Origin of the sequence: Roseateles chitinivorans (assembly GCF_050632235.1) — a bacterium.
Taxonomy (GTDB): Bacteria; Pseudomonadota; Gammaproteobacteria; order Burkholderiales; family Burkholderiaceae_C; genus Roseateles; species Roseateles chitinivorans_A.
In genome coordinates this window covers 2,211,777-2,266,954 of sequence record NZ_CP192584.1, presented here as the reverse complement: position 1 = coordinate 2,266,954, position 55,178 = coordinate 2,211,777, and the positions used below count along the sequence as shown (strand labels likewise).

The 55,178-nt window shown below is 69.3% G+C and carries 54 protein-coding genes (2 of these 54 cut by a window edge); 31 read left to right on the top strand and 23 right to left on the bottom strand.

The features are described from left to right. Positions 1-228, bottom strand: partial view of a DUF3297 family protein gene (locus tag ACQ859_RS10185; RefSeq protein ID WP_431265672.1) — the 5' portion only. It extends 18 nt beyond the left edge of the window; the window shows 228 of its 246 coding nt (coding positions 1-228); it begins with the start codon at positions 226-228; its stop codon lies beyond the left edge, outside the window. A 69-nt stretch (positions 229-297) separates the two neighbouring features. Between ACQ859_RS10185 and ACQ859_RS10180 the strand changes: the two genes are divergently transcribed. Continuing rightward, entirely contained in the window at positions 298-888 is a 591-nt protein-coding gene (locus tag ACQ859_RS10180; RefSeq protein ID WP_431265671.1) for a DinB family protein, read from the top strand. Between the two features lie 93 nt (positions 889-981). Here ACQ859_RS10180 and ACQ859_RS10175 read toward each other — a convergent pair whose 3' ends face one another. Then, positions 982-1,248 carry a hypothetical protein gene (locus ACQ859_RS10175; RefSeq protein WP_431265670.1) on the bottom strand — a complete coding sequence of 89 codons (267 nt, stop codon included), beginning with the start codon at positions 1,246-1,248 and terminating at the stop codon, positions 982-984. 175 nt (positions 1,249-1,423) lie between these two features. Between ACQ859_RS10175 and ACQ859_RS10170 the strand changes: the two genes are divergently transcribed. Further along, a complete protein-coding gene (locus ACQ859_RS10170) occupies positions 1,424-2,095 on the top strand; it encodes a class I SAM-dependent methyltransferase (RefSeq protein WP_431265669.1) in 672 nt (223 codons plus the stop codon). Between the two features lie 14 nt (positions 2,096-2,109). Here ACQ859_RS10170 and ACQ859_RS10165 read toward each other — a convergent pair whose 3' ends face one another. From ACQ859_RS10165 to ACQ859_RS10145, 5 genes are all read right to left on the bottom strand, one after another. Continuing rightward, complete coding sequence (locus ACQ859_RS10165) at positions 2,110-2,454, bottom strand: translation initiation factor Sui1 (protein WP_088409107.1); 345 nt, start codon at positions 2,452-2,454, stop codon at positions 2,110-2,112. A gap of 30 nt (positions 2,455-2,484) precedes the next feature. Further along, complete coding sequence (locus ACQ859_RS10160) at positions 2,485-4,779, bottom strand: alpha/beta fold hydrolase (protein ID WP_431265668.1); 2,295 nt, start codon at positions 4,777-4,779, stop codon at positions 2,485-2,487. Continuing rightward, positions 4,776-5,861 (bottom strand): tRNA dihydrouridine synthase, encoded by a 1,086-nt coding sequence (locus ACQ859_RS10155; RefSeq protein ID WP_431265667.1) that lies wholly within the window; start codon positions 5,859-5,861, stop codon positions 4,776-4,778. The genes ACQ859_RS10160 and ACQ859_RS10155 overlap by 4 nt, the downstream gene beginning before the upstream one ends. Positions 5,862-5,938: 77 nt before the next feature. Continuing rightward, positions 5,939-6,472 carry a YgjP-like metallopeptidase domain-containing protein gene (locus tag ACQ859_RS10150; protein WP_431265666.1) on the bottom strand — a complete coding sequence of 178 codons (534 nt, stop codon included), beginning with the start codon at positions 6,470-6,472 and terminating at the stop codon, positions 5,939-5,941. Positions 6,473-6,479: 7 nt separating this feature from the next. Next, positions 6,480-8,459: a M3 family metallopeptidase gene (locus ACQ859_RS10145; RefSeq protein WP_431265665.1), complete on the bottom strand. Its 1,980-nt coding sequence runs from the start codon at positions 8,457-8,459 to the stop codon at positions 6,480-6,482. 33 nt (positions 8,460-8,492) lie between these two features. Between ACQ859_RS10145 and ACQ859_RS10140 the strand changes: the two genes are divergently transcribed. From ACQ859_RS10140 to ACQ859_RS10105, 8 genes are all read left to right on the top strand, one after another. After that, positions 8,493-8,888, top strand: a complete 396-nt coding sequence (locus tag ACQ859_RS10140; protein ID WP_431265664.1) for a 2Fe-2S iron-sulfur cluster-binding protein — start codon at positions 8,493-8,495, stop codon at positions 8,886-8,888. Between the two features lie 265 nt (positions 8,889-9,153). Beyond that, positions 9,154-10,698 carry a methyl-accepting chemotaxis protein gene (locus ACQ859_RS10135; protein WP_431265663.1) on the top strand — a complete coding sequence of 515 codons (1,545 nt, stop codon included), beginning with the start codon at positions 9,154-9,156 and terminating at the stop codon, positions 10,696-10,698. Between the two features lie 345 nt (positions 10,699-11,043). After that, positions 11,044-12,603, top strand: a complete 1,560-nt coding sequence (locus ACQ859_RS10130; RefSeq protein WP_431265662.1) for a protein adenylyltransferase SelO — start codon at positions 11,044-11,046, stop codon at positions 12,601-12,603. Next, a complete protein-coding gene (msrB, locus tag ACQ859_RS10125; protein ID WP_431265661.1) occupies positions 12,600-13,055 on the top strand; it encodes a peptide-methionine (R)-S-oxide reductase MsrB in 456 nt (151 codons plus the stop codon). The genes ACQ859_RS10130 and msrB overlap by 4 nt, the downstream gene beginning before the upstream one ends. Positions 13,056-13,079: 24 nt before the next feature. Continuing rightward, on the top strand, positions 13,080-13,727 hold the full coding sequence (locus ACQ859_RS10120; protein ID WP_431265660.1) for a septation protein A: 648 nt from the start codon (positions 13,080-13,082) through the stop codon (positions 13,725-13,727). Beyond that, positions 13,724-14,065 carry a BolA family protein gene (locus ACQ859_RS10115; RefSeq protein ID WP_431265659.1) on the top strand — a complete coding sequence of 114 codons (342 nt, stop codon included), beginning with the start codon at positions 13,724-13,726 and terminating at the stop codon, positions 14,063-14,065. The genes ACQ859_RS10120 and ACQ859_RS10115 overlap by 4 nt, the downstream gene beginning before the upstream one ends. 72 nt (positions 14,066-14,137) lie before the next feature. Beyond that, a complete protein-coding gene (locus ACQ859_RS10110) occupies positions 14,138-14,935 on the top strand; it encodes a peptidylprolyl isomerase (RefSeq protein ID WP_431265658.1) in 798 nt (265 codons plus the stop codon). A gap of 98 nt (positions 14,936-15,033) precedes the next feature. Further along, a complete protein-coding gene (locus ACQ859_RS10105) occupies positions 15,034-15,603 on the top strand; it encodes a DUF2062 domain-containing protein (protein WP_431265657.1) in 570 nt (189 codons plus the stop codon). 168 nt (positions 15,604-15,771) lie between these two features. On the opposite strand, the gene ACQ859_RS10100 is transcribed toward ACQ859_RS10105, so the two are convergent. Continuing rightward, entirely contained in the window at positions 15,772-16,467 is a 696-nt protein-coding gene (locus tag ACQ859_RS10100) for an ABC transporter ATP-binding protein (RefSeq protein WP_421033046.1), read from the bottom strand. Here ACQ859_RS10100 and ACQ859_RS10095 point away from each other — a divergent pair. The 6 genes from ACQ859_RS10095 to ACQ859_RS10070 all read left to right on the top strand — a co-directional run bounded on the left by ACQ859_RS10095 (position 16,466) and on the right by ACQ859_RS10070 (position 24,926). Continuing rightward, positions 16,466-17,161 (top strand): arylesterase, encoded by a 696-nt coding sequence (locus tag ACQ859_RS10095; protein ID WP_431265656.1) that lies wholly within the window; start codon positions 16,466-16,468, stop codon positions 17,159-17,161. The two genes, ACQ859_RS10100 and ACQ859_RS10095, sit on opposite strands and share 2 nt — an antisense overlap. Before the next feature lie 66 nt (positions 17,162-17,227). Next, positions 17,228-18,850, top strand: a complete 1,623-nt coding sequence (locus ACQ859_RS10090) for a phosphoethanolamine transferase (RefSeq protein WP_431265655.1) — start codon at positions 17,228-17,230, stop codon at positions 18,848-18,850. Positions 18,851-18,897: 47 nt separating this feature from the next. Further along, positions 18,898-20,220, top strand: a complete 1,323-nt coding sequence (locus ACQ859_RS10085) for an NRAMP family divalent metal transporter (protein ID WP_431265654.1) — start codon at positions 18,898-18,900, stop codon at positions 20,218-20,220. 9 nt (positions 20,221-20,229) lie between these two features. Beyond that, complete coding sequence (locus ACQ859_RS10080) at positions 20,230-21,372, top strand: tetratricopeptide repeat protein (RefSeq protein WP_431265653.1); 1,143 nt, start codon at positions 20,230-20,232, stop codon at positions 21,370-21,372. A 92-nt stretch (positions 21,373-21,464) separates the two neighbouring features. Then, complete coding sequence (locus ACQ859_RS10075; protein WP_431265652.1) at positions 21,465-23,990, top strand: lactonase family protein; 2,526 nt, start codon at positions 21,465-21,467, stop codon at positions 23,988-23,990. 132 nt (positions 23,991-24,122) lie between these two features. Further along, entirely contained in the window at positions 24,123-24,926 is an 804-nt protein-coding gene (locus ACQ859_RS10070; RefSeq protein ID WP_431265651.1) for a tellurite resistance TerB family protein, read from the top strand. 135 nt (positions 24,927-25,061) lie between these two features. Here the strand turns inward: ACQ859_RS10070 and ACQ859_RS10065 are convergent, their stop codons facing one another. Both ACQ859_RS10065 and ACQ859_RS10060 read right to left on the bottom strand, forming a co-directional pair. Beyond that, a complete protein-coding gene (locus ACQ859_RS10065) occupies positions 25,062-25,904 on the bottom strand; it encodes an SPFH domain-containing protein (RefSeq protein ID WP_431265650.1) in 843 nt (280 codons plus the stop codon). A gap of 11 nt (positions 25,905-25,915) precedes the next feature. Beyond that, the gene (locus ACQ859_RS10060) at positions 25,916-26,098 is read right to left on the bottom strand and encodes a hypothetical protein (RefSeq protein WP_431258689.1); all 183 of its coding nucleotides are present in this window, start codon (positions 26,096-26,098) and stop codon (positions 25,916-25,918) included. Positions 26,099-26,626: 528 nt separating this feature from the next. Between ACQ859_RS10060 and ACQ859_RS10055 the strand changes: the two genes are divergently transcribed. Genes ACQ859_RS10055 through ACQ859_RS10045 form a run of 3 tightly spaced genes read left to right on the top strand, consistent with a single transcriptional unit; the run spans position 26,627 to position 29,085 of the window. Beyond that, positions 26,627-26,809 carry a hypothetical protein gene (locus tag ACQ859_RS10055; RefSeq protein ID WP_331613886.1) on the top strand — a complete coding sequence of 61 codons (183 nt, stop codon included), beginning with the start codon at positions 26,627-26,629 and terminating at the stop codon, positions 26,807-26,809. Beyond that, positions 26,802-28,772: an AAA family ATPase gene (locus tag ACQ859_RS10050; RefSeq protein ID WP_431265649.1), complete on the top strand. Its 1,971-nt coding sequence runs from the start codon at positions 26,802-26,804 to the stop codon at positions 28,770-28,772. Before ACQ859_RS10055 ends, ACQ859_RS10050 begins: the two co-directional genes overlap by 8 nt. A 7-nt stretch (positions 28,773-28,779) precedes the next feature. Beyond that, complete coding sequence (locus ACQ859_RS10045; RefSeq protein WP_431265648.1) at positions 28,780-29,085, top strand: hypothetical protein; 306 nt, start codon at positions 28,780-28,782, stop codon at positions 29,083-29,085. A gap of 44 nt (positions 29,086-29,129) precedes the next feature. On the opposite strand, the gene ACQ859_RS10040 is transcribed toward ACQ859_RS10045, so the two are convergent. Continuing rightward, entirely contained in the window at positions 29,130-29,585 is a 456-nt protein-coding gene (locus ACQ859_RS10040; protein ID WP_431265647.1) for a DUF4275 family protein, read from the bottom strand. A gap of 156 nt (positions 29,586-29,741) precedes the next feature. On the opposite strand from ACQ859_RS10040, the gene ACQ859_RS10035 reads away from it, so the two are divergent. Together ACQ859_RS10035 and ACQ859_RS10030 are read left to right on the top strand one after the other, a co-directional pair. Further along, a complete protein-coding gene (locus ACQ859_RS10035; protein ID WP_431265646.1) occupies positions 29,742-30,140 on the top strand; it encodes a GFA family protein in 399 nt (132 codons plus the stop codon). 14 nt (positions 30,141-30,154) lie between these two features. Further along, on the top strand, positions 30,155-30,508 hold the full coding sequence (locus tag ACQ859_RS10030; protein WP_431265645.1) for a VOC family protein: 354 nt from the start codon (positions 30,155-30,157) through the stop codon (positions 30,506-30,508). Positions 30,509-31,000: 492 nt separating this feature from the next. On the opposite strand, the gene ACQ859_RS10025 is transcribed toward ACQ859_RS10030, so the two are convergent. Then, positions 31,001-31,867: an IclR family transcriptional regulator gene (locus ACQ859_RS10025; protein ID WP_431265644.1), complete on the bottom strand. Its 867-nt coding sequence runs from the start codon at positions 31,865-31,867 to the stop codon at positions 31,001-31,003. A 117-nt stretch (positions 31,868-31,984) separates the two neighbouring features. Between ACQ859_RS10025 and ACQ859_RS10020 the strand changes: the two genes are divergently transcribed. The 6 genes from ACQ859_RS10020 to ACQ859_RS09995 all read left to right on the top strand — a co-directional run bounded on the left by ACQ859_RS10020 (position 31,985) and on the right by ACQ859_RS09995 (position 38,754). Further along, the gene (locus tag ACQ859_RS10020; protein ID WP_431265643.1) at positions 31,985-32,938 is read left to right on the top strand and encodes an MBL fold metallo-hydrolase; all 954 of its coding nucleotides are present in this window, start codon (positions 31,985-31,987) and stop codon (positions 32,936-32,938) included. Between the two features lie 136 nt (positions 32,939-33,074). Then, entirely contained in the window at positions 33,075-34,820 is a 1,746-nt protein-coding gene (locus tag ACQ859_RS10015) for an FAD-dependent oxidoreductase (RefSeq protein WP_431265642.1), read from the top strand. Then, positions 34,811-35,074 carry a DUF2783 domain-containing protein gene (locus ACQ859_RS10010; RefSeq protein WP_431265641.1) on the top strand — a complete coding sequence of 88 codons (264 nt, stop codon included), beginning with the start codon at positions 34,811-34,813 and terminating at the stop codon, positions 35,072-35,074. Before ACQ859_RS10015 ends, ACQ859_RS10010 begins: the two co-directional genes overlap by 10 nt. Further along, positions 35,071-36,435, top strand: a complete 1,365-nt coding sequence (gene hmgA, locus ACQ859_RS10005; RefSeq protein WP_431265640.1) for a homogentisate 1,2-dioxygenase — start codon at positions 35,071-35,073, stop codon at positions 36,433-36,435. Before ACQ859_RS10010 ends, hmgA begins: the two co-directional genes overlap by 4 nt. Before the next feature lie 37 nt (positions 36,436-36,472). Next, positions 36,473-37,795: a fumarylacetoacetase gene (gene fahA / locus ACQ859_RS10000; protein WP_431265639.1), complete on the top strand. Its 1,323-nt coding sequence runs from the start codon at positions 36,473-36,475 to the stop codon at positions 37,793-37,795. A 188-nt stretch (positions 37,796-37,983) separates the two neighbouring features. Beyond that, positions 37,984-38,754 carry a DUF481 domain-containing protein gene (locus ACQ859_RS09995; protein WP_431265638.1) on the top strand — a complete coding sequence of 257 codons (771 nt, stop codon included), beginning with the start codon at positions 37,984-37,986 and terminating at the stop codon, positions 38,752-38,754. 9 nt (positions 38,755-38,763) lie between these two features. On the opposite strand, the gene ACQ859_RS09990 is transcribed toward ACQ859_RS09995, so the two are convergent. Further along, positions 38,764-39,636, bottom strand: coding sequence for a LysR family transcriptional regulator (locus tag ACQ859_RS09990; protein ID WP_431265637.1), 873 nt, complete (start codon positions 39,634-39,636; stop codon positions 38,764-38,766). 136 nt (positions 39,637-39,772) lie between these two features. On the opposite strand from ACQ859_RS09990, the gene ACQ859_RS09985 reads away from it, so the two are divergent. From ACQ859_RS09985 to ACQ859_RS09975, 3 genes are read left to right on the top strand one after another with little or no spacing between them, the layout of a single operon-like run. Then, complete coding sequence (locus ACQ859_RS09985) at positions 39,773-40,762, top strand: Bug family tripartite tricarboxylate transporter substrate binding protein (protein ID WP_431265636.1); 990 nt, start codon at positions 39,773-39,775, stop codon at positions 40,760-40,762. An 11-nt stretch (positions 40,763-40,773) separates the two neighbouring features. After that, positions 40,774-41,508: an RraA family protein gene (locus ACQ859_RS09980; protein WP_431265635.1), complete on the top strand. Its 735-nt coding sequence runs from the start codon at positions 40,774-40,776 to the stop codon at positions 41,506-41,508. After that, positions 41,505-42,422, top strand: a complete 918-nt coding sequence (locus ACQ859_RS09975) for an NAD(P)-dependent oxidoreductase (RefSeq protein WP_431265634.1) — start codon at positions 41,505-41,507, stop codon at positions 42,420-42,422. The genes ACQ859_RS09980 and ACQ859_RS09975 overlap by 4 nt, the downstream gene beginning before the upstream one ends. A gap of 150 nt (positions 42,423-42,572) precedes the next feature. Here the strand turns inward: ACQ859_RS09975 and ACQ859_RS09970 are convergent, their stop codons facing one another. Both ACQ859_RS09970 and def read right to left on the bottom strand, forming a co-directional pair. Further along, positions 42,573-44,627, bottom strand: a complete 2,055-nt coding sequence (locus tag ACQ859_RS09970) for a DUF6600 domain-containing protein (protein WP_431265633.1) — start codon at positions 44,625-44,627, stop codon at positions 42,573-42,575. Positions 44,628-44,856: 229 nt separating this feature from the next. After that, positions 44,857-45,393, bottom strand: a complete 537-nt coding sequence (def, locus tag ACQ859_RS09965) for a peptide deformylase (protein ID WP_431265632.1) — start codon at positions 45,391-45,393, stop codon at positions 44,857-44,859. 54 nt (positions 45,394-45,447) lie between these two features. Between def and ACQ859_RS09960 the strand changes: the two genes are divergently transcribed. Next, the gene (locus ACQ859_RS09960) at positions 45,448-46,461 is read left to right on the top strand and encodes an MBL fold metallo-hydrolase (RefSeq protein ID WP_431265631.1); all 1,014 of its coding nucleotides are present in this window, start codon (positions 45,448-45,450) and stop codon (positions 46,459-46,461) included. 89 nt (positions 46,462-46,550) lie between these two features. Here the strand turns inward: ACQ859_RS09960 and ntrC are convergent, their stop codons facing one another. The 8 genes from ntrC to ACQ859_RS09920 all read right to left on the bottom strand — a co-directional run. Then, positions 46,551-48,041 (bottom strand): nitrogen regulation protein NR(I), encoded by a 1,491-nt coding sequence (ntrC, locus tag ACQ859_RS09955; RefSeq protein ID WP_431265630.1) that lies wholly within the window; start codon positions 48,039-48,041, stop codon positions 46,551-46,553. A gap of 42 nt (positions 48,042-48,083) precedes the next feature. Further along, entirely contained in the window at positions 48,084-49,130 is a 1,047-nt protein-coding gene (gene glnL / locus ACQ859_RS09950; RefSeq protein ID WP_431266509.1) for a nitrogen regulation protein NR(II), read from the bottom strand. Between the two features lie 125 nt (positions 49,131-49,255). After that, positions 49,256-49,804, bottom strand: coding sequence for a hypothetical protein (locus ACQ859_RS09945; protein WP_431265629.1), 549 nt, complete (start codon positions 49,802-49,804; stop codon positions 49,256-49,258). 227 nt (positions 49,805-50,031) lie between these two features. Then, positions 50,032-51,450, bottom strand: a complete 1,419-nt coding sequence (glnA, locus tag ACQ859_RS09940; protein ID WP_067269029.1) for a type I glutamate--ammonia ligase — start codon at positions 51,448-51,450, stop codon at positions 50,032-50,034. 241 nt (positions 51,451-51,691) lie between these two features. After that, a complete protein-coding gene (locus ACQ859_RS09935; RefSeq protein WP_431265628.1) occupies positions 51,692-52,486 on the bottom strand; it encodes a competence/damage-inducible protein A in 795 nt (264 codons plus the stop codon). Between the two features lie 61 nt (positions 52,487-52,547). Next, complete coding sequence (locus tag ACQ859_RS09930) at positions 52,548-53,516, bottom strand: EI24 domain-containing protein (RefSeq protein ID WP_431265627.1); 969 nt, start codon at positions 53,514-53,516, stop codon at positions 52,548-52,550. Further along, positions 53,516-54,568, bottom strand: a complete 1,053-nt coding sequence (locus ACQ859_RS09925; protein ID WP_431266508.1) for a sterol desaturase family protein — start codon at positions 54,566-54,568, stop codon at positions 53,516-53,518. Before ACQ859_RS09925 ends, ACQ859_RS09930 begins: the two co-directional genes overlap by 1 nt. A gap of 31 nt (positions 54,569-54,599) precedes the next feature. After that, positions 54,600-55,178: the 3' portion of a polysaccharide deacetylase family protein gene (locus tag ACQ859_RS09920; protein WP_431266507.1), read on the bottom strand. The gene runs 303 nt beyond the window's last position; 579 of the gene's 882 nt are visible here — the last part of the coding sequence; its start codon lies off the right edge, out of view — the gene reads right to left on this strand; it ends in the stop codon at positions 54,600-54,602.

The window sequence follows — 55,178 nt, the reverse complement described above, 5'->3', positions numbered from 1 at the left end:
GACCTTGCCCTTGAGCTTGATCATCATCGGCTGGCCCCTGCGGTCCAGCGTCTTGCCGGCAGGGACGCGGATCCAGCCTTCGGAGACGCAGTACTCCTCGACGTCCTTGCGTTCCTTGCCGTTGAAGAGGATGCCGATGTCGTGCTCGAACACGGCGGCGACGTGATGCGGGCTGCGCGGGTCGATGGACAGGTGGTCGGGCAGTTCGGGGCGGGCGGTATCGCTCATGACAGGATCGTGCGTGGGGAATCGGAAAACGCGTGATTGTCCCGCAGACCGGCGCCTAATATCGGCGGCATGACCACCAACGCCACGCCCTCCTCATCCGGGGCGCCATCGAGCGCCACACCAGGCGCCTCGTCGAGCGCCGCCTCCGGCTCCGCCGTCGACCGCGTCACGCTGGACGCGCTCGCGGCCTTCCCCGCCCAGCTGGCGGCGCACTTCGCGCTGTTCCCCGTCGAGGCGCGGCACTGGGCGCCGCCGTCCTGGGACGGCGTGCCGAGCGAGCCCCTGACCGCGATCGAGCAGGTCTGCCACGTGCGCGACATCGAGATCGACGGCTACCAGCAGCGCATCCGCCGCACGCTGGGGGAAGACGATCCGGTGCTGCCCTCGCTGGACACGGAGACGCTGGCGCGGGAGCGCCGTTACGGCGAGGACGATGCGCAGGCGGCGCTGGCCGCCTTCGCGGCAGCGCGGCAGGAGACGCTGGCGATGCTGGCGTCGATCACGCCCGATCAGCTGAAGCGCCCGGCGCGCTTCGAGGGCTACGGCCCGCTGAGCTTCAAGTCGCTGATCCACTACCTCTGCAGCCACGACCAGCAGCACCTGGCCGGCCTGCAATGGGTGCTGGGGCAGTACGACGCGGCACAGCTCGCGGCGCGCTGACGTCGCAAGGAAGTCGCGCTGCGGTCGGACTGAGCCCGCACGGGGACCGCGCGGCCACCGGCATCGCGCCGGCATCGCGCCGGCACCGCGCCGTCAGTCGTCGCAGCGCTGGACCACCGGGGTCGCGTACTCGTGGCCGACGACGGCGCGGGCGAAGAGGTAGTTCTCGCGGGCCTGCTCGCTGAGCAGGTCCAGCATGACCTGGCCCCGCTCGTCGCAGGGGAAGGACAGGCCGCGGCCGGCGTGGAAGAGCGACTCGAACCGCAGCAGAAAACGGCCCTGGCTGTGCCCGAAGGCATGGCCGAGGCTGCTGCGCGAGCCTGTGTCGCTGTGGAGCGCACCGAACTGGGAAGGACGCATGGACGGTCTCCGCGGCCCCCGGGGAGGTGGGGCCGGACGAGGCAACCTTAGGACGCCGCCCCGGTGACCGCACGTGCAAACGTCGCAACTCGCGTCACCGGATGCAACCGCCCCCTCACTCGGGGGCCGGTATCCGCCCGGAGTCCTCGCGACCGCTTGCGGCATCATGGAACGCATGGAACACACCGACCCAGGCACCGACGACTTCTACCGGCGTTACGCCGAGCGTCTCGCCTCGCATCCCGAGTCATCGCGCAGCGCGATGCTGCCGGTCGTCGAGGCGGCGCTGCCGCGCGGCAGCCGGGTGCTCGATGTCGGCGCGGGCGCGGGTCGCGACGTCGCCGGGATGCTGGCGGCGGGACTGGACGCGTATGGCGTCGAGCCGAGCGCGGAGATGCGGGCACGCGCGCTGGCGCAGTTCCCGGCGCTCGCGGACCGCCTGCATCGACTGCGTGACGGCGCCCTGCCCGACCTGGGCCGCCCTTTCGGCGACATCCTGCCGGAAGGCTTCGACGGCGTCGTGTGCAGCGCCGTGCTGATGCATGTCGGGGAGGATGCCCTGCCGGGCGCGCTGTCCGCGCTGGCCGCCACGCTGCGGCGCTCCGCCGATGGCCGCCATGCCGCGCCCGGCACGGTGATGCTGCTGTCGCTGCCGGAGCAGCTCGACGGCTCGCTGGCCGAGGGTCGCGACCTCGACGGCCGGCGTTTCGCGAATCACGCGCCGGCGCGGGTGGGGACGCTGCTGGCGACGAGGGGTTTCTCGCTCGCCGCCCACGCGGTGAGCGATGCGGTGCTGGGCGCGACCGGGACGCGCTGGCACACGCTCACCCTGCGGGCGTCCGTCTGAACGGGCGCTGAGCCTCAGCCGCCCGCCTTCTTCGGCGCGAATCCCGCCGTCGTCAGCCAGGCCATCACCTTGTCCAGGTGATCGCCCTGGATCTCGATCGTGCCGTCCTTGACGGTGCCGCCGCTGCCGCAGGCGGCCTTGAGCTTCTTGGCCGTCTCGGTCAGATCGGCCGCCGTCATCGGCAGGCCGAGGATGACCGTCACGCCCTTGCCCTTGCGGCCCGCCGTCTCGCGCCGCACGCGCACCTTGCCGTCGCCCAGCACGGCGTTCGCCGCCTGCGCCTTGCAGCGGCAGTCGGCCTGCGCCTGCCGGCAGTCCGGGCACACGCGCCCGCCGTTCGTGGAATACACCAGCGCCATCGCTCCGCTCCTGTCTCGTGAGGCCGGCGCTCAGCGCGCCAGCGTGCGCGCGAAGAAGGCGTCGATCGTGCGGTACAGGTGCAGTTTCGCGCTGCGCCCCGCGATGCCGTGCGCCTTGCCCGGGTAGATCATCAGCTCGAACGGCCTCGCCTCGTTCTGCAGCGCCTCGGTCAGGCGCAGCGTGTGCTCGAACAGCACGTTGTCGTCCGCCGTGCCGTGCACGATCAGCAGCGGCTTGGTCAGCAGCTTCGCGCGCAGCACCAGGTTGGCCTGGCGGTACGCATCGGTCTGACCGCCCTTGCCGTCCTGCGGCATCCCGAGGTAGCGCTCGGTGTAGGCCGTGTCGTAGAGCGTCCAGTCGGTCGGCGGCGCGACCGCCACCGCCGACGCCAGCGGCGTGTCGGCGTCCAGCATCGCGCGCTCGGCCAGGAAGCCGCCGTAGGACCAGCCGAAGAAGCCGATGCGCTTGGGATCCACGCCCGCCACCTGCTTCGGCAGCTGGCGCACCGCGGCGAACAGGTCGTTCACGTCGACCGCGCCGAAGGCCAGCCGATGCGCGCGGGTGAAGTCGCGGTCGCGGTTCTGCATGCCGCGCGTGTCCAGCGTGAACACGCCGTAGCCGCGCCGCTGCCAGTAGGCGATCAGCGCCGTGTCGCGGTTCCAGTTCCAGTTGGTCGTCGAGGTGCCGGGGCCGCCGTAGGCCATCGTGATCACCGGATGCGGGCCGGCCTTGCCGTCCAGCGGCGCGAAGTACAGCGCGTTCAGCGGCGTGCGGCCGTCGGCGGCGGTGATGTCGACCACGTCAGGCTTCGGCACGATGCGCGCGAGCAGCGCGTCCGGCGCGTCGCCGGGCAGCGCCACCGGTGTCGCGCCGGCCTTCACCGGTTGCAGCGACAGCGCCGACGGCTCGCCCCAGGCGCCGCGCGTGACCAGCAGCCGCGCGCACTCGCCATCGCCGCGCGCGTCGCGCCATTGACGCGGCTGCGCGCCGTCCAGCGGGCGGCTCGTGCCGTTGAGGTCGATCGCAAACAACTCGCGGGAGCGGCCGCGATCGCGTGCCGCCGCGTACACCACCGTCCTGCCGTCGCTGCACACGCGATGCGCGACCGGCTCCGGCTCGTTCGTCAGCGGCCGGCGTTCGCCGGTGCGGCGGTCCACCAGCACGAGCTGGCGGCGGCCCGAGGATTCGCTCGACCACAGCAGCGCCGGCTGCCCCGACAGCGTCAGGCCGTCGATCTCCTGCAGGTCGTCATGCACCTCGACCCACGCCGGATCGCGCTCGTCGATCACGGTGCGGCCCGGACCGGCGCCGTGGGCGTACTCGGTCAGCGCCAGCTTGTGCTGGTCGCGCGTCAGCGTCTGCAGCCACGGCGTGCCGTCGCCGAACCAGCCGGCGCGGGCGATGTATTCCGCGTCCGAGGGCAGCGGCAGCGGCGTCATGCGGCCGTCCGACACCTGCAGCGTCCAGGCGGTGACGCGGGCGTTGTTCTCGCCGGCGCCCGGGTAGCGCTGCTGCGTCATCGTCGTGCGGTCGGAGAAGATCTGCGCGCGCGTCTTCACCGGCACGTCGCGCTCGTCGACGTTCAGCGCCAGCAGCTGCTTGCCGTCCGGCGACCACCAGTAGCCGCGCTGGCGGCTCAGTTCCTCGGCCGCGATGAATTCGGCCAGGCCCCAGAAGCGGGTCTCCGTCGCGCCCTTCGTCAGCGCACGGGCGATGCCGTCGCCCTCGAGCGCCTGCACCCACAGCTCGCCACCCTTCACGTAGGCGATGCGGCTGCCGTCGGGCGAGCAGGTCGGATCCTGCTCCGGCACCTGGTCGTCGTTGGTCAGGCGTTGCGCCTTCGGGCCCTGGTCGCCGAGACGCACCAGGTACAGGTCGCCCGACAGCGGGAACAGCAGCGCCTTGCCCGACGGACCGCACCACTGATAGCCGGTGATGCCGCCCTGCGAAATCCGCTTGCGCTCCAGCGCCATGCGTTCCGCCTCGGTCAGCTGCTGGCTGCGGCTGCCGAGCACGTCCGCCGCCGACACCAGCTTGCGCGGCGCGCCGCCGGCCGCGGGCTGCGCCCACAACTCGAGCTGCTCGCTGTCGGTCTCCGACGGGCGCAGGTAGCTCACCCAGGCGCCGTCGGGCGAGATCTCGGCCTGACGGACCAGACGGCCCTGCAGCGGCGGATCGCCGAGGACGCGCTCCAGCGTCAGCGGGACGACGTCCTTGGAAGCGGGAGAGGCGGAGGCGGTGGCGGCGGTCGCGGCGCCGGCGAACACCGGCGCCAATGCGGCGGCGAGCGCCAGCAGGCGCGAGGTCAGACGGTAAGCGGTCATGCGGCGATCAGCGTGTCGCTGTCTTGTTGTTGATCGGGATCGGAGAGGTGCTCCGCGGGCTCATCCGCCTCGCAGGCGTTGAAGGCGTCGACGATGTCGTCGTCCTCCACGTCGGACGGCGGCGCCACGGGGTCCAGCGGACGGCCGAACAGCGTCATTGCCAGCACGTCCGGCGCATTGATCGTGCGCACGCGCTGGTAGGTGTCCTCGGCTTCCGGATAGTGGCGGCGCAGGTAGTGCAACCACTGCTTGAGGCGGCCGGCCTGGTGGCGCGTCGCGACGTTGCGGCGCACCTGGGCGAAGAAGCTCTCCATCAGCGGGATCACATCCGACCAGGGCAGCGCGGCGGCGCCCTGCGAGTGCCCCAGCGCCGCGCGCACCGCCAGCGCCAGTCCGGGATCGGCCACCATGCCGCGCCCCAGCATCAGCGAGGTGCAGCCGGATTCCTGCAGACAGCGCAGCGCGTCCTCGACGGTCCACACCTCGCCGTTGGCGACGACGTGGATGCCGATGGCCTCGCGCAGCACGCCGATCTGGTCCCAGTAGGCGGGCGGCTTGTAGCCGTCGCGCTTGGTGCGGCCGTGCACGACCAGCTCCGACGCGCCCGCGGCCTCGATGGCGCGGGCGCAATCGAGCATGCGTCCGCGGTCCTCGTTGCCCAGCCGCATCTTGGCCGACACCGGCAGATGCGCCGGCACCGCGCGCCGCACCGCGGCGACGATCTCGCCGACGAGCTCCGGCTCGTCGAGCAGCACCGCGCCGCCGCGATGGCGGTTCACCGTCTTGGCCGGGCAGCCGAAGTTCAGGTCGATGCCTTCCGGATCGAGTTCCGCGAGCCGCGCGGCGTTCTCCGCCAGGCACTGCGGATCGGAGCCCAGCAGCTGCGCCCGCACCGGCACGCCGGCGCGCGTGCATCCGCCGTGGAGCAGCTCCGGCACGATGCGCGTGAACACGCGGCGCGGCAGCAGCCGGTCGGTGATGCGGATGAATTCGGAGACACAGCGGTCCACGCCGCCGACACGGGTCAACGTGTCGCGCAGCATGTGGTCCAGCAGGCCCTCCATGGGCGCCAGCAGAATCATTGGAGGCAGGGGAACCCGCCGCGCTCGTGGCGCCGCGGGTCGGCGGTCTGGAAAGACCGGGAGCATAGCGGAAGCGCCTATTCCTCGACCTTCTGGACCTTCCCGGCCTTCCCGGCCTTCGCCAGCTTCTCCTCGCGGTCCCGCACGCTCAGCCACAGGCGCACGTCGAACTCCAGCTGCGAGTAGTCCGACGCCATGTGGTGGCACAGCGCATAGAACGCCTTGTCGTGCTCCAGCTCCTTCAGATGCGCGAGCTCGTGCACGACGATCATCTTCAGGAACTCCGCCGGCGCGTCGCGGAACAGCGTCGCGACGCGGATCTCGCGCCGCGTCTTGAGCCGGTTGCCATGCACCACCGCCTGCCGCGTGTGCGTGCCCAGCGCATGCTGGATGACCTTGAGCTTGGCGTCGTAGGCCACCAGCGCCAGCGGCCCCGCGTTGCGCATGAATCGCTGTTTCAGGTCCTGGGTGTAGTCGAACAGCGCCTTGTCGCTGCGGACCTCGTGCGGCTCCGGATACTTGCGCGCCAGCAGCGGGCCGAGCTCGCCCGCGTCCAGCAACTGCTGCGCCTGCGCGACCAGCGACGGCGCGTAACCCTGCAGGTACTTCACGACGCGGTCAGTGCGCGGCCGCAGCCGTCGCGGCCGCCGGCGGCGGCGCGTAGTGCGCGACGATCCACTGCTCGAAACGGTCGAACATCGCCTGCTCCGCCGTCGCCCCGCCATCGCCGTTATCGGCCAGCAGCTCCGCGCCATGGACCACCCGGACATGCGCATCCAGCGGCGGACCGTCGTCGGTGCGTTCGCCCCGGCGCACGGACGCCTCCAGCAGGTCCTGCGCCTTTGCCCAGGCCTGCTCGACGGTCTCGTCGCAGGCCTCGGCCAGGTAACGCGCCGAGAAACCCTCGCCGGTCAACCGGCGCAGCGTCGCGTCGTGCGACAGGCTGTTGCCCGGTGCCCAGTAGGCCTGCGCTAGCGCCGGTCCGATCGCCGGGTTGTCGGTGAGGTAGCCGTCGCGCTGCAGGAAGAACGCCCGCGTCTGGTAGACCGCCATGTGGGCCAGCAGGTAGCCCTGATACGAGGCCGCCGACTCCTGGTTCAGCAGATGAGGGATCGCCAGGATCGGCCGCGGCGCGCGGTCGACGCCCTGGATGCGGCGTTCCATCGCGCGGGCTAGCGCGAGCACGGCCTCCGGCGTGCGGTCCTCGTCGGCCATCGCGTACAGCGCGGCCTCGAAGTACGGCACCACGGCGATCGCGCGCTCGTCGAAGGCGCGCATCGGCTGCGCCGAGGCGATGCGGTCGTGGATCAGCTCGTCGGGGATCGCCTGCCCGTCGACGGTGCGCGCGTAGCGCTTGAGCCAGTCCGCGTCGCCCAGCAGGCTGTCGCAGAACATCGACTGCGTCTCCGCGTAAGCCATCGAGGTCGGTGCGAACTCCTGCGAGAAGCACGGCGAGTTCTGCGTCACGTTGGCGAAGTGGGCCGCATGGCCGCCCTCGTGGAACAAGGTCATCATCGCCCGCGCGCCGCTGCCGATCTGGTCGGGCTTGGCCTCGGCGGTGAAGTTGATCTCGCCGGCGTGCCAGCGGCCCTGCTCGTCGAACCAGGTCGGCAGCGGGCCGTGGCAGAAACCGTTCTGGTACTTGCCCGGACGCTGCAGCAGGTCCAGGCGCATCGTCGCGCCGCGGTACTGGATGCCCAGCCGCCGGAAGCTCTGCACCCAGCGCCGCAGCGCCGGACCGAAGGGCAGGTACGGGTCCATCCGGCGGGTCACGTCGCCGGCGCTGTGGAAACGCAGGTTCCAGGGCGCCAGCGCATCGGCGCCGTGCTTCGCGACGAGCGCGTCGTGCGCGCGCTGCTGCGCCTGCTCGGTGCGCGCGACGAAGTCGTCGAGCACGCCGAAGAGCTCCGCCTTCGTCATGCGCTCGTTCTTGCGCAGCTTCATCTCGAAGTAGTCCGGGAAACCCAGCGCCCGCGCCAGCCGGTTGCGCAGCGCGACGATCTCCAGGAAACCGTTCTCCAGCACCCAGCGTTCGAGGCCGTGCAGCGCCTCGTAGGAGCTACGGCGGCGGGACTCATCCGGGTTGGTGGCCGCGTTGGTCGACAGCATCGTCAGCGTGGCCGCTTCGGTCTCGCCGCGGTCGTTGACATGCGTCGGCGCGAAGTCCTTGCGCTTGGCGAAGAGCACGCGCTCGGCCTCGATCAATTCGGCCATCAGGCGGCGGCCTTCGTCGTTGTCGACGATGTTGGCCTCGAACACGCCCAGCCAGCCGCGCAGGCCGTGGGCCAGCGCCTGGCGGGCATCCGCGCCGGCATCGCCGCCGATGCCCGACGCGGATCCGAGCACGGCCTCCACCGCGGCAAGGTGCGCACGCGTGGCGTGCAGCTTCTCCGGATCGGAGATGAAGGCCTTGTAGTCGGTCTCGGCGCGACCGAAGCCCTCGTGGTCCTCGCTGGTGGCCATGTAGGTGGCCCAGAACAGGTCTTCCTTGCGCTTGTGGACCGCGACGTAGTCGCGGTTGAGCTGGTCGAAGTAGGCCTGGGCGGCCTGGACGGCGGGCTGGCCGTTCCCCGGAATGGCGGTGGTGACGTGAGGCATCGGGGAAGCTTAGCGCACGGCATGATGACGCCCATGGATCACGCCCCTGATGCCGCCGAGGAGACCGGCGCGCCTTCACTGCCCCCGTCTGCGCCCGCGCCGGCGGTCCACGCCGTCGACCTGCATCCGCAGGGCTGGCGCTTCGACGCGCCGGAGGACCAGACGCTGCTGCTTGCGGCGCTCGACCACGGCCTGCGCCTGCCGCATTCCTGCCGCAACGGGACCTGCCGCGCCTGCATCGCGAAGCTGGTCTCGGGCCGCATCGACTACCGCATCGAATGGCCCGGCCTGTCGCGCGAGGAAAAGGACGAGGGCTGGATCCTCCCTTGCGTCGCCTGCGCGCGCTCGGACCTGGTGCTGGACCAGCCGCAGGCGATCAATCTCTTCGACATTCCGCCGCCGCCCGGACGTGGTCCGGCGCAAAGCTAGACGCGGGGTGGGCTCCGGCTGGAGCCGGCGTACGCCCCCGAGGTTGACCGCATCTCGCACAAGCTGCGGCGATTAACCCACACGCGGGTTCATGGCCACGCCTTCCGCGCTTTTGTTCACGGCACACCCTGCATATCCATCGATCAGTTTTCACCGGGGACAGGCAGCATCGCGTCCGCGTATCAAACATTTCAATGCTGACATGACCGGCTCATGGCCATAGGCCTGCCGGGCCCGGTCTGCCGCGAAGAAGAAGGACTCCGAGATGCTGAATCTGAATCGTTGGCGGCTGCGTAGCCGTGTGCTGGCCGGCTTCGCGCTGGTGATCGCGCTGATGGCCGTGGCCTCGGCGGTGGGCGTCGTCCGGGTGTCGATGCTGCATCAGCGCATCGAGCGCCTGGTCGAGGTCGACATGCACACGCTGGAGATCTCGCGCCAGTGGTCGGGTCTCACCGAAGGCAACATCCAGCGTCGCATCGTCCAGCTGGTCGTCGACGACGAGAACTTCGTCAAGGCATTCACGTCGCGCTCGAAGGAGCTGTCGGCGCGGATCGACAAGATCCAGAAGGAGCTGGACGACAGCATCACCGAGAAGGAAGGCGCGCGCCTGATCGACGAGATCGGCGCGGCCCGCAAGAAGTACCAGGACGCCCGCGAGGCGGCCATCAAGGTCAAGGAAGGCGGCGGCGACGTGAAGGCGGCCGCCGCGGCGCAGCTGATCCCGGCGATGAACGACTATCTGGCCGCGATCGACAAGTTCGCGGAACACACCCGCGACCTGCTGCAGGCCGCGCGCAAGGAAGCGCAGGCCGAGGCGGAAAGCACCCGCAACCTGGTCATCGCGCTGATGACGGTGGCGATCGTGCTGGGCGTGGGCATCGCGCTGGTGATCACGCGTTCGGTGACCGAGCCGCTGGCCGAGGCGCAGTCTCTCAGCCAGGCCATCGCCGACGGCGACCTGAGCCGCCGCGGCAGCGACGTGGACGGCACCGACGAGGTCGCCGCGCTGCGCCGCTCGCTGCAGGAGATGCAGCAGCGCCTGGCCGCGACCATCGCCAGCGTGCGCTCGTCCGCCGACCAGGTCCGTCACGCGTCCTCCGAGATCGCCACCGGCAACGCCGATCTGTCCAACCGCACCGAGCAGGCCGCGAGCAGCCTCGAAGAGACCGGCGCCGCGATGGCGCAGCTCGGCGAAGGCGTGAAGCTCAACGCCGAATCGGCGCGGGAAGCCGATGCGCTGGCCCAGACGGCCTCGCAGGTCGCCGGCCGTGGCGGCGCGATGGTCGAGCAGGTGGTCGCGACGATGAACGAGATCCAGCAGTCGTCCAACAAGATCGCCGACATCATCGGCGTCATCGATGGCATCGCCTTCCAGACCAACATCCTCGCGCTGAACGCCGCGGTGGAAGCGGCACGCGCCGGCGAGCAGGGCCGCGGTTTCGCGGTCGTCGCCAGCGAAGTGCGCTCGCTCGCCCAGCGCAGCGCGGAAGCCGCCAAGCAGATCAAGACGCTGATCTCCGCGTCGGTCGAACGCGTGGACGGCGGCTCGCGACTGGTCGGTGAAACCGGCAGCACGATGCGCGAGATCGTCACCAGCGTCGAACGCGTGACCCGCATCATCGGAGAGATCTCCTCCTCCAGCGCGGCCCAGTCGCTCACCCTCGGGGAGATCGGCCAGGCCGTCCGGCAGCTCGACCAGATGACGCAGCAGAACGCAGCGCTCGTCGAAGAGTCGGCAGCGGCGGCTGAATCGCTGAAGGATCAGTCGGCGCAGCTCGTCGATACGGTGTCGAGCTTCAAGCTCGGCTGATCCTCGAACGGCGGTTTGCCACGGCCGCTGGCCCTCACCCCCACCCTCTCCCGCAAGCGGGAGAGGGAGTCGTTGCACCGAGTGTTGCGCGCTCCCGCCAGCGGGAGAGGGGGTAAGAAGTGAGCCGGTGGGACTCCCTCTCCCGCTTGCGGGAGAGGGTGGGGGTGAGGGCCAGCGGCGCTCGCATGCGGAATGCCAAGCGCGGGCACTCCACGGGGCATGGGGGATCCCTCCAGGACCCCCAAGCCCCATTCCGGCCCCAGTGGGACTCTCTCACTGAGGGCCTTTGCTTTTGTGGCCACCCCGGGCCTCACAGGGCCATGAGGGCATCGGTAAACTGGCGCCATGAATGCGCCTCTCAACGCGGGCCCCCACACCGGCCTCGACGCGGACTTCCCAGGCGCCGAGCCTGATCGCTGGAGCCATCGCTTCGCCAGCCTCGGGTCCGACTTCTTCACCGAACTCCCCGGCACCGGATTGCCCGATCCGCACTGGGTCGCGACCAGTCCCGACTGCGCCGCCCTGCTCGGTTGGCCCGACGACTGGTGGACACGCCCCGCGGCCCTCGAGGCCTTCAGCGGCAACGCCCGCCTCGCCGGCATGAAGCCGCTGGCCACCGTGTACAGCGGCCATCAGTTCGGCGTGTGGGCCGGCCAGCTGGGCGACGGTCGCGCGCTGCTGCTCGGCGGCGTCGACGGTCCGAACGGCCACTTCGAACTCCAGCTCAAGGGCGCAGGCCTGACGCCCTACTCGCGCCGCGGCGACGGCCGCGCGGTGCTGCGCTCGTCCATCCGGGAATTCCTCTGCTCCGAAGCCATGGCGGCGCTGGGCATTCCGACGACCCGTGCGCTCGCGATCACCGGCTCGACCTCGCTGAAGGTGCAGCGCGAACGCGTCGAGACCGGCGCCATCGTCACGCGCGTCGCGCCGAGCTTCCTGCGCTTCGGGCACTTCGAGCACTTCACCCATCACGGCATGGAAGAACGGACGCGCGAGCTGTTCGACTTCTTCGTCCGCCATCACGCGCCGGAGTGCGCCGACGCGCCGAATCCGGTGACCGCCGCGCTGTCCAAGGTCGCCGCGCAAACCGCCGAGCTGGTCGCGCAGTGGCAGGCCGTCGGCTTCATGCATGGCGTGATGAACACCGACAACATGTCGATGCTGGGCCTGACCATCGACTACGGCCCGTTCGGTTTCATGGACGGCTTCGATCCGGGCCACATCTGCAACCACTCGGACCACCAGGGCCGCTACGCCTTCGCGCGACAGCCGCAGGTGGCGTTCTGGAACCTGCATGCGCTGGCGCAGGCCTTGCTGCCGCTGATGCCCGGCATAGCCACCGATGCGGAGGCGGCCGGCGACGAGCTGATCGAGGCGCTGGAGATCTACCGCGACCGCTTCGGCACCGCGCTGCTCGGCGCGATGCGCGCGAAGCTCGGCCTCAGCGCCGAGGTCGACGAGCGCGGCGAGGACGGTCCGCTGATCGACGACTGGCTGCGGTTGCTCGCCGCGCATCACACCGACTACACGATCGCGCACCGCCGGCTGGCGGGCTTCGATCCGGCTCAGCCGCTGGAGGCGGCGGCGAATTCGGGCCTCCGCGACCTGTTCCTGGACCGCGCCGGCTTCGACGCGTGGGCGACGCGGTATGCGGCGCGCTTGAAGATCGAGCCGGCGGACGCACTTGAGTCCCGTGCCCGACGGATGAATGCCGTGAACCCGGCGGTGGTCCTGAGAAACCACCTGGCCGAGACGGCGATCCAACGGGCCGAGGCCGGCGACTTCAGCGAGGTGCGCCGGCTGCTCGACGTGCTGCGACGTCCGTTCGACGAGCCCGCGCTGGCGTCCGACGCCGGTTTCCCGCCCGACTGGGCGCAAACGCTGGAGGTTTCCTGTTCATCATGAGCCGCTACGACAAGTTCATCCAAGACGCCACCGACCAGGACCGCGATCGCGACACCGAGTACCCCGTCAAGAAGACGGACGCCGAGTGGCGCGAGCAGCTGGACCCGACGCAGTACCAGGTCGCCCGGCATGCCGCGACCGAGCGCGCCTTCACCGGCAAGTACTGGGACCATTGGGAAGCCGGGAACTACAACTGCGTCGGCTGCGGCACGCCGCTGTTCAAGGCGGACACCAAGTTCGACGCCGGCTGCGGCTGGCCCAGCTACTACGAACCGATCAACGCCGAGGTGGTCGAGCGCGTCGTCGACGCGACGCACGGCATGGTCCGCGTCGAGGTGCGCTGCAACCACTGCGGCACCCACCTCGGCCACGTCTTTCCCGATGGTCCGGACCCGACGGGCGAGCGCTTCTGCATCAATTCCGCCGCGATAGACTTCGAGCCCCAGCGCTGAGCGCCAAGCCGTACTGATCCCCGAATGAAGCTCCTGCTCGATTTCCTGCCGCTCCTGCTGTTCTTCGTCACGTTCAAGTACGCCGACGGACGGCCGGATGCGGCGGCGGCCTTCGCCACCGAGCACCTCGGTTTCCTGGTGTCCGGCGGCAAGGTCGGCGCGACCGAGGCGCCGGTGCTGCTCGCCACCCTCGTCGTGATGCTGGCGACGATCTCGCAGGTGCTCTTCCTGAAGCTGCGCGGCCGCAAGGTCGACCTGATGCTGTGGATCAGCCTGGGTCTGGTGGTCACGCTCGGTGCGGCCACCGTCTACTTCCATAACGAGACCTTCATCAAGTGGAAGCCGACGATGCTCTATTGGGCGTTCTCCGCGGCCTTCCTCGTGAGTCACGTCTTCCTGGGCAGGAACCTGCTGCGCAAGATGCTCGGCGCCGAACTGCCGCTGCCCGATCCCGTCTGGACCCGGCTCAACTGGGCCTGGGTGGCCTTCTTCGGACTGATGGGTTTTGCCAATCTTTACGTCGCTTACTCCTTCAGCACCGAGGCCTGGGCGAACTTCAAGGCCTTCGGTTCGACCGGCCTGATCGTGCTGTTCACGCTGGGCCAGGGCGTCTACATGAGCCGGCATCTGCCGCATGAGACCGAGGCCGCCGCCGAGGAGCCCAAGCCATGAGCGGCGACGGCACCGGCGCGAATCCCCCGTCGGCATCGGCCTCGGCGCCGAATCCGGCGGCGACGCCCTCGGTCGAGATCGAGGCCCGGCTGAGGGCGGCATTGGCGCCCGTGGTGCTGCGTCTGAGGGACGACAGCGCGCATCACGCGGGGCATGCCGGCGCCCGCGAGGGAGGCCATTACTACCTCGAAATCGTGAGCCCGCGCTTTGCCGGTTTACCCAGGGTGCATCGGCATCGGCTCGTATATGATGCCCTCGCCGATCTGATGCAGAAGGGCATTCACGCGCTCGCCATCGATGCGCGCGCGCCCGACGAACAGCAGAAACCAGGTCTCTAGCAGCGCCGCCAGTCGGCGCTTTGTTTTGGAGCGTTCACGCTCACCCGAGAGTCGAAAGGCCCTTTACCCATCATGAAGAAGTTTGTGCTCGCCGCCACCGTGGCGGTCATCGGCGCCGTGGCCCTGCCGGCCCTCGCCCAGAACATCACGCTCGTGAACGGCAAGCCCGTGCCGAAGGCCCGCGCCGACGTGCTGATCAGCCAGATCACCAAGGGTGGCCAGCCGCGCAGCCCCGAGATGGAAGCCAAGGTCAAGGAAGAGGTCGTCCTGCGCGAGATCTTCCTGCAGGAAGCCGAGAAGCGCGGCCTGAACAAGACCGACGACTACAAGAACCAGATGGAACTGGCCCGCCAGTCCCTGCTGATCCGCGAACTGTTCGCCGACTACGCCAAGAAGAACCCGATCACCGACGCCGACGCGAAGGTCGAGTACGACAAGTTCAAGGCGCAGGCCTCCGGCACCGAATTCCACGCCCGCCACATCCTGGTGGAGAAGGAAGAAGACGCCAAGGCGCTGGTCAAGCAGCTGAACGGCGGCGCCAAGTTCGAGGACCTCGCGACCAAGAACTCCAAGGACACCGGTTCCGCCCAGAACGGCGGCGACCTGGGCTGGTCCGCGCCGGACGCCTACGTGCCTGAGTTCAGCGCGGCCCTGGCCAAGCTGAAGGCCGGCGAGATGACGCAGGAGCCGGTGAAGTCGCAGTTCGGCTATCACATCATCAAGCTGGAAGAGACGCGCCAGGCGCAGTTCCCGGCCTTCGACGACGTCAAGGCCCAGATCGTGCAGCGCATGCAGCAGCAGAAGGTCGCGGAGTTCCAAGAGGAACTGCGCTCCAAGGCCAAGACCGACTTCAAGTTCTCCCAGAACTGATCGCCGATCCGAACAGTCTTTGCTGTACTGTTCAGAGCCCGCGCCGCTGCAGGTCAGCCGCGCGGGCTTTTCACATCTGATGATCGCTTGATGACCTCATGACGGCTTCCCGCCTTGCCCGCCGATTGCTGCCTTCGCCCGAGTCCCTGGAACAGACCAAGGGCCTGAAGTGGCTGGGCCTTTACCTGAAGGAGCGCCCCTGGCTGTGGGTGGCACACCGGCGGCGCGTGGCACTGGGCGCGGGACTGGGATTGGCCGTCGGCGTGATCCCGCTGCCGACGCAGATGCTGCTGGCGGCCGTGGTGGCGATCGCCTGCCGGGCCAACGTCGCCGCGGCGATTGCGGCGACCTGGCTGACGAATCCGTTGACGCTGGTGCCGATCTGGACGCTGGCGATCTTCCTGGGCCGTCAGGTCCTGGGCATCCACGGCCCGATCTCCGCCCCGAAGGAACTCGCGCTCAACTGGAGCGATCCGTCGAGCTGGTGGCATGCGCTGAGCCAATGGCTCTCCGAGCTGGGCACGCCGCTGCTCGTGGGCCTGCCGCTGGCCGGTGTCGTCCTGGGCCTGGCCCTCTACGTCATCGTCTACATCGGCTGGTGGGCCGTCATCCGCCTCGAGCGCAGACGGCGCCTGCGCGAGCGCGCGGCGCGCCCCGCGCGCCACTGACCATCCCTGCGCGTCCCACCGCTCCCGCGACCTCTCCCGAAGTCCCCGGTCGCAAAACCGTCGAAGGACGGTGGTGGTTGGGGACGGCATTGCTAGGGGTTCAGGCGCTTGCCGCCTGTGGCCCCTTGCAATGGCGGCCAACGCCCCGTCCGGGGCATGACAGCGACCTCAAGCCGGCAGATCCGCCATCGTGATGTCCTGCAGATGCCCGGCCGAGATCTTCAGCTGACGCTCACAGCGCGCCGCGATGCTCTGATCGTGGGTGACCATGACGAGCGTGGTTCCCAGCTCCCGGTTGAGTTCGAACATCAGCGCCATGACCTGTTCGCCGGTGGCGTAGTCGAGGCTGCCGGTGGGTTCATCGGCCAGCAGCAGCGCCGGCTGCTGCACGAAGGCGCGGGCGAGCGCCACGCGCTGCTGCTCCCCGCCCGACAGCACGCGCGGATAGTGCGACAGCCGCTGCCCCAGCCCCACGCGTTCCAGCATGAGTTTGGCCTGCGCCCGCGCGTCCCGCTCGCCGCGCAGTTCGAGCGGCAGCATGACGTTCTCCAGCGCGGTCAGGTGCGCCAGCAGCTGGAAGCTCTGGAACACGAATCCCAGGTGCGCCCCGCGCAGCGCGGCGCGGCCGTCCTCGTCCAGCGCGAACATGTTCTGCCCCTGCAGCCGCACGGTGCCTTCGGACGGCGTGTCCAGGCCCGCGAGGATGGACAGCAGCGTGCTCTTGCCGGAGCCCGAGGCGCCGACGATGGCCACCGACTCCCGCGCCTGCAGCTGGAAATTGATGTCATGCAGAATGGTCAGCACGCCGTCGGCATCCTGGACCGACTTGCTGACGTGATCGACTTCGAGGATGTTCTGAACCATGAATCAACCGCAGATGCGCCGCCGTGAATGGATGTTGCACTGTAGCGCCTGTGTCGCGACCCTCGTCGCGACCGGGGTCCTGGCCGGGCCTGTCGCGGCGCAAGGTCGCACCGAAGCGGCCGCGGCGACGGGCGCTGCCGCGCGCCGCATCGTCGTGCTGGGCGACAGCCTGTCGGCCGAGTACGGCCTGGCCCGCGGCAGCGGCTGGGTGGCGCTGCTGGACGAGCGACTGAAGGCGCAGAAGCTGGGCGCCGAAGTGATCAACGCCAGCATCAGCGGCGACACGACCTCGGGCGGGCGCTCGCGGCTGCCGGCGCTGCTGCAGCAGCACCGCCCGACGCACCTGATCATCGAACTCGGCGGCAACGACGCGCTGCGCGGGCTGCCGCTGAAGATGACCCGCGACAACCTGAAGGCGATGGTGCAGGCCGGCAAGTCGGCCGGCGCCAAGGTGACGGTGGTCGGCATGCAGATCCCGCCCAACATGGGCGCCAGCTACGCGCGGGATTTCGAGGGCAGCTTCCAGGTCGTCGCGCAGGAGGAGAAGGTGTCGCTGGTGCCCTTCTTGCTGGCCGGCGTGGCCGACCGCCCGGACATGGCGGAGTGGTTCCAGGGCGACCGCATCCATCCGCTGGCCAAGGCGCACCCGGTGATGCTGGACAACGTCTGGAAGGTCCTGAGACCGACCTTGTGAGCGGGTGCGTAGACTGCGCGCCTTTCCTCCCGCTTCCCGTCTTCTTCCCGTCCGATGTCCGCTTTGATGTTCCAACGCCCCGCGCTGCTGCGCTGGGGTGCCCTGGGCCTGCTCGCGCTCGCCTGCGCCGCCGCGGTGCTGGCGGGCCATGAGAGCCGCCGTGCGGCGCAGGTCGGGCTGCTCGCCCTCCCCGCCCTGCTCTGGCTGCCGTGGCCCATCCAGCGCCCTGCGTGGCGTCGCTTGCGCTGGGCCGCGGTCTTCGTCGTGATCTCGGCGTTCCTCGTCGACGGGGCGGTGCGAGGCTTCTTGCAGAGCCAGTATCAGGCGGCGCCGGACAGCTCGCTCGTGCTCGCCGCGGCGGCGAACACGACACCGCGCGAATCGATCGAATACCTGACCTCGCAAGTGCCCGCGATGGCGCTCGCGCTTGCCGCGCTGATCGCGATGCTCGCGCTCACCGGCGTCGCGATCACGCGAGCGACGCGCGATCAACCGGCGCTCTCGCGCCGTGCCCGCATCGGGCTCCTCGTGGTGCTGGCCGTCTGCGCCCTCGCCCACCTGAGCAAGCCCTGGCGCCGTCACCATCCGCTGCTGTTCTGGCCGGCCTGGACGCAGCAGGTCGCGGACCTGCGCGCCAACTGGGCGGACCAGCAGGTCCAGCGCGCACAGCTGATGCGCAACGCCCGCGCGGCGGCGCCCACGATGGCGACGAGCGCGCCGTCGACGGTGGTGCTGGTCCTGGGTGAGAGCGTGAACCGCGACAACATGAGCCTCTACGGCTACGCGCGGCCGACAACACCGGAGCTGATCGCGCTGCGCGACGAGGAGCGCGCCCGGTTGCTGACGCTGCGCCACGCGTGGTCGACGCAGGCGACGACGGTCGCGTCGCTGAGCGGCCTGTTCAGCTTCGGCGAGCGTGACGAGGACGATCCCGCCGGCCGCACGCAGCACCTGCTCGCGCTGGCGAAGAGTGCGGGCTACAAGGTCTGGTGGGTGAGCAACCACGACGACGTCGCCGTCGACCAGCAGCACGCGCGACTGGCCGACGTGGTCGAGATGATCAACCGGCAGCCGGGCCGCTCGTCAGGGTCGCTGGATGGCGAGTTGCTGGACGAGGTCGAGGCCGCGCTGGCCGATCCCGCGCCTCGCAAGCTGGTGGTGGTGCATCTGCTGGGGGCGCATCCGCACTACCGCCTGCGCATGCCGCCGGGCGAGCATCCCTTCGACCACGACGACGGCGACGCGGTGGACACCGCGATGAAACGCGACGGCCGCGCCGCGTGGGTGCGGGAGTTCCGGCAGGACTACGACTCGGCCATCCACTATCACGACCATATCGTGGCGCAGACCCTGCGGCTCACGCGCCGTCATCTGCCGGCGGGTGGGCATGGCGCGTGGATGTTCGTCTCGGACCATGGGCAGGAGGTCGGGCACAGCCTCGACCACGCCGGCCACAGCCCAGGCACGGCCTCGGGCTACCGCATCCCGGCGTTGATGTGGCGCAGCGAGCCGGGATTCGACGCCTCGACGGCGTCGCGGCCGTTCCGCGCCGACTGGGCCGGCTGGACGCTGGCCGAGCTGATGCAGTTGCGATGGCCCGGCATGCATGACGAGCGCAACGTGCTCCACGCCGCTTACGCGTGGGAAGCGCCGGCGCTGCCGGTGAAGGGCGTGCGCTTCGAGCAGTAGACGACGGGCATTGCGCTTGCCTGTGCTCCGGCAAACCAGGAGCCGGCATGGATCGAATCGACAGTGACGCCGCGACGGATGCCGTCCCACCGACGCTCAGCACGCCCTGGTGGAGCAAGCTCGGTCCCGGCCTGATCACCGGCGCGGCCGACGACGATCCGAGCGGCATCGCGACCTACTCGCAGGCCGGCGCGCAGTACGGCTACGCGGTCGGCTGGACCATCCTCGTCACCTTCCCGCTGATGGTGGGCATCCAACTCGCCAGCGCCCGCATCGGCCGCATCACCGGCAAGGGCCTCACCGAGAACTTCTCGAAGCTCTGCCCGCGCTGGCTGGTGGTCGCGCTGGTGTCGCTGCTGGTCGTCGCGAACGTGATCAACCTCGGCGCCGATCTCAGCGCGATGGGCGACGCGATGCATCTGGCGGTCGGTGGCCCGCCGGGCGCGTTCGTCGTCGTGATGGCGCTGCTGTCGCTGCTGCTGCAGATCTGGCTGCCCTACGAGCGCTATGTGAAGCTGCTGAAGTGGCTCACCTTGACGCTGCTGGCCTACGTCGGCGTGGGCTTCGCGGCGCAGGCGGACTGGGTGCTCGCGCTGAAGTCGCTGGTGCTGCCGGCGGCGCATTGGGACCGCGAGTACGCGACCACCGTCGTCGCGATCCTCGGCACGACGATCAGCCCCTACCTCTTCTTCTGGCAGGCCAGCCAGGAGGCCGAGGAGATCCGCCGCATCGACGCGGACCGGCCGCTCGCCGTCGCGCCGGAGCAGGCGGTGGCCCAGTTCCGGCGGCTGCGCACGGACACGCTGGTCGGCATGGGGTTCTCGAACACGATCGCGTTCTTCATGATCGTCGCGACCGCCGCCGCGCTGCATGCCCACGGCGTCCGCGACATCGAGACCACCGCCCAGGCCGCGCAGGCGCTCAAGCCCGTCGCGGGGGAATTCGCCTTCGTCCTGTTCGCGGCCGGCATCGTGGGCACGGGCTTCCTGGCCTTGCCGGTGCTGGCGGGATCGGCGGCCTACGCGGTCGCCACGCTCGCCGGCGTGCGTCGCGGCCTGGACCGTCCCGCCCACTCCGCCAAGGCGTTCTACGCGATCCTGAGCGGCGCCATGCTGATCGGCCTGGCGCTCAGCCTCTCGGGCTTCAATCCGATCAAGGCGCTGTTCTGGTCGGCGGTCGTGAATGCGGTGATCTCGGTGCCGATCATGGTCGCGGTGATGGTGGCCGCGTCGCACCGCAGGATCGTCGGCGAGTTGCGCATGCCGCCGCTCTGGCGCGTGCTCGGCTGGCTGGCGACCGCGGCGATGGCCGCGGCCACCCTCGCGATGATCGTGCTGCAGACTTCCAGCACGCTCGGGGGCAGTCGCTAGACTGCCCCGATGACCGCACCCGCCCCGCTCCACGACGCCTGGTCCCTGCGCCTCGACGACGTCTGGCGACGTGCGCCGGATCTCACCGGCGCCCAGTTGGTCGCCGAGATCGATGCGCTCGCCGCCGAGCGTCCCGGCGACGATGCCCGCGCCCTCTTCGAGCGCGCCTGCGCCCGCGACACGGCCGGCCTCGAAGCCGAGGCCGAGCCGCTCTATCGCGCCGCGCTGGAGACCGGCGGTCTCGATCCCTACCGGCGCACGCGCGCGGTCATCCAGCTCGGCAGCACGCTGCGCTGGCTGAAGCGCTACGACGAGAGCGAGGCACTGCTCACCGGCGAGCTCGCGCACCACATGCAGCCGGGCCATGACCGTCCGCTGCATGACGAGGCGCGCGCGATCCTGGCGCTCACCTACGCGGCGCAGGGACGCGGCAACGAGGCGGCCGGACTGGCCCTGGCGGCGCTCGCGCAGCGGCTGTCGCGCTACAACCGGTCGATGCTGACCTGCGCGAAGCAGCTGGCCGGCGAAGTCTGGGACGACGGCGCCGTCGCTGCACCCGGCGCGGTGGGCACCGAACTGATCGAGGGCCGCTTCGTGCTGCGCCCCTACCGCCCCGCCGACCTGCCGGACTTCGTCGCGGCGGTCCGCGAATCGCATGAGTCCATCGGCCGCTGGATGAAATGGGCGCATGCGGACTTCTCCGCCACCGAAGGCGCGGAGTGGCTCGACCACTGCGCGCGCGGCTGGCAGAGCGGCTCCAGCTACGAGTTCGGCATCTTCGACCGCGCGTCCGGCGACTTCGTCGGTGGCGGCGGGCTCAACTCGCTGCATGCGGTGCATCCGTTCTGCAATCTCGGCTACTGGGTGCGCTCGTCCTGGCAGGGCCAGGGCGCGGCCTCGTCAGCGGTGCGCGCGCTCAGCCGGCATGCGTTCGACAAGCTCCAGCTGAAGCGCGTGGAGATCGTCGTCGCGCAGGGCAATGAGCCGAGTCTGGCCGTGGCTCGCCGGAGCGGCGCCCATTACGAGGGCCTGCTGCGCAACCGCATTCGCGGCGTCGACGGTCAGCCGTGGGATGCGCACATGTTTTCGCTGGTGTCTGACCACCCGACCCAGGGGATCCCCCTCGCGGTACCGGACTCCGCCGGGTCCTAAACTCCGCCGCTGTTTTCGCGCCACCGACGAGCGCGGCGACGACGCGCGACACGGAGGTCCGCGTCCCTACACGTCGGATCGAGGGAGTTTCCATGTCTGCACCCCGCGCGCTGCGTCGCTGCGCCTTGCCTTTGCTCGTCCTGCTCACCGCGTGCGGCGGGGGCGGCGGAGGAGACACCGGTGGGGGAGCCCCGAATCCCGGGATCTCCACGCCGCCACCGGGCACCTACGCGGTCGGCGGCTCGGTGACGGGACTCGCGGGCGGCGAACTGGTCCTGACCCTCAACGGGACCCAGCCTTTGTCCGTACGTGGCGATGGCAGCTTCACGTTCCCCCAAGCCCTGGCTGACGGTTTGCGGTACGTGATCGCGGTGCAGTCCCATCCCGCGATGCCGGCACAGACCTGCGTCGTGGCGCCGGAACTCGCCCAGGGCCAGGTGAGCGGCGCCGACATGCGCCGGGCTTCGATTCAGTGCAGCACCAACCGTTACGTTCTCGGCGGCGCGGTATCGGGCCTGAAGGGTCAGGGCTTGACGCTGCAACTCGACGAAAACACGCCGCTGCCGCTGGCGGCCAATGGCAGCTTCCGCTTCCCGGACAAACTGCCCAGCGGATCGCAGTTCCGGGTCCAGGTGAAGACCCAGCCGTCGTCGCCCGCACAGACCTGCTCTCTCGGCGGGGGAGCCGCAGCCGGGACGGTGGTCGCCCGCGACATCGATGACCTGCAGATCCAGTGTTCGACCAACACCTACGCGGTGGCGGCGCAGGTCGAGGGACTGGCGGGGACGGGCCTGGTGCTGCGCAACAACGCCTCTGACGACCTCGCCATCGGAGGCAATGGGCTCGCCACATTCGCCGCGACCGTGGCGGCGGACGCGGGCTATGTCGTGACCGTCCAGCGGCAGCCGACTTCGCCGAGCCAGACCTGCAGCGTGGTCAACGGCGTGGGCACGTCCGGCCCCGCCTCGGCCAATGTCGACACCGTCCGTGTGGTCTGCGCCACCCGCAGCTTCGCCGTCGGCGGACAGGTGGGCGGCCTGCAGGGTACCGGTCTGGTGCTGCGCAACAACGGGGGCGACGATGCCGTCCCCGACGCGACCGGCCGCTTCCAGTTCCGCACACCCATCGCGAGTGGCGGGCGTTATGCCGTCTCGGTCCGCACGCAGCCGTCGAATCCGTCGCAGACCTGCACAGTGAATGCGGGCACTGCGGACGGTGCAATGCTCGATGCAGACATCGCCGACGTGACCGTGTCCTGCGCAACGAACGCGTACAAGGTGGGCGGCCAAATGCGCGGCCTGTGGTCGACCTCGCTGGCGCTGCAGCTCAATGGGACCGAGGACCTCGAGGTCCGTGCCGACGGCTCTTTCGTGTTCGGCCGCGCGCTGGCCAGCGGGTCGAGCTACAACATCACTGTCAAAGCGCAGCCTCGCCGTCCCATGATGAGCTGCGACGTGCTCGACGGCTCCGGCGTGGTGTCGAACAGCGATGTCTCCGCGCCGGTCGTACGCTGTGCGCCGGTGAGCGGCACCGTCGGGTACTACCTGGAGGGTTATGCCAACTACGGCGGCGGGCTGGGCCTGTACGACGTCGATCCGGCGACCGGCACGTACGCGCCCGCCACGGGCACCGGCTCCTATGCGGGCGCTAGCGCGATGAGCAACCTCAAGGGCCCCTCGTTTGCAGCGACCGGACTCGTGGCATTCATCGCCGGCGCCTCGACCGCTTGGCCGTATGGAGGCTCAGTGGACCTGTTCAGCCTGGACGCGCAGACCGGTCGCACGACGCGCGTCGCAATCGCCTCCTCCTTCAGCGACGGCCCGAAGCTTGCCATCGCTCATCCCTCGGGGCAGTACGTCTACACCCCGACCACCTCGGGAAATATCCTGGTCTACAAGGCTGACGTGGCGGCAGCAACCTTGACGAAAGTCGGAGAGGCCAACTCATCGCTGTGGAAGAGCGACGGCGGATTTGTCGACGCAACCGGTCGATTCCTGTACGTGAGAAGCTTCAGCGGTCACATCGACGTGATGCGCATCAATCCGGCGGACGGCCTGCTGACCCCGGTGCAGACCGTGCGACCCTTCGTCGATCCTCCGCGGATGGTCATGGCCGTTCACCCGTCCGGCCGTTTCCTGTATGTCCTCTCGGGCGGCGTGTCGGGGCGGGACTTTTGGCCCGGTAATATCGCCACTCTGGCGATCGATGCGGAGACCGGAACCCTCAGGCATGTCGGCACCACGTCGGACATGGGCATCAGCTCCCAGGATTTCAGCCTGCATCCGTCCGGCCGCTTCCTGTACGTCAACAGCGCGGGCCACTATTACGCGGGGCCCACCCTCCCCTCAGTATTCGGCTCTGTGACGGCCATGTCGATCGACCCGGTGAGCGGTCTTCCCTCCCGCCTGCAACCGGAGATCGACGGCACATTCCCCGGCGCCTACTGCACCAGCGTGGACCCTTCCGGTCGCTACCTCTACGCCGACGCGGCCGTACCGCCCACCGGAGATCGCGTGCTGCAACTGTTCCGGATCGATCCGGCCTCAGGCCAGTTAACCTTCGAACGTAACAATCCGTCGGGCCAGATTCAGTGTCCGAGGTTCCGGGAATCGGGGTGAGGTTTCGCTAGCACCGTCGGTGGCATTCAGCAAGGCGTTCCAACCGAGCTTGCCAGCAGTCCGATCAGGGTGGGGATACCGCCCGGTGCCCTCAACTGACAGACTCTTCTACCGCGTTGAAAGGGGCTGGCGATGAGTGCGCATGGACTTCTGGATCAATTGCTGAGATCGGGTCGGGACCTGCTGCAGGGCGGCGGCGTGCCGGGCCGGAGCGGCTCGGGCGGACTCGGGGGACTGGGCAATCTCGGCGGGTTGGGCAATCTGGGTGGCCTCGGCAACCTGGGGGATCTCGGCAAGCTCGGCGCGGGCGCCGGCGCGGCTGGCGTCCTGGGCGCGCTGCTCGGCAGCAAGCGCGGTCGCAGCTACGGCGGCAAGGCGCTGAAGTACGGCAGCATCGCGGCCCTGGGGCTGATGGCCTACAAGGCCTACACGGCCTGGCAGGCACAGCAGTCGGCGCAAGGGACCGGGCAAGGGCAAGGGCAAGGACAGTCCCAGGGGCGATCCTTCACGCCCGGCGTTGCGACGTCGCAGGTCAGCGCCACGGCGGAGCCGCGCACGCTGGACCGGGTGCCTCAGGAGGAGGCCGAGGAACACAGCCGCGCGGTGCTGCTGGCGATGATCGCCGCGGCCAAGGCCGACGGCCATCTGGACGACCGTGAACGCGAGCTGATCGAGCAGGCGCTCAGCCGCGTCGAGGACGATCCCGAACTGCGCGCCTGGCAGGAGGACGCGCTGCGTCGTCCGCTCGATCCGGCGGCGGTGGCGCAGGCGGCCACCACGCCGGAGATCGCGTCCGAGATGTACCTCGCGAGCCTGCTGATGGTCGACGAGACCAGCTTCATGGAGCGCGCCTACCTCGACGAGTTGGCCCGCCAACTGAAGCTGCCGGACGGCCTGAAGTCGCAGCTCGAGGCGCAGGCGCTCTCGCAAAGCTGAATCAACCGTCCCCGCTGAGGAATCCGCGCTGACCGCTACCCCGATTTGGGATGCACAGCTAGGCGCAAACCGGAGCCATAGCCCAGCTATGGCGAGGATTTGCAACGACGCGGGGCGCCCAAAGCGGGGTGGCGGTCAGCGCGGATTCGCGTTCACGATGCCCTTGAAGTCGTAGGGCACGACGATCGTCTGCACCTTGCCGGCGGCCACGCCTTCGGCGATCTTCAGCTGGGCCTGCGCGTTCATGTACTCGATGGCCTTGCTGTTGGTGTTCAGCGCGGCGATCCGCTCGGCTTCCTTCTTGGCCGTCTCGACCTCGATCTCCTTGGCGCGCAGCGCGTTCTGCGCCGTCACCACGGCGTTGGCCGACGCGATGATGTCGTCCGCCGGCATCACCGTGCGGACCTGCACCAGCGACACCGACAGCGCCGTCCCCAGCCCTTCCGACGCCAGCGTCTCCGTGACGATGCGCTTGATCTCCGCCTCGATCTTCTGGCGGTTGTCCGCGACGGCCAGGGCCTTGTACTCGCGCACCGCCTTGTAGGCCGCGTTGTTGGTCACCGTGGTCATGTAGCCGTGCATCAGGATCCAGTCGCGGTCGTCGCGGCTGAACGCATGGAAGGTGCGGCTCTTGGTGGTCCACAGGTCCGACACCGCCGCCGGATTGATCGAGTAGACCAGCGTCATGTCGAAGTCCTTCAGCGTGCTGTTGTCGGACGTCAGCGGCTGCTTGTTCTCCAGCAGGACCGCGATGTCGCGCACCGGGAAGGTCAGCACGTCGCCGAACAGCGTCTGGTTGAAGCTGCCGGGCAGCAGCTCGGCGCCGCTGATCTGCTTGTCGACGCCGACGCGCAGGCCGACCTCGCCGGTCTCGATGCGCGTGCAGCCGGCGAGCAGCGACGCCGCGGCGAGCACGACGAGCGACAGGCGCGGGGAACGCGGGGAACGCGACGATGGCGCATGAACCTTGGTGATCATTTTTCTTCTCCTCAGAACAGATAGATGGTGAGTGCCGCGAGCCCCAGCGCCAGCACGGCGCCGCCGATCGCCCAGCGCGCGAGCTGCAGCCAGGCCACCGCCTGTCTGCGCGTCATCGAACGCACCCACACCACCAGGCCCAGACAGGCCAGCCACAAGACGATGAGCACCAACCAGGCGCGAATGAGAGCCATGCTTTCCTCCTCGACATCGATTGTGGGATGCCCCGCCGCGCCGACACGCGTCCGCGACGGGGGACACCCCTCGGAGGGAGAGCCACGCGGCAAGGACGCCACACCGCGGCCCCTCCACGTCGGTCCGGCGGAGCGACGTGCCAGGACTTGCCTGCTTGATGGCGTCGACGGTCCGCGCCGTCATGCCGCGATGAGGCGCCGTTGGCGCGCCGCAACGCGCAGACGAATCGCACTTGCGCGACGGGCCCTCGCTCAGCATCATCCGCGTCCACTGCTGAAGGCGCCGACGACAGCGCCCGCATTGACGGAGATCCCTCTTATGTCCTCCCTGTTCATCTCGACGATCGACTGAACACGGTTCCCGAGCCCCGGCTGAACCGTGTCTGTTCACAGATACGGCCTCAGACCGCGCGGCTCCAGCAGAGCCCCGCCGCCATCGAGCCGGGGCTTTTGCTTTTCGGAAACCGAATGAGTGCACAACTCCGTTCCCGCGCCCTCCAGGAGGGGCGGGTCAAGGCCCTGCGCCGCATGAAACAAGCCATGACGCTGGTGCTCGAGACGAGCCCCGGTGCGCGCGACCCCGTGGCGCGCGCGATGGCCCAGCGTGGACTGCGTGGCGCCGGCCAACACATCCAGAGCCGCGGCGCGCAACGCCGCGCCGACCGCGTGGCGCTGCAGGCGCTGCTGCGACGAGAGGATTGGGATGAATGAATCCAACGACCTGCGCGAGCAGCTGGCGCAGAGAAACCAGCAGCTGCAATCCGTCGCCGCCCAGCTCAAGACCGAGCTGTTCGGCATCGACGCCATCATCGACCGCGTCATCGATTCGGTGCGCGCGTGGTACGTGCTGCCCGAGCTCGTCTCGCGGCCCGTCATCGTCTGCCTCTGGGGACTGACGGGCACCGGCAAGACGCAGCTCGTGCGCCGGCTGGCGCAGCTGCTGGGCTTCTACGACCGCTTCGTCGAAGTGCAGATGGACGGCTTCTCCAACGGCGCCGGCATGCGCGGCGCGCAGAGCATCTCCGGGATGCTGGGGCGGTCCGGCGTGCGCGAGGGCGAACCGGGCATCCTCGCGCTCGACGAGTTCCAGCGCTTCCGCACGATCAACGCCAAGCGCGACGAGGTGCGCGTCGAGCGTTACCAGGACGTGTGGGCGCTGCTCTCCGACGGCAAGCTGCCACCGGCGCTCTCGCTGCTGGGCGACATCGAATCGTCCATCGCCGAGGCGGCCTTCGACGCCGAGCGCGCCGATGCCGACGAGGCCAAGCTGCGCTTCAAGTTGCGCAGCTGGGAGGCGCAGGAACTGCAGCGCACCCTCAAGCTCGACGAGCCGCTGCTGGAGATCATGGCCTGGACGCCGGACCAGGTGCAGGCGCGCCTGCGCGAGTTCCGCGACGGCCAGCAGCAATGGGAGACCGACTACAGCCGGCTGCTGATCTTCGTGTGCGGCAACCTCGACGAGATGTACGAGGACCTCGCCACCAGCGTGGACGACTGCGACAGCGATGCCGACACCTTCCACGCGGTGACCGGCAAGCTCAGCGTCATCGACGTCAAGCAGGCGCTGAACAAGCGCTTCAAGCCGGAGCAGGTCGCGCGGCTGGGCAACGAGCACGTGGTCTACCCCTCGCTGTCGCGCCGCGCGTACGAGCAGCTGATCGAGCAGGGCTGCGCCCGATATGCCCGGGAGACCGAGGCCCGCTGCGGCCTGCGCTTCGACCTGGCAGCCAGCGTGCACGAGCAGATCTACGCCAACGCAGTGTTCCCTGCGCAGGGCACGCGCCCGCTGTTCTCGTCGCTGCACGCGATCCTGGGCGCCGGCCTGGCGAATGCCGCGCTGTGGGCGATCGAGCGCGGTGCGGCCGCGGGCGACGACGTGCGGCTCACCGCCGACCGTCGCAGCCTGATCGCCCATTGGCGCAACGAGTCCCACGCGATCGCCGCGCCTTTCGAGATCAGCCGCCTGCGCCAGCGCAACAACGCGGACTTCCGCGCGCTGCTGGCGGTGCACGAGGCCGGTCACGGGCTGGTGCATGCGCTGCTGTTCGGCCGCGCGCCGCGGGAGATCAAGATCCACGTGGCGAGCTTCGAGGGCGGCTACAACGCCTACGCCTCGCGCAAGGTCTGGTCGCGGCGCAACCTGCTCGACAACATCTGCACCAGCCTCGCCGGCCGCGCGGCCGAGCTGCTCGTGTTCGGCCCCGACATGAGTTCCAGCGGCGCCGAGAGCGACCTGCGCAAGGCCACCGAGACGGCGGCGCGCATGCTGCGCCACCTCGGCCACGGTCCGCGCATCGGCCGTAGCGATGTCATCACCGCCAGCGACGACAACCTGTGCACGGACGTGGAGGCCAGCAACGCGCCGATCGAGGCGCTGCTGCAGGCCGAGCATGCGCGCGCGACGGACCTGCTCGAGACGCATCGCGACGCGCTGCTGGCGCTGGTGGACGAGCTGATCGCGCAGGGTCAGGTCACGCCGGAGCGGTTCGCCGCGGTGGCGGGGCTGCCGCTGGGAAGGCCGGAAGACGCGCTGGATCCCTATGCGGAACGGCTCGCGATGTTCCGGACGACAGCGCGGCCGCGGGTACGACAACGCCCGTCTGAGGTAAAACGCGGCCATGCCCTTGCCGCCTCGCCACTCCCGGCGTCTCTGACCGCTCCGCTCGTGAGGTGATCCGACCATGGCCATGACTCTCTACGCTGGCGAGCATCGCGAGCACATCGAGCCGCAGGACGAGTTCCTGCTCCAGCTGGCGGAGTCGGAGCAGGCGCGATACCCGCAACTCACCGCCCTGTGGCTGGCCTTCTACGACAGCCCTCGCCTGTCATCGCGACAGGCGGGCGAGCTGGTGCACGAGCTCCTGATGCTGATGACGAGTGCCGAAGGCTCGCTCCATCCCGCCCAGTTGCGGCGCGGTCTGCGCTTGGCGGCATTCTTCAGCGCGGCCTCCCGTGAGGGGTTGGAGGTCCGGACGTCGAGCGATTGAGCCGCAGCGCGCGGCGCGCGGCGCGCGGCGGTCGTCGATACGACTCAGGTCCAGCCCTTGGCGCGGGCGTCCTCGATCTCACGCCGCTTGCGAATCTGCGCGAGGTTGGCGGCGTGCAGGCGCTCGCCATCGCGGTGCGTGGCGAAATACGGTCCGCCGAGCCAACCGTCTTCATGGGTGACGGCCAGGGTCCACGCGAAGTTGGGCGGAAAGACGTAGTAATCGCCCATGTAGGTCCAATCGGGCCGCTGGTCCGTCACGAAGGCGGTTTTCCGGTTGTTCGACAGGACCAGATACTCGGGCGCCTCGCGCGCCGCGTAGGCGGTGAGCGCCTCCTTGCCGGAGAGGCACTCGTAGCCACCGCCGCTGAACACGTGCCACAGGTAGGCCTTCAGTCTCATCCCGTGGACGCCACGGGCGAACACGTCGAGCCACGACGCCGCGAGGGCGGCGGCCTCCGCCTCGGGCAGCTCGCGCAAGATGCGGCCAGGGGTGATCAAGGGGGTCTCTTGCTTCGCCATGCGCGGGATCATGCCATTCGCGACGACAGCGCCTGATCCGGTGGTGACGCGGCCAGCGGCTCGACGCCGTCTTCACGCGTCGCGCCGATGGGGCACTTAGACTGCCTCGTGCCCGAGCTACGAGATCCATCAGCCATGAGAGTCCACGGTTCCTGCCACTGCGGCGCCATCCAGTTCAGCGGCGAGGTCGATCCGACCCAGGTCGTCGTGTGCCATTGCGACGACTGCCAGATCCTGTCCGGCGCGCCCTATCGCGCGGTGATCTCGGCACCGATGGAGAGCTTCGAGATTTCCGGTTCGCCCAAGACCTACGTGAAGGTCGCGCAGAGCGGGAACCGTCGCGCGCAGGTCTTCTGCCCCGACTGCGGCACCGCGCTGTATGGCGCCGCGGCGGAGAACGCGACGCACGCGGTGATCCGGCTCGGCTGCCTGGAGGAACGGGATCAGCTGCGGCCGTCGCGGCAGATCTGGACGCATTCGGCGGCCGGGTGGACGGCGGCGCTCGGCGAGGTGCCGGCTTCGCCGGCGCAGTGAGGCGGGCGCGCTCCATGCAAGTCCGACGCATCATCGCCAATGTCGTCGCGCGAGATCCCTCCGCCGTGGACGAGTTCTACCGGCGAGTGCTGGGGTTGGCGCTCGCGATGGATCACGGCTGGATCCGCACCTATGCGGGCGACGAGCCGATGACGGTGCAGGTGAGCATCGCCAGCGAAGGCGGCGCGGGCACGCCGGTGCCTGCGCTCTCCGTCGAGGTCGACGACCTCGATGAGGCGCTCCGCAGGGTGCGGGAGGCCGACATCCCGGTGGAGTACGGTCCTGTCATCGAGCCGTGGGGAGTGCGGCGGTTCTACGTGCGGGATCCCGTCGGGACGCTGGTCAACATCCTTCAGCACGTTGGATGAGCGATGCGGTCTGCTTGGGTGCTCGTTCTGCACGATGCATTCTGTGCAGATGCGGTTCCCGCAGAGGTTGATCGCATTGCTTTGGTCGTTGCGCGAAGCGCAGTGGCAGCGGCGTGAGAGCAGCAGACGGGATTGATCGTGGAGATCGCCTAAGCAGAGATGGAAACGGAATGACACCAAATGAGTCTGCGCGACCAACTACTGCAAACCATGGAGCATGTACGGCAGCGGGTGTCATCGTGCGAGACTGGCTTCACTGAGTTCGTCGCCACTGTTGACTTCCCCCGCTCTACAGGGACCTTGAGCGTGCTGAACCCATTCTGGCGAGCCTGGGTGTCTATGAGCTCCTTTGGGCCGCAGCGGAACAGGCTGAAGGACTTCTGCGAGTTGATCGAATCGGAGACGCCGAGGACGTTCTGCGGAGGGCCGCGGAAAGCCTGGTGAATGCTGGCGAGTAGAGACTCCGTGCACACGTCGTGTGCGGATCAAGCCTCAAGCAGGGAAGCGTCCACCGATCTCCCGCATCAACGCCGTCGCCGCGCCGGTGAGGCCACGCGAGACCGCGCCGTCCCACGCTGCGTCGAAGGCCCCTGACGGCCCGATCGCCGTCAGCGCCAGCGCCATCTGCGCATCGCTGTCGAAGACGGGCACGGCGAGCGCGCTCACGCCTTCGACGATCCCGCCCACCGAGCGGTGCATCACCCGACCTCGGATCTCATCCAGCGTCGTCGAGAACGCCGCCCACGTCGGCAGCTCGCGCGGTCGGTCGTGCGGCCCGACGCGCGCCAGGTCCGCAGGGCCCTTGCGGCGCGCCTCCGTGAGCATCGCCTTGATCTCCGGCTCCGGTCTATAGGCCGCGAACAGCGGGCCCGACGCGGTATCCGACAGCGACACCACCGTCCCGTGCCGCATCGTCACGTGCACCGCCGCTGGCGATGCCGCCGTGCGCACGATCGTTGCACCCTGCGAGCCCCACACCGCGATCGCCACCGTGTGGCCGATCTCCTCGGCCAGCGCTTCCAGCCGCGCCGTCGCCAGGCGGATCGGATCGATCTGCCGCATGCCGATCAGGCCCATCTCCATCGCCAGCGGGCCCAGGCCGTAGTACCCCGTCGCCGGGTCCTGCCGCATCAGCCCCAGCTTGCAGAAGCTCACCAGGTAGGGATGCGCCTTCGCCGGGCTCATCTCCGCCGCCTGGGACAAGGCCTTCAGCGGCAGCGGCTGGCCGCGCGCCGCCGCCGCCTTCAGCAGCCGGCCGCCCACCTCGATGCTCTGGATGCCGCGCCGGTCCTCCCGGTCACTGGCGTCCTCGCGGTCGTTGGCATCCGGTGCGTCGTCGGCGATGTCTGGCATGGTCATTTCGCTATTGTTGAACGAATTCAGCGACACAGCTATATTCGCATCCAACAAACGGATTCCGTTTTGCTGAATTCCGTCAGCACGACACGCCCCCTCAGCCAACGCCCGGGACACGCCATGACCAAGCAGTTCGCCAGCCACGCCGACGTCGAGGAGAAGCAGGTCTCCTTCGTCAAGCTCAGCGACAACGCCTACGCCTACACGGCCGAGGGAGACCCCAACACCGGCATCATCATTGGCGACGACGCGGTGATGGTCATCGACACGCAGGCCACACCGGTGATGGCGCAGGACGTCATCCGCCGCATCCGCGAGGTCACCGACAAGCCGATCAAGTACGTCGTGATGAGCCATTACCACGCGGTGCGGGTGCTGGGCGCCTCGGCGTATGAGCCCGAACACATCATCGCCAGCCGCGATACCTACGACCTCATCGTCGAGCGCGGCGAGCAGGACAAGGCCAGTGAGATCGGGCGTTTCCCGCGGTTGTTCCGCAATGTCGAATCGGTGCCGGCCGGGCTGACCTGGCCGACGATCACGTTCCAGGGTGCGATGAGCCTCTGGCTCGGCAAGCTCGAGGTGCAGCTGCTGCAACTCGGGCGCGGGCATACGAAGGGCGACACCGTCGCGTGGCTGCCGGAGCAGAAGATCCTGTTCTCCGGCGATCTCGTTGAATTCGACGCCACGCCTTATGCCGGCGATGCGTACTTCAGCGACTGGCCGCAGACGCTGGACAACCTCGCCGCGCTCAAGCCGAGTGCGCTCGTTCCAGGCCGCGGTGCCGCGCTGACCACGCCCGAGTCCGTCGCGCAGGGCCTCGCCGGCACGCGCAGCTTCATCGCCGATCTGCATGACTCGGTGAAGGCCGGCGTCGCTGCGGGCAAGGAGCTCAACGCCGTCTACAAGGACACCTACGCCGTCATGAAGCAGAAGTACGGCCACTGGGTCATCTTCGACCACTGCATGCCGTTCGACGTCACGCGCTGCTATGACGAGGTCACCCAGTTCCGCGATCCGCGGATCTGGACCGCGCAGCGCGATCAGGAGATGTGGCAGACGCTTGAGGGCTGATGGCTTCAGCACTGCCACGGCCGCTGGCCCTCACCCCCACCCTCTCCCGCAAGCGGGAGAGGGAGTCCGACCGGCTGACTGCCAGCAACTGCTCGCCGAACTTCTGACCTTCCCGCCTGCCGCGATGGAGACCGCCATGCCCGCCACCTCGACCGCGACGACGTCCGATGTCGACTATCAGCGCGTCGTCTATCCCTATCGCCGCAGTGAAGATCAGGACGTGCATGGGCGCGGCCAGCCTGCGCGTCATCCCGTCGTTGTCGTCGGCGCGGGTCCGGTCGGGCTGACGGCGGCGATCGACCTCGCGCTGCAGGGCGTGCCCGTCGTACTGCTCAACAACGACGGGCGGCTCTCCGTCGGATCGCGCGCGTTGTGCTTCGCGAAAAGGACGCTGGAGATCCTCGATCGCCTCGGCTGCGGTCAGCGGCTCGTCGACAAGGGCGTGTCCTGGAACGTGGGGCGTGTGTTCTTCCGCAGTGAGCAGGTCTATCAGTTCAACCTCCTCGCCGAGGCCGGCCATCAGCGCCCGGCCTTCGTCAACCTGCAGCAGTACTACGTCGAAGGCTTCCTCGTCGAACGCGCCCTCGAACTGCCGTTGATCGATCTGCGCTGGCATCACGGCGTGACGGGATTGACGCCGCACGACGACCACGTCGCGTTGGCGATCGAGACGCCGGACGGGCCGTACACGCTGCTCGCCGATCACGTCGTCGCCTGCGACGGGTCGCGCTCGACGATGCGCCAGCTGATCGGCGAGGAGAGCCACGGTCGCACCTTCAAGGATCGCTTCCTCATCGCCGACGTGCGCATGAACGCGCCCTTCCCCGCCGAGCGCTGGTTCTGGTTCGATCCGCCGTTCCATCCGGGTCAGAGCGTGCTGCTGCACCGGCAGCCCGACGGCGTCTGGCGCATCGATTTCCAGCTCGGCTGGGATGCCGATCCCGAGTTGGAGAAGCAGCCCGAGCGCATCCTGCCGCGCGTGCGCACGCTGATGCGCGAGGCCTCGATCGCCGCGGGCGGCGACGGCGCGGTGCCGGAGATCGAGCTGGTCTGGGCGAGTGTCTACACCTTCGCCTGCATGCGCATGGATCGTTTCCGGCACGGGCGCATCGTCTTTGCCGGCGACGCCGCGCATGGCGTGTCGCCGTTCGGCGCGCGCGGGGCCAACTCCGGCATCCAGGACGCGGACAACCTCGCATGGAAACTGGCGGCGGTCGTACAGGGTCGCGCGCCCGATGCGCTCCTCGACACCTATGCGCGCGAGCGCGAGATCGCCGCGGACGAGAACATCCTGAACTCGACGCGATCCACCGACTTCATCACGCCCAAGAGCGCGATCAGTCGCCTGTTCCGCGACGCGACGCTGACGCTCGCTAAGGATTTCGATTTCGCGCGTCGCCTGGTCAACAGCGGACGGCTCTCGGTCCCGACAGTGCAGTACGGCATGCCGGCGGCAGACGCGCCGATCACCATCGATGGTCTCGACGACTGGCTCCTGCGCCAGATGCGCCCGGGACATTTCACGTTGATGATCTTCGACGAAGCCGACGAAGGAAATCGGCGTCAACGAACGCCTGTGGGGCCGGAATGGGGCTTGGGGGTCCAGGAGGGATCCCCCATGCCCCGTGGAGAGCCCGCGCTTGGCAACGCGGCGTGCGGGCTTGAAGCGGTGCTCCAGCTTCACATCGACGATGCCCTCGACGCACGCGGGCTCGTACGAAAACGCTACGACGCCACCCCGGGCGCGGTGGTGTTGCTGCGCCCTGATCAGCATGTCTGCGCGCGTTGGCGCACGATGCCGACTGGGGATGCGATCCAGGCGGCGATGCGCCATGCGCTCGGCCACGGGGCATCCCTGGAGGAGCCCGCCGCATGCCACTGATCACTGCGCCCCACCTCGACGCCGGCGACGACTTCTACGAAGCGCTGCTGAGCGCGCATCATGGCCTCGACGTCGAGGCGAGCCATGCCTTCAACGCGCGATTGATCCTGCTGCTCGCCAACCACATCGGCCGGCAGGACGTGCTGCTGGAAGCGCTGGCCGCCGCTGCCCGCGCCGATCCCGCTTCAGCGGCTTCCCCAATTTCCATCGATGCCCCGACCACGGGCGACGCTTCCCCACGAGGACAAGCATGAACGCACCAGAGACCCTCCGCTCGCCCGACGCGACCGGCACGGCGCCCAGCGCGCTGAAGTACCAGAGCGGCTTCGGCAACCAATTCGAGACCGAGTCCGTGCCCGGCGCGTTGCCCCAGGGGCGCAACAGCCCGCAGCGCGCGCCGATGGACCTGTATCCGGAGCTGCTGTCGGGCAGCGCCTTCACCGCGCCGCGCGTCGAGAACCGCCGCACCTGGCTGTATCGCCGGCAGCCGTCGGTCGTCACGGGTGCGTTCCATGCCTACGAGCAGCCGTTCTGGACCAGCGGCGCGGCAGGCGGCGTCGCCGCGCCGCCGGATCCGCTGCGTTGGCATCCGTTCCCGATGCCCGATGGCCAGCGGGATGCGCCCGGTGTCGACTTCGTCGACAGCATCAAGACCATCGTCAGCAACGGCGACCCGGACGCGCAGGTCGGCATGGCATCGCTGATCTACGCCTTCAACCGGCCGATGACCCGCCGCGCGCTGATGAACGCCGACGGCGAGATGCTGATCGTTCCGCAGGAAGGCGGGCTGCGCCTCACGACCGAGATGGGCCTGCTCGACATCGTGCCCGGCGAGATCGCGTTGATCCCGCGCGGCGTGAACTTCCGCGTCGACGCGCTGGACGGTCCTGGTGCTCAAGCCCGCGGCTACCTCTGCGAGAACTACGGCGCGGCCTTCCGTCTGCCGGAGCTCGGCCCCATCGGCTCCAACGGCCTGGCCAATCCGCGCGACTTCCTCGCGCCCGTCGCGGCGCACGAGCCCGACGGCGCGCCGTACGAGGTGATCCGCAAGACCGGCGGCGCGCTGTGGCGCAACGAACAGGCGGTCACGCCCTTCAACGTCGTCGCATGGCACGGCAACCTGACGCCGCTGAAGTACGACACCAAGGACTTCATGACGATCGGCTCGATCAGCTTCGACCACCCCGATCCGTCGATCTTCACCGTGCTGACCTCGCCGAGCGACACGCCCGGGACCGCCAACTGCGACTTCGTGATCTTCCCGCCGCGCTGGCTGGTGCAGGAGGACACCTTCCGTCCGCCCTGGTACCACCGCAACGTGATGAGCGAGTTCATGGGCCTGATCTACGGCCAGTACGATGCCAAGCCCGAAGGCTTCCGGCCCGGCGGCGCGAGCCTGCACAACTGCCTGGTGCCGCACGGCCCCGATGCCGACGCCTTCGAGGCGGCCAGCACACGCACGCTGACACCGCAGAAGCTCGACCACACGCTGGCCTTCATGTTCGAAAGCCGCTGGCGCTTCCGTCCGTCGGACTGGGCGCTCAATGGCGGTGCGCTCGACACGAACTATGCCGCCTGCTGGGGCGGGCTGAAGGACAAGTTCAAGCCCGCCTGACAGCGCGCTCCCTCACCAGAATTCGAAAGGCTTTCCCATGACCGACATCGACCACACCCACGACCCCGCGCTGCACAGCTGGATCTCCTCCGCCAACACGCCGGAGACCGACTTCCCGATCCAGAACCTGCCGCTGGGCATGTTCCGCCCGGCCGGCGCGACCGGCTCGTTCCGGCCCGGCACGGCGATCGGCGACCAGGTGCTGGACCTGATCGCCGCCGCTGAAATCGGCGCGCTGTCCGACGGCCTCGGCGCGGTGCTGCGCACCTGCGAAGGTCTCGGCCTGAATCCGCTGATGGCGATGGGACCGGACCTGCGTCGGCAACTGCGCCATGAGCTCGTCGCCGCGCTCAACGCGGACGCGGGACCGAAGACCTCCGAGCAACTCGCTCCGGCGCTCAAGCCGATGGCCGACGTCGAGATGACGCTGCCCTGCCGCATCGGCGACTACACCGACTTCTACGCCGGCATCCATCACGCCACCACGGTGGGCAAGCTGTTCCGCCCGGACAACCCGCTGCTGCCGAACTACAAGTGGGTGCCCATCGGCTATCACGGGCGCGTGTCGTCGATCGGGGTCAGCGGGCAGACCTTCCGCCGCCCCGTCGGCCAGACGAAGGCCCCGGATGCCGAGGTGCCGAGCGTCGGCCCGATCAAGCGGCTCGACTACGAGCTCGAAGTCGGCGCGCTCGTCGGAACCGGCAACGAGCAGGGCCATCCGATCGCCATCGGCGACGCGGAGCGCCACCTGTTCGGCCTCGTGCTGCTGAACGACTGGTCGGCCCGCGACATCCAGGCCTGGGAGTACCAGCCGCTGGGCCCCTTCCTGTCGAAGAGCTTCGCGACGACGCTGTCGCCGTGGGTGATCACGATGGAGGCGCTGGCGCCGTTCCGCCGTGCGTTCACGCGGCCGGAAGGCGATCCGCAGCCGCTGCCGTATCTGGACGGCGCCGACAACCGCGATCGCGGCGCGATCTCGATCCAGCTGGCGGTCCACCTGCAGACGCGCGCCATGCGCGACGCGGGCGAAGCACCGGCGAAGCTGATGGCCTCGGACTTCGCGGACGCCTACTGGACCGTCGCGCAGATGCTGACGCACCACGCGAGCAACGGCTGCAACCTGCAGCCCGGCGACCTGTTCGGCTCGGGCACGATGTCGGGCCCCGAGGCCGGCCAGGGCGGCTCGCTGCTGGAACTGACCAACGGCGGCAAGCAGGCGATCACGCTGCCCAACGGCGAGCAGCGCACCTTCCTGCAGGACGGCGACAGCGTCGCGCTGGTCGGCCGCTGCGAGGCGGACGGACGCCGCTCGATCGGCTTCGGACCGTGCGTCGGCACGGTCGTGCCGGCGGTGGCCTGATCCGCCGGATCGCCGGCGTCACACACCGAAACACCACCGAGCGCCCGTTCTCACCCCGTCATCCCGGCGGGATGTCAGCGGAAGCCGACGGATGACGTCGGATCGGACCCCGTCCGTGCGCATTGCAGACACACGGGATCGGAGGTTGCCGAAGCTGCCGCATGTTCACTCTCCTCCAAGGAACCGCCATGCCGCCGACGCGCCTCCTCCCTCGCCTCGCCGCCGCCACCTGCCTCGCCGTACTCCCGTTCGCGACCTTCGCCCAGGTCACCGTCAAGGACGATGGCGAATGGCGTGCGCTGTTCACCGCCGGGGCCAGCGTCTCGTCGGGCAACAGCGACTCGACGACGGTCAACCTCAGCGGCGACGTCGTGAAGGCCACGAAGACCGACAAGCTGACGCTCAACGGCCGCGCGCTCTACGTGAAGAACGACGAGGCGGATTCCGAGCAGCGTTATGCCTTCGGCACGCGCTACCAGCGCGACGTCACCGAGCGCGTGTTCGGCTTCGGCCAGTTCGACGCGCTCAAGGACGAGCCGGCGAACCTGTCGTCCCGCTACTCCGTCGGCGCCGGTGCCGGTTATCACGTCATCAAGCAGGACAACGTCACCTGGGACGTGTCCACCGGTCTGGGCTTCACGCAGGAACGCTACGTCGTGCCGGCGCTGCAGGACGGCGTGCTGCGCAGCAAGTACAGCAACACCGAACTGCTGTTCGCCGAAGAGTCGAATCACAAGATCTCGGACAACACCACGCTCAAGCAGCGGCTGGCCTACCTGCCCGACCTGCGCAACAGCGGCGAGTACCGCGCCACCTTCGACGGCGGCGTCTCGGTCGCGATGACCAAGCGGTTCAGCCTCACCGCCACCGTCCAGCACCGCTACGACAGCAACCCCGGCGACGGCCTGAAGAAGAACGACACGCTCTTCATCACGGGCGTTTCGTACAGGATCGATTGATCCTCCGCCTCAGCCGAGCAGCGCGATCAGGCGCTGCGCGGCCGGCGGCAGGTAGGCCTGCGCGCGATGCGTCACCACCAGGTGGCGGCGCATCGTCGTGTCCTTCAGCGCGACCTCGCGCAGCGATCGCAGCCGCCCTGGTCCTTCGAGGTGGCGTCGCGAGATGAAGCTCAGCAGCCCGGTCTCCGCGATCAGCGCGGGCAGCATCTGCAGCGAGCTGCTTTCCACCTGCACCACGGGGCGCGGCAGTCCGTGGCGATCGAAGCTGTGGTCCAGCCAGTCGCGCGTCGGCGCGCCGGCGGGCTGCAGCACCCAGCGGTACTCGCCGAGCGCCTTGAGGGTCGGCTTTCCAGCGAAGACCGGGTGCTTCGCGCTGGCCGCGACGACGACCGCGTCCTCCACCAGCCGGTGCGAGACGAAGCCCGCTTCCGCGCGCCGCTCGGTGCCGACGATCAGATCGAGCTCGCCCGCGCGCAGCATCGGCATCAGCGCGTCCACCAGCGCGACCGTCGTCTTCAGGGTGACCTCGGGCGCCTCCTTCAGCAGACGGCTCACCGCCTTGGGCATCAGGAACTGCGCCGCCGTCGGCACGACGCCGATGCGGACCTCGCCGGACAGACCGCGTCCGATGTCGCTCATCTCGCGCTGCGCATCCTGCGCGTCGAAGCGCAGCTGACGCGCCCAGCGCAGCATCACCCTGCCGGCCGGTGTCAGCCGGATGCCGCGTCCCGCGCGCTCGAACAGCGGCGCGCCGGCCGCCTTCTCGAGCCGACGGATCGCCCCGGTCAGCGCGGGTTGCGTGCGATGCAGCCGCTCCGCCGCCTGGCCGACGTGCTCGAGCTCGGCGATGGTCTCGAAGTAGCGCAGGTCGCGGAGATCCATAGCAAAAGCCGTGCTGATGAAAACGAAAGAATAATCGATTGGACCGGGGTGAAGCGTCCGCCAATACTTGGCCTCGACCGCTTCAAGAACGCACAGACCCCGGCCTGCGGACCGGGGCGACCACGGAGACAACCCCATGATTCGATCGATGCTCTCGCGCCGTGCGGCGCTGGCCCTCCCGCTGGCCCTCCCGCTGGCCTTCAGCGCGGCGCTCGCCGTCGCCGCGCCCTATCCGACCAAGCCCATCCGCGTCTACGTGCCCTTCCCGCCCGGCGGCGGCACCGACGTGATCGCCCGCGAGATCACGCAGGCGGTGGCGACCTCGACCAAGTGGGTCTTCGTCATCGAGAACAAACCTGGCGCCGGCGGCAACCTCGGCGTGGACGCCGCGGCCAAGTCGACCAAGGACGGCTACACGCTGGTGCTCGGCCAGAGCAGCAACCTGTCCATCAATCCGTGGCTCTACCCGCGCATGCCCTACGACCCGACGAAGGACCTCGCGCCCATCGGCCTGGTGGCGCGAGCCCCGCTGGTGCTGGTGACCTCGGCCAGTTCGAAGCTGAAGACCGTCGCCGAGGCGGTCGCCGCCGCGAAGGCCCAGCCCGGCGTGCTGAACTACGCGTCGGCGGGCAACGGCACGGTCGCGCACCTGGCCACCGAGCTCTTCCAGAAGTCCGCCGGCGTGAAGCTCCAGCACGTGCCCTACAAGGGTGTGGGCCAGGCGCTGACGGACGTCGTCAGCGGCAACGTCGACCTGTACATGTCGACCACGCCCTCGCTGCTCGGCCACATCCGCCAGGGCAAGCTGAGGCCGCTCGCCGTGACCTCGGACAAGCGGGTGCCGGAACTGCCCGACGTGCCGACGCTTGCCGAGTCCGGCTTCAAGGGCGCGGAGTCGGCGACCTGGTTCGGTTTCCTCGCCCCCGCGGGCACGCCGCAGGAGGTCGTCGCCCGCCTGAACAGCGAGTTCACGAAGGCGCTGCAGCAGCCCGCGCTCGTGAAGAAGCTCGGCGACGAGGGCGTCGCCGTCACCGTCAGCACGCCCGACCAGTTCAGCCAGCTGATCCGACAGGACCTCACCCGTTGGGGCAAGGTCGTGAAGGACGCCGGCATCAAGATCGATTGAAGGAGCACGCCATGAGTTCAGCCGCTGCATTGCCGGACGCGAAGGCCACCGCCAGATCCGACGTCCTGCCCGACGTGATCCGCGACATCGACCGCACCCCCGCCGACGTCGTGGCCCGCGCCGCCGCCTATCCGTCCTCCATCCTGGCCGACGTCGCCGGTCGTCGGGGCGCGTTGCACGGGCGCATCCAGGGGCTGTCCCCGTCGATGCGCTTCGCGGGCACCGCCATCACCGTCGAGGTGCGGCCGGGCGACAACCTGATGATCCACGCCGCGATGGCGCTGGCGAGGCCCGGTGACGTCCTCGTCGTCGATGGCAAGGGCGATCTCTCGAGTGCGCTGATGGGCGAGATCATGTCGCAGCAATGCGTGGCGCTGGGCATCGCGGCCGTCGTGATCGACGGCGCCGTGCGCGACAGCGAGGCGATCCGTGAACTCGGCTTCCCGATGTTCGCCGCGGGATTGAATCCGAACGGACCGACGAAGTCGATCTCGGGCCGGTTGAACCATCCGGTCTCGATCGGCGGCGTGACGGTGCATCCGGGCGACCTGATCGTCGGCGACGCCGACGGCGTGACCGTGGTGGAGCGCGCGAAGGCCGCGTCGCTGCTGCCGCTCGCTGAAGAGAAGGTCGCCGCCGAGACGGCCCGCATCGCCGGCATCCGCGACCGGAAGGCGCTGCGGCCAGCCTGGCTGGACGGCGCGTTGCGCGCTGCCGGCGTGATCAAGGACGGAGAGACGCTGTGAGCCGTCCCGTCCTGCTCGTGACCGGTGCGGACCTGGCGCCGCAGGCGCTCGCGCTGCTGTCGGACTTCGAGGTGGTCTACGCCGGACGGACGCCGAGCGAGGACGACATCGTCGACCTCTGCCGGACGCACAATCCGACGGCGATCATCGTGCGCTACAGCAAGGTCGGCGCCGCGGCGATCGACGCCGCGCCGGCGTTGAAGGTGATCGCCAAGCACGGCAGCGGCACCGACACCATCGACAAGGTCGCCGCCGCCGCGCGCGGCATCCAGGTCATCGCCGCGGTCGGTGCCAATGCGGCCGCGGTGGCCGAGCAGGCGCTGGCACTGCTGCTGGCCTGCGCGAAGTCCGTCGTGGCGCTGGACGCGCGCATGCGCGACGGGCACTGGGACAAGGCGACGCACAAGAGCGTGGAGCTGGAGGGCCGGACGGTGGGACTCATCGGCCTCGGCGCGATCGGCCAACGCTTCGCGCGGATGGCGGACGCCATGGGCATGCGCGTGATCGGCTTCGACCCGTTCGCCAAGGATCTGCCGGCGTTCATCGAGCGCGTCGACCTCGACCGGCTCTGGCGCGAGGCCGATGCGATCTCGCTGCACTGCCCGCTGACGACGGACAACGCGGGGCTGATCGACGCCCGCACGCTCGCGGCCTGCAAGCGCGGCGTGATCGTCGTCAACACGGCGCGCGGCGGCCTGATCGACGAGGCCGCGCTGCTCGAGGCCGTGCGCAGCGGTCAGGTGGCCGCCGCCGGCCTCGACAGCTTCGCGATCGAGCCGATGCCGGCGGACCACCCGTTCATCCACGAGCCGCGCATCCTGCTGAGCCCGCACATCGGCGGGGTCACCGCGGATGCCTACGTGAAGATGGGGCTGGCCGCGGCCCGCAACGTGCTGGCCGCGCTCGTGGGCTGACGAGCGCGGCTCGAGGCACGGCTCGAGGCACGGCTCAAAGCGGGGCTCAAGGCGCGGCCACGCCGGCCCATGCGGCGCCAGGCAACGCGCTGATCGGCCTGGAAGTCCGGCCGGAAACGAATCGAGGGGCTCGCGCCCCTCGTCTTTCGTTCAACGGTCCGACTGGCGGCTTGGCCCGTCGTTGCGGCGCGGAGGATCCACCGCGCGCGGCGGCTCCGCGGCGCGGGGAGGCTCGGCACGCGGGGCCGGCCGCGGCGCCTCCATGCGTGGCGCCGGCATCGGGCGCGGCGCTTCAACGCGAGGCTGCTCCACCCGCGGCTGCTCCACGCGAGGTGGCTCGAATCGTGGCTGCTGCGGGCGCTCGAAGCGGGGTTGTTCCGCACGAGGCTGCTCAAAGCGCGGCTGCTCCACGCGCGGCTGCTCCACGCGGGGTTGCTCCACGCGCGGCTGCTCCACCCGATCGGGGCCGCGATGGCGCCATTCGTTGCGATCGCCTTCACGACGCTCCGACGGACGCTGCACGTCGGGACCGCGCTGCGGCACCACCGTCTGCGCGGGCGGCGTCTGCTGCACTGGCGGCACCTGCGGTCTCACCGTCGCGATGTCGGGTTCGGGGCGGATCACGCCGCGGACCGGCCGGCTCTCGCCGGGCCGCGCCTCATTCGGACTGTCCGGACGACCATCGCCGTTGCGATCCATGAAGGGACGACCTTCGTTTCGGCCGTCATTGCGCCCGTCGTTCCGGCCGTCATTCCGGCCACCGTTGCGACCATCGCTGGGTCCGTTGTTCGGGCCATCCGGTCGACCATCGTGATTGCGATCCACGAACGGACGACCCGGATCGGGACGTCCATCCGGGCGACCGTCGACCTGTCCGATCGGACGCGGCGGCCACGACCGCTGCGGCTGCAGCGCCGTCGCCGGCAACGGCGCCGACACAGGCCGCTGCGTGTACAGCGGGCCATGATCGCGCTCGTTCCGGTAGGTCGGCGGGCGCTGGCCCGGGCGCACCACGGTGGCCTGATTCGCATCCGGATTCACGCGGCGCCAGTAGGCCTGGCTGTAGTGGAAGCCCGGGGTCCAGGCTTCGCGCGGCGCCAGCGGCACCCAGCTGCCGTAGCGCGGTGGCGGCGGGCGCCGCCCGCCGTTCACGACCAGGCCGAAGGAGATCCCCGGCCCCACGCCGCCGACCAGCGCCGGCGCATACGCGGGACGGCGCACATACGCCCCCGGCACCCAGCACCAGCGGTCACGGTAGTAGGCCCAGCGGCCGTAATGGAACGGCGCGAAGCCCCAGGGCATGTCGTCCACCCAGGTGTAGCCCCAGCGCGCGCTCCACATCCAGCGGCCATAGCGGTACGGCGCCCAGTCGGCGACGACCACCTGCGGGATCCACACGGCGCCGTACTCGGAACTCTGCTCCCAGGCACCGTAGCGCGCGAGGTCCTCGGCGCCGGTCATCTCCGGCGACACGTAAGGCACGCTGGTGCCGCTGCCGACCAGCGGCTGCACCGCGTCGCGGCTGTCTTCCAGCATCAGCCGCGCGAAGCCGTCCTGCTGCAGCGGCTGGCGCTCGGTGCGCGGGCCGTTCTCCCACCAGAACTCGGCCTGCTCGTTCGTCGACAGCCAGACCGGCTGCGCGTCGGTCGCGCGCGAATCGAATCGCAGCTTGCCCTGCCAGGCCTGCGCCTCGCTGCCGCGATCCAGCTGCGTCATGCGGTACAGCCCCTCGCGCTCGAAGCCGAAGCGGCCTTCCAGCGTGCGGACGGTCCATTCGTCGGCCGACTCCTGGCCGCGCACCCGCAGACCGACGCCACCCTTCACGATCTGCACCGCGATGCGGTTGTCGGCCAGGGCGTTGAACTCGATCTCGCTGCGCTGGTCGATCCACAGCGTCGACGTGCCGATCGTGATCGTGGCGCCGCTGCCATCGTCGGCGCGGAGGCGATCACCCTCGCCGACGCTCTGGTTGCGATGCATCTGCACCCATTCGCGCTCATCGGCGTCGTACAGCCAGACGGCGCCGGCCAGGTCCGCCAGCCGTCCCGCGCGCGAGGGGGCATCCGCGAGTACCGGGCCGTGGGCCAGCAAGGCGACCAGCGCGACCAGCACCAGCGAACTCGCCATCCACCAGCGCGACAGCGCGCCGCGGTCCTGTGAGCGCACCTTGCCGGCGGGCGGCAACCGGGTCATCGAACGGGTCATCGAGTCAGTCATGGCCTTGAGCCGCCACCGGAATCCGGAGGACGGCGGGACGCGGAGTTCCGCGATCGATTCTTAACGCTTCGGCGACGTTCTGGTGCACGCCTGCTTACAACTTGACGCCCTGTTGCGCGGAGGTCAAGCGGACGCCGTATGTCCAGGATCTTCACGATCTCCACCGGGCACCCTTCGCTCCCGGCACCCGGCGCGCCTGGGTCCCGGCCGGCGGCGTTCAATCGTCCGTGTTCGGGTCCAGGCCCGGGAACAGGATCTCGGTATACCCGAAGCGGCTGAAATCCTTGATGCGCATCGGATACAGCGTCCCGACCAGGTGGTCGCACTCGTGCTGCACGACGCGCGCGTGGAAGCCGTCGGCGTCGCGGTCGATCAGGCCGCCGAAGGCGTCGAAGCCGCGGTAGCGGATGCGGCTGAGCCGCGGCACGACGCCGCGCAGGCCCGGCACCGACAGGCAGCCTTCCCAGCCTTCTTCCGTCTCGTCGGACAGCGGCTCGATGGTCGGGTTGATCAGCACGGTCATCGGGACCGGCGGCGCCTCGGGATAGCGCTCGTTGCGCTGGAAGCCGAACACGACGACCTGCAGGTCCACGCCGATCTGCGGCGCGGCCAGGCCGGCGCCGTTGGCGGCCTTCATGGTGTCGAACATGTCCTCGAGCAGCTGCTTCAATTCCGGGGTGTCGAAGTCCTCCACCGGCTTGGCGTGGCGCAGCAGGCGCGGGTCGCCCATCTTCAGGATTTCTCTCACGGCCATGGCGGGTCCTTGTAATCTGGACACCATTCTAAGAACCCGACCCGGAGACTGCCCGTGCGCGCCACCACCGCCCTGCCCTCTACCCCAGCATCGCTGCCCGTGTATCTGGAACCGCTCGGTCACGGTGTCTTCGCCATCGACACGGCCTTCCAGCGCGACCACTTCGACGCGGCCTTCCTGATCGTCGACGACGGGCGGGCGGCCTTCATCGACACCGGCACGCGGCTGGCGCTGCCGCGGCTGCTCGGCGCGCTGGAGGCGCTCGGTCTGCCGCGCGACGCGGTGGACTGGGTGATCCCGACGCATGTGCACCTGGACCACGCCGGCGGCGTCGGTCCGCTGATGGCGGCGCTGCCTTCGGCCACGATGCTGGTGCATCCGCGCGGACTGCGGCACATGGTCGATCCGTCGGCGCTGTGGGCCGGTGCGCTCGCGGTCTACGGCGAGGCGGAGATGCACCGCTCCTACGGCGAGCTGGTGGGCGTGCCGGAATCGCGCGCGCAGGCGAGCAGCGATGAGCAGCGCGTCGTCGTGGGCGGACGCACGCTGCGGCTGATCGATACGCCGGGGCATGCGCGCCATCATCACTGCGTGTGGGACGAAACGAGCAAGGGCTGGTTCACCGGCGACACGTTCGGCCTCTCGTATCGCGAGTTCGACGATCCGGAACGCGGCGCATGGATCATGCCGACCAGCACGCCGGTGCAGTTCGAGCCGGACGCGCTGCGCGCCTCCATCGCGCGGATGATGGCGATGCGGCCGTCGCGGATGTACCTGACGCATTACAGCGTCGTGGGCCGCGACGCGGCAGACGTCGAGCGCCTCGCGGCGCTGCTGGTCGCGCAGATCGATGAGATGGAAGCGATCGCGCTGCGGCTGAAGGACGCGCCGGATCGCCACGTCGCGCTCAAGCGCGAGCTGCTCGCGCTGTATCAGCGCCGCGCGATCGAACACTGCGGCGAGCGCATGCCGCCGACTCGCGTGGCGGCATTGCTTGCGATGGATGTGGAGCTCAATGCGCAGGGGCTGGGCGTATGGCTCGACAAGAAGGGCCGTTCCGGGCCTTGAAGCTCAGCTGCATTCCTGCGTGAGGCTGCTGGCCCTCACCCCTGCCCTCTCCCGCGAGCGGGAGAGGGAGTGCATGGCGCAATGCGACATCAGGCGTCGAGATTCAGTTCCTGAATCTTGCGCGTGATCGTGTTGCGACCGATGCCGAGCTTCTGCGCGGCTTCGATGCGGCGGCCGCGCGTGAGGTCCAGCGCGGTCAGGATCAGGCTGGCCTCGAAGCGGCGCGTCAGCACGTCCCACACGTTGGGCTCGCCGGCCGCGAGCAGGCGTCTGGCCTCGCGCGCCATCTCGGCCACCCACGCATCCGGCGACGGCGGAATCGGCACCGCCGGCAACGGCACCGGTGCCGCCGAACTCGTCAGCCCGCTCGCCAGCGGCATCACGTCGGACGACATCGTCGCCGAGATCGCCGACGCATGCGCGCCCGGCTGCGTCAGCAGCTCCTGCGGCAGGTCCTTGGCTTCGACCACCAGGCTCGGCGCCATCACGCTCAGCCAGTGGCAGATGTTCTCCAGCTGCCGCACGTTGCCCGGGAAGTCGAAATTCACCAGGCGTTGCAACGCCGCTTCCGACAGGCGCTTCGGCTCCCCGCCGAGCTCGCCCGCGCTGCGCTGCAGGAAGTAGCGCGCCAGCAGCGGCACGTCCTCGCGGCGTTCGCGCAGCGGCGGCAGCCGCAGGCGGATCACGTTCAGGCGGTGGAAGAGGTCCTCGCGGAAGCGGCCTTCCTTGACCAGCGTCTCGAGGTTCTGGTGCGTCGCCGCGACCACGCGCACGTTCGCCTTCTGCGGGCTGTGGCCGCCGACGCGATAGAACTGGCCGTCCGACAGCACACGCAGCAACCGCGTCTGCAGGTCCAGCGGCATGTCGCCGATCTCGTCGAGGAACAGCGTGCCGCCCTCGGCCTGCTCGAAGCGGCCGCGCCGTGTCGCCTGCGCGCCGGTGAACGCACCGCGTTCGTGGCCGAAGAGTTCCGACTCCAGCAGGTCCTTCGGGATCGCCGCCGTGTTGATCGCGACGAACGGCCCCTCCGCGCGCGGGCTGTGCTTGTGCAGCGCCCGCGCCACCAGTTCCTTGCCCGAGCCCGACTCGCCGGTGATCAGCACCGTCACGTGGCTCTGGCTCAGGCGCCCGATCGCGCGGAACACGTCCTGCATCGCCGGCGCCTGGCCCAGCATCTCGGGCATCTGCACCGTCTCGGCCGCGCCGACGGCCTCGCGCTGGCTCTCCTCCTGCGCGCGCCGTATCAGCTCCACCGCGCGCGGCAGGTCGAAGGGCTTGGGCAGGTATTCGAAGGCCCCGCCCTGGAAGGCGCTCACCGCGCTGTCCAGGTCCGAGTAGGCCGTCATGATGATCACCGGCAGCCCCGGCAGCTGCTTCTTGATCGTGCTCAGCAGCTCCAGGCCCGAGCCGCCCGGCATGCGGATGTCCGACACCAGCACCTGCGGCGTGTCCTCCTCCAGCGCGGCCAGCACCTCGCGGGTCTGGCTGAAGCTGCGCACCGGCAGCCCTTCGCGCGTCAACGCCTTCTCGAGAACAAAACGGATGGAATGGTCGTCGTCAACAATCCAGATCGACTTCATCTATGGCTCCCCTTTCCCCTGTTGTCGGCTTGTGGCCGCGGCTCAAGGCAAAGGCAGGGTGATTCGGAAATCGGTCCGACCCGGCTGGCTGTCGCAATCGATCATCCCCTGGTGCTGTTGGGCGATCGTCTGCGCCAGCGTCAGCCCGAGACCGGAACCGCCATCCCTCCCTGAAACCAGCGGAAAGAAGATGCGGTCCTTGATCTCTTCGGGCACGCCCGGGCCGTTGTCTTCGATATGCAATTCCAATGCCAAGCGCCACCGCTGCTTGCCGATGGTCACCTGCCGGGCCACCCGCGTGCGCAGCGCGATGAAGGCATCGCCCGCATGGATGCGCTCGTGCAGCGCCTGCGCCGCGTTCTGGACGATGTTGAGCACCGCCTGGATCAGCTGCTCGCGGTCGCCGCGGAAGTCGGGCAGCGAGATGTCGTAGTCGCGGATCATCGTCAGTCCGCGCGGGTACTGCGCCAGCACCAGCGAACGCACCCGCTCGCAGACCTCGTGGATGTTGACGTCGCCCACCACCTGGGCGCGCCGGTGTGGCGCGAGCAGCCGGTCCACCAGCGACTGCAGCCGGTCGGCCTCGTGGATGATGACCTCGGTGTATTCCTCGAGCTCGGGCCACAGGTCCGTCGGCTCCAGCTCCAGCGCCAGCAGCTGCGCCGCGCCGCGGATCCCGCCCAGCGGGTTCTTGATCTCGTGCGCGAGGTTGCGCGTCAGTTCCTTGGTCGCGTGGACCTGGTCGAGGTTGCGCTCCTCGCGGTCCTGGCGCGTCTGCTGCGCGTTCTCGATGAGTTCGATCACCAGCCGCTGCGGATCGTCGGTCTGGCTGACGATGACGTGCACCGGCAGCAGGTCGTCATGCGTGCGCGGGCCGCGGCGGATGGTGGCGTCGAAGCGCGAACTGGAGAACGCGTTGCGGCTCACCTCTTCGAGGGCCTCGACGACACGGCCGGTGTCGACGAACCATTCGAGCAGGTTGCTGCCCTGCACCGCGCGGCGCGGCAGGTTGAACAGCGTCTCGACGGCGGTGTTGGCGAACTCGCAGGTGCCGTCGGCGCGAACCACCGCGACCAGCGTCGCCAACAGGTCGAAGCAGGCGTACTGCGCGTCGTGGGCGGCGTGTGGAACAGGGGGCGGGTCATGCGGTATCGCCTGGTTCGCCCGGCCCCGACCCGGCACGCGACACCGCGGCGGCTCGCGCCGCGCCTCGATCAGAGGTTGGGCGGCGGCAGCTTGGCGAGCTCGCGCTTGATGGCCTGGACGTCGGCCTCCTGGCGCGAGACGGAGGCCTTGAGCTCGTTCGTGCGGTCCTGGTACTTCTGGAAGTTGCGCTCATCGCCACGGCGCTCGGGCTGGCCGCCGTTGTATTCCTGCTGGGCCTTGGCGAGCTTGCTCTCCGCATCGCGCAGCTCCTGCTCGAGGATGCGGCGGCGGTCGTCGTCGCGGACGCGCTGGTCCTTGCCATCCACCTTGAGGTCAGCACTCTGACCTCCCGGATTGGGCGCGGTGGTCGCCGGCGCGCGCGGCTTGCTCGGCGCGATCACGGAGATCGGCGTGCCCTCGATGCTGCGGCAGCCCTTGTCGGCGGCTTCCTTGGCGGACATCGCGTCGGTGTACAGCACCGGCGGTCCGGGGCAGCGATACACCACGCCCTGCGCCGAAGCCTGCCCCGCGGCCCATCCTGCCGCGCCCGCCAGCGCGGTCAGCATCACGGCCATCCTCGAACGTCCCACCCGCTTGTGCTGCAGCGTCATCTGCATTCCCTGCTTCTAACTGACCAGAGTCGTCGGACATTGTGACGCAATCGGTCACCCCCGGGCGTGAGCGTACGCCCACGCGCTGTTGCCAGGTGTACGCATGTGGAAGCTGAGACACGAGACTCCCGTGGCTGGAAAGAAAAGGGACGGCGCGAGCCGTCCCTGGGCGGTGTGACGAGCGTGCGGAGCGGGCCGTGCCGAAGCGGTCATGGCGCACTCCGCGCGGACGATCACAGCGAGTAGTACATGTCGAACTCGACCGGGTGGGTGGTCATGCGGAAGCGCTGGACTTCCTGCATCTTCAGCTCGATGTAGGCATCGATGAAGCTGTCGGTGAACACGCCGCCCTTGGTCAGGAACGCGCGGTCCTTGTCCAGGTACTCCAGCGCCTGGTCCAGCGAGTGGCAGACGGTCGGGATCTTCGCGTCTTCTTCCGGCGGCAGGTGGTACAGGTCCTTCGTGGCGGCTTCGCCCGGATGGATCTTGTTTTCCACGCCGTCCAGACCGGCCATCAGCAGGGCCGCGAAGGCCAGGTACGGGTTGGCCGAGGGATCCGGGAAACGCGCCTCGATGCGGCGGCCCTTGGGGTTGGCCACGTACGGGATGCGGATCGAGGCCGAGCGGTTCTTGGCCGAGTAGGCCAGCTTCACCGGGGCTTCGAAGCCGGGGACCAGACGCTTGTACGAGTTGGTACCCGGGTTGGTGATGGCGTTCAGCGCGCGGGCGTGCTTGATGATGCCGCCGATGTAGTACAGCGCGAAGTCGCTCAGGCCGGCGTAGCCGTCACCGGCGAACAGGTTCTTGCCGTCCTTCCAGACCGACTGGTGCACGTGCATGCCCGAGCCGTTGTCGCCGACGATGGGCTTCGGCATGAACGTGGCGGTCTTGCCGTAGGCGTGCGCGACGTTCTGGATGATGTACTTCTGCAGCTGCAGCCAGTCGGCGCGCTGGACCAGCGAGCTGAACTTGGTGCCGATTTCCATCTGGCCGGCGTTCGCGACCTCGTGGTGGTGGACTTCGACGGGGATGCCCATCTGTTCCAGGATCAGGCACATCTCCGAGCGCATGTCCTGGCCGCTGTCGACCGGCGGCACCGGGAAGTAGCCGCCCTTGACGGTGGGACGGTAGCCGCTGTTGCCGTGCTCGTAGTCCTTGCCGGTGTTCCAGGCCGCCTCTTCCGATTCGATCTTGACGAACGAGCCGGACATGTCGACGTTCCAGCGCACGCTGTCGAAGATGAAGAACTCGGGTTCCGGACCGAAGTAGGCGGTGTCGCCCAGGCCGGACGACTTCAGGTAGGCCTCGGCGCGACGGGCCAGCGAGCGCGGGTCGCGCTCATAGGCCTTGCCGTCGGTCGGGTCGATGACGTCGCAGCTCAGGATCAGCGTCGGCTCTTCGTAGAACGGGTCGATGTTGGCCGTGTTCGGATCCGGGATCAGCAGCATGTCCGACGCTTCGATGCCCTTCCAGCCGGCGATCGAGGAGCCGTCGAAGGCATGGCCTTCGGTGAACTTGTCTTCGTCGAAATGGGAGACGGGCACGGTCACGTGCTGCTCCTTGCCGCGCGTGTCGGTGAAGCGGAAGTCAACGAACTTGACTTCGTGCTCCTTGACCAGGTTCATCACGTCGGCGACGGTCTTGGTGGCCATCAATCACTCCTAGAGGGGGCTGGAAAGAAAGGAAGAGTCGTGGGGCATCGGCCCAGCGGGGACGATTTAGCAGTTTGCATGCCAACAGATGGCGGCACGGTGACAGGCAGGCGCCAGAGCGGTGCATGACGCGCAAGCCCTTGATGCCCAACGCGCCAGACGGGGGCGGAGGCGGCCGATCAGAGAGGACCGCGATCGGACCACCCGTGACGCGCTCCTCGCACACGTCCGAACCGGTGCATCATCGCACCAATTCAGTGCTGATGGAGGCACCAAACTGGACAACGCCCGCCCGCAGGGCGGCGTAGGCGGCATCCATGGCGGCGGCATCGCCCTTGACGCCCAGTTCGATGTGGCGTCCCCACTGGGGGTGGTCGACGCTGGGCAGCGAGAAGACCTTGATGCCGGGGAAGTCGGACTCGATGCGCTCCATCAGCGGCGTGAGGCTCGCCTCCATCGCGCCCTGCACGATCAGCGAGCGCTCGCGCGTGCCGACCTCGCGATGCAGGTCGGCGTGCAGGTGGTCCAGGACCCACTCGATCATCGGATGCGCCATGACCGGGAAGCCGGGCACGAAGTAGGCGCGACCGACCGAGAAACCGGGGATCTTGTTGTACGGGTTCGGGATGATCGCGGCCCCTTGCGGGAACACGCCCATCTCCAGGCGGCGCCGCGTGTCGGGGTGGTCGCGCTCGGGCGTCGTCCCCTGCTCGGCGGCCATCTGCTGGACGCGTTGCCAGATCAGGTCCGCGGCCTCGGGGTGCAGCTCGAGCGGCCGGCCCAGCGCGGCGGCCGCGGCCTGCCGCGTGTGGTCGTCCGGCGTCGCGCCGATGCCGCCGCAGCTGAAGAACAGGTCGCCGCCGTCGAAGGCGGCGCGGTACTCGCGGATCAGGTGCTCGCGGTCGTCGCCGAGGTACTTGGCCCACGCGAGCGACAGTCCGCGCGCGCCCAGCAGCTCGATCACCTTGGACAGGTGCTTGTCCTGGCGCTTCCCGGACAGGATCTCGTCGCCGATGATGAAGAGGCCGATGTTCATGCGGGGTTCCTGCGGAAACGTGGGAGCGGACGTCCGTGCGCGCGCGTCGGTCGGCGCGGGCTCAGATCGGCGAGGGCTTGTTCTCGATGCGCGGTGCCGGACCGGGGGCCGGGTCTTGCCTGTCGTCGACATCCTCGACGTCCTCGACGATGCGCGGCGGCGCGGTCGCGTAGTTGGCCGGCAGCGCGTCCATCACCGGATCGGGCGCGCGATCGGCAGCGGTGTCGGCGCGGCGCATCTCCTGCAGCGCGGCCAGCGCGTAATGCGCGAACCACAGCGAGCTGAAGGCGAAGACCAGCGTGTACAGCCAGACCGAGACCAGGATCAGCACCGGTGCGAAGGCGATGGTCAGCGCGCCCAGCGCCCAGATCGCGGCGGGGGCGGCGCCGAGGTACCCGGTCGCCAGACCGAGGACGAGCAGCGGCATCCGGTGCTCGCTGATGAGACGCCGGCGCTCGGGACCGGACGCGTGTTCGGCCAGCACGTCGAAGGTGAAGACACGGTATCCCAGCCAGCCCCAGATCAGCGGCGGCAGGATCAGCGCCAGCGGCGGAATCAGCCAGAACGGCAGCGACGCGATCAGCAGCACGACGCACAGGACCGTGTGCCCCAGCGACCAGCTCAGGCTGGCGACGAAACCCGCGCCGCGCTTGCGCTCCAGGCTGGCGAAGCGCCGCTGCGCGACCAGGTCCACCATCGACGGCGTCATCAGCAGCGCGACCAGCAGCAGGCTGAGCACGACCAGCGCCGGCACGGCCATCGCCAGCACGATGATGGGCGCGAGCACGGTGCGGAAGGACGCGGCGCCCAGGCTGTCCAGCCACTTCAGCATGCCGTCGATGAGGCTCCACGACTCCATCGTCGCGCGCACGCCGGCGACCGCGCCTTCCCAGAAGAAGTAGCCCAGGCCGAACGCCAGCGCCGCCGACACGACCAGCGGCAGCAGCGACAGGCCGATCACCCGCGGATGCAGGCAGTACGCGGCCGCGCGCCAGAACGAGTCCGCCAGGCGGCTCATCGGCTTGATCATCAGTCGTTCCCTCCGGCCGGCGCGCGGCCGGCGATGTCCATGGACGCGCCGCCGGACGGGGTCGATCCGCCACCGGGCGCGGCCGCGATCTTGTCACGTCCGGCGAGCCGCTTGAGCCCCAGCCACTGCTGCGCCCAGAAGCCGCGTCCGTAGTCGCGCCCGCCCTCTTCCGGGAGCTGGTCGCGCACGCCGGTCGGGTCCCAGCGGTCCTCGAAGTTGGCGGTGCGGAACAGCACGTCCCAGATCGGGAACATCACCGCGAAGTTGTGGCCGCCCAGGGTGCCGCGGCCAAAGTTCTCATGACCGATGCCGATCGAATGGTGCAGCCGGTGGAAGCGCGGGCTCACCAGCAGCCGCTCGCCGATCAGGCCGAAGGTCAGCCGCAGGTTCGCGTGCTGCAGGTTCTCCAGCAGCTGCGAGATCGCGACCAGCGCGACGAACTGTCCGGGTCCCACGCCGATCAGCCGCGCCGTGATCGCGACGGCGCTGTCGATGATCAGGTCGTCGAGCAGGTGGTTGCGGCTGTCGCTCCACATCGTCATCTGGCGCTGGCTGTGGTGCAGCGAGTGCAGCGCCCACCACCAGTTCCACGAATGCTGCGCGCGATGCAGCCAGTACATCAGCAGGTCGAAGGCGACGAGGTAGAGCACGAAGCTGACCCAGGCCACGTCGGTGACGCCGGGCCACAGCGCGTCGAGCTGGAAGGTCGGGATGCCGTGCATGCGCATCTCGCCGACGGCGCCGTCGAACAGCGGCTCCAGCGAGAAGAACATGACCAGCCGGAACAGCCCCAGCCGCTGGATCAGCGTGTAGACGATGTCGATGCGGATCGCGTGGCGGTCGGTGACGGCCTCGGCCGGGCGCCAGCGCTGCAGCGCGCCGATCACCGCCAGCATCACGACGATCTGGATCAGGCCGACCAGCAGCCAGCCGGTCGCGTCGAACGCGTCCTCGAGCAGGTTGCCGTAGCCGAGGTTGAACACGATCGGTTGAATGACGCTTTCGAACAGCGCCTGCTGCGCCTGTCCGAACAGATCGGTGAACCAGTCCATCACGCCGTCGGTCCTCCTGGAAAGCGATGCATCAGCGCCTCAGCGCGTCCTTCGAGCCTGCCGCCCCGGCACCGCCGCCGGACGCCGCCGCCGGTGTCGCCGTCATTGTCGTCGCCGCCTTCAACGCGACCGCCTCCTGCGGCTTGCGCATCCACGCGACGTACTCCGGATGATCGCGCAACGGCGCGAAGCACAGGCCCCGGTTTTTCAACCCTTGCAGCAGCGGCTCCAGCACGGTCGGCGCCCACGGGTCCTGCCTCGACCAGATGCCGAGGTGGGCCATCAGGATGTCGCCCGGCTTGACGCGTCGCAGCGCCTGCTCGAGCAGCGCCTGGTTGGGGAACTTGTCGCTCGGCAGTTCGTCGCCCAGGAAGCCCGACGGGTTCCAGCCCACGTGGCGGAAGCCGCAGGCCTGCGCCGCCGCCAGCAGCGCCGGCGAGGTGCGCCCGGCCGGCGCGCGGAAGATCATCGACATCGGCCGCCCCGTCATCTCGAGGAAGCGCTTCGCGGGACGCTTGAGTTCCTCGCAGTACTCGGCCGAAGTCAGCACGACGTTCTGAGGCACCTGCTCGCCCGCAGCGCGCTTGAAGCGGAATTTCCCGTCGGGCAG

What these genes read in the sequence shown, in the direction of transcription:
- ACQ859_RS10140 (WP_431265664.1), top strand. Translation starts at nt 8,493, where the DNA reads ATGGATCACGCCCCTGATGCCGCCGAGGAGACCGGCGCGCCTTCACTG.
- ACQ859_RS09925 (WP_431266508.1), bottom strand. Translation starts at nt 54,568, where the DNA reads ATGGACTGGTTCACCGATCTGTTCGGACAGGCGCAGCAGGCGCTGTTC.
- ACQ859_RS09970 (WP_431265633.1), bottom strand. Translation starts at nt 44,627, where the DNA reads ATGACCCGTTCGATGACCCGGTTGCCGCCCGCCGGCAAGGTGCGCTCA.
- def (WP_431265632.1), bottom strand. Translation starts at nt 45,393, where the DNA reads ATGGCCGTGAGAGAAATCCTGAAGATGGGCGACCCGCGCCTGCTGCGC.
- ACQ859_RS10035 (WP_431265646.1), top strand. Translation starts at nt 29,742, where the DNA reads ATGAGAGTCCACGGTTCCTGCCACTGCGGCGCCATCCAGTTCAGCGGC.
- ACQ859_RS10105 (WP_431265657.1), top strand. Translation starts at nt 15,034, where the DNA reads ATGACGGCTTCCCGCCTTGCCCGCCGATTGCTGCCTTCGCCCGAGTCC.
- ACQ859_RS10065 (WP_431265650.1), bottom strand. Translation starts at nt 25,904, where the DNA reads ATGATCACCAAGGTTCATGCGCCATCGTCGCGTTCCCCGCGTTCCCCG.
- ACQ859_RS10090 (WP_431265655.1), top strand. Translation starts at nt 17,228, where the DNA reads ATGTTCCAACGCCCCGCGCTGCTGCGCTGGGGTGCCCTGGGCCTGCTC.
- ACQ859_RS09930 (WP_431265627.1), bottom strand. Translation starts at nt 53,516, where the DNA reads ATGATCAAGCCGATGAGCCGCCTGGCGGACTCGTTCTGGCGCGCGGCC.
- ACQ859_RS10070 (WP_431265651.1), top strand. Translation starts at nt 24,123, where the DNA reads ATGAGTGCGCATGGACTTCTGGATCAATTGCTGAGATCGGGTCGGGAC.
- ACQ859_RS10165 (WP_088409107.1), bottom strand. Translation starts at nt 2,454, where the DNA reads ATGGCGCTGGTGTATTCCACGAACGGCGGGCGCGTGTGCCCGGACTGC.
- glnA (WP_067269029.1), bottom strand. Translation starts at nt 51,450, where the DNA reads ATGGCCACCAAGACCGTCGCCGACGTGATGAACCTGGTCAAGGAGCAC.
- ACQ859_RS10130 (WP_431265662.1), top strand. Translation starts at nt 11,044, where the DNA reads ATGAATGCGCCTCTCAACGCGGGCCCCCACACCGGCCTCGACGCGGAC.
- fahA (WP_431265639.1), top strand. Translation starts at nt 36,473, where the DNA reads ATGACCGACATCGACCACACCCACGACCCCGCGCTGCACAGCTGGATC.
- msrB (WP_431265661.1), top strand. Translation starts at nt 12,600, where the DNA reads ATGAGCCGCTACGACAAGTTCATCCAAGACGCCACCGACCAGGACCGC.
- ACQ859_RS09980 (WP_431265635.1), top strand. Translation starts at nt 40,774, where the DNA reads ATGAGTTCAGCCGCTGCATTGCCGGACGCGAAGGCCACCGCCAGATCC.
- ACQ859_RS09990 (WP_431265637.1), bottom strand. Translation starts at nt 39,636, where the DNA reads ATGGATCTCCGCGACCTGCGCTACTTCGAGACCATCGCCGAGCTCGAG.
- ACQ859_RS10080 (WP_431265653.1), top strand. Translation starts at nt 20,230, where the DNA reads ATGACCGCACCCGCCCCGCTCCACGACGCCTGGTCCCTGCGCCTCGAC.
- ACQ859_RS09995 (WP_431265638.1), top strand. Translation starts at nt 37,984, where the DNA reads ATGCCGCCGACGCGCCTCCTCCCTCGCCTCGCCGCCGCCACCTGCCTC.
- ACQ859_RS10085 (WP_431265654.1), top strand. Translation starts at nt 18,898, where the DNA reads ATGGATCGAATCGACAGTGACGCCGCGACGGATGCCGTCCCACCGACG.
- ACQ859_RS10015 (WP_431265642.1), top strand. Translation starts at nt 33,075, where the DNA reads ATGCCCGCCACCTCGACCGCGACGACGTCCGATGTCGACTATCAGCGC.
- ACQ859_RS10025 (WP_431265644.1), bottom strand. Translation starts at nt 31,867, where the DNA reads ATGACCATGCCAGACATCGCCGACGACGCACCGGATGCCAACGACCGC.
- ACQ859_RS10170 (WP_431265669.1), top strand. Translation starts at nt 1,424, where the DNA reads ATGGAACACACCGACCCAGGCACCGACGACTTCTACCGGCGTTACGCC.
- ACQ859_RS10175 (WP_431265670.1), bottom strand. Translation starts at nt 1,248, where the DNA reads ATGCGTCCTTCCCAGTTCGGTGCGCTCCACAGCGACACAGGCTCGCGC.
- hmgA (WP_431265640.1), top strand. Translation starts at nt 35,071, where the DNA reads ATGAACGCACCAGAGACCCTCCGCTCGCCCGACGCGACCGGCACGGCG.
- ACQ859_RS10055 (WP_331613886.1), top strand. Translation starts at nt 26,627, where the DNA reads ATGAAACAAGCCATGACGCTGGTGCTCGAGACGAGCCCCGGTGCGCGC.
- ACQ859_RS10060 (WP_431258689.1), bottom strand. Translation starts at nt 26,098, where the DNA reads ATGGCTCTCATTCGCGCCTGGTTGGTGCTCATCGTCTTGTGGCTGGCC.
- ACQ859_RS10075 (WP_431265652.1), top strand. Translation starts at nt 21,465, where the DNA reads ATGTCTGCACCCCGCGCGCTGCGTCGCTGCGCCTTGCCTTTGCTCGTC.
- ACQ859_RS10100 (WP_421033046.1), bottom strand. Translation starts at nt 16,467, where the DNA reads ATGGTTCAGAACATCCTCGAAGTCGATCACGTCAGCAAGTCGGTCCAG.
- ACQ859_RS10050 (WP_431265649.1), top strand. Translation starts at nt 26,802, where the DNA reads ATGAATGAATCCAACGACCTGCGCGAGCAGCTGGCGCAGAGAAACCAG.
- ACQ859_RS10135 (WP_431265663.1), top strand. Translation starts at nt 9,154, where the DNA reads ATGCTGAATCTGAATCGTTGGCGGCTGCGTAGCCGTGTGCTGGCCGGC.
- ACQ859_RS10010 (WP_431265641.1), top strand. Translation starts at nt 34,811, where the DNA reads ATGCCACTGATCACTGCGCCCCACCTCGACGCCGGCGACGACTTCTAC.
- ACQ859_RS10115 (WP_431265659.1), top strand. Translation starts at nt 13,724, where the DNA reads ATGAGCGGCGACGGCACCGGCGCGAATCCCCCGTCGGCATCGGCCTCG.
- ACQ859_RS10155 (WP_431265667.1), bottom strand. Translation starts at nt 5,861, where the DNA reads ATGATTCTGCTGGCGCCCATGGAGGGCCTGCTGGACCACATGCTGCGC.
- ACQ859_RS10045 (WP_431265648.1), top strand. Translation starts at nt 28,780, where the DNA reads ATGGCCATGACTCTCTACGCTGGCGAGCATCGCGAGCACATCGAGCCG.
- ACQ859_RS09945 (WP_431265629.1), bottom strand. Translation starts at nt 49,804, where the DNA reads ATGCAGATGACGCTGCAGCACAAGCGGGTGGGACGTTCGAGGATGGCC.
- ACQ859_RS10120 (WP_431265660.1), top strand. Translation starts at nt 13,080, where the DNA reads ATGAAGCTCCTGCTCGATTTCCTGCCGCTCCTGCTGTTCTTCGTCACG.
- ACQ859_RS10095 (WP_431265656.1), top strand. Translation starts at nt 16,466, where the DNA reads ATGAATCAACCGCAGATGCGCCGCCGTGAATGGATGTTGCACTGTAGC.
- ACQ859_RS10145 (WP_431265665.1), bottom strand. Translation starts at nt 8,459, where the DNA reads ATGCCTCACGTCACCACCGCCATTCCGGGGAACGGCCAGCCCGCCGTC.
- ACQ859_RS09985 (WP_431265636.1), top strand. Translation starts at nt 39,773, where the DNA reads ATGATTCGATCGATGCTCTCGCGCCGTGCGGCGCTGGCCCTCCCGCTG.
- ACQ859_RS10030 (WP_431265645.1), top strand. Translation starts at nt 30,155, where the DNA reads ATGCAAGTCCGACGCATCATCGCCAATGTCGTCGCGCGAGATCCCTCC.
- ACQ859_RS09935 (WP_431265628.1), bottom strand. Translation starts at nt 52,486, where the DNA reads ATGAACATCGGCCTCTTCATCATCGGCGACGAGATCCTGTCCGGGAAG.
- ntrC (WP_431265630.1), bottom strand. Translation starts at nt 48,041, where the DNA reads ATGAAGTCGATCTGGATTGTTGACGACGACCATTCCATCCGTTTTGTT.
- ACQ859_RS10020 (WP_431265643.1), top strand. Translation starts at nt 31,985, where the DNA reads ATGACCAAGCAGTTCGCCAGCCACGCCGACGTCGAGGAGAAGCAGGTC.
- ACQ859_RS10110 (WP_431265658.1), top strand. Translation starts at nt 14,138, where the DNA reads ATGAAGAAGTTTGTGCTCGCCGCCACCGTGGCGGTCATCGGCGCCGTG.
- ACQ859_RS10180 (WP_431265671.1), top strand. Translation starts at nt 298, where the DNA reads ATGACCACCAACGCCACGCCCTCCTCATCCGGGGCGCCATCGAGCGCC.
- ACQ859_RS10160 (WP_431265668.1), bottom strand. Translation starts at nt 4,779, where the DNA reads ATGACCGCTTACCGTCTGACCTCGCGCCTGCTGGCGCTCGCCGCCGCA.